Source organism: Rhodothermales bacterium, from assembly GCA_041391505.1.
Lineage (GTDB): Bacteria > Bacteroidota > Rhodothermia > Rhodothermales > JAHQVL01 > JAWKNW01.
The window spans coordinates 1-57,671 of the sequence record JAWKNW010000027.1; the positions used below are offsets into that span (position 1 = coordinate 1).

The following is a 57,671-nucleotide window of genomic DNA, read 5'->3' on the forward strand; positions in this document are numbered from 1 at the left end:
AGATCTCGAGTATGCCGACGAAGCCACGCTCTCGCGCGCCCTCGAGGGGCGTGTCGTTTTTTGATCGCCCTTCCGGGGCGAAGCCGCCCTCCACGATTGCCCTTCGCCCGCTGTGTTTACCCGTCGTAGCGCCCTGGCGCTGTTTATCCCGGTCCTGCTCATCCTGCTCGGCTACGTCCTGTATCCGAGCCTGCGCACGTTTTCGACCACGTTCCAGCACGGCAATCTGGCCGAGGTCTTTTCCTCGTGGCGGAACGCCAACGTGCGGGCGCTCATCAACTCCATCTCGATTTCGCTGTACAGCGTTCTGGGCGCCGGCGTGCTCGGCACGGCGCTGGCGTATCTGTTTTTCCGGTACGACTTCCCCATGCGGCGCACGCTGATGGCGATCGCGGCCCTGCCCCTGGCCCTACCGCCGCTCGTGGGCGTGCTCGCGTTCCTTTTTCTCTACGGCGAAAGCGGCATCCTGCCGCGCGGCGTGCAGATGCTGTTCGGGCTGGATGAGGTGCCCTTTGCGTTCGAGGGACTCTGGGCCGTCTGGTTCGTCCACGTCTACACGATGTACGTGTACTTTTACCTCTTCGTCACCGCCGCCCTGCGCGGCCTCGACGGCAGCCTGCTGGAGGCTTCGGCGGACCTCGGCGCGCCGGCGTCCACCACGTTCCGGCGCGTCATCCTGCCGCAGCTCCGGCCTTCGCTCGTCAGCGCGTCGCTGCTCGTGTTCATGATTTCGATGGCCTCGTTCACCGCGCCGCTCCTCTTCGCCGGCACCGAGAGCTTCCTCACCACCCAGATCTACAACTACAAGACCAACGGCGACCTGAACCTGTCCGCCACGGTATCTACCGTCCTCACGTTCATCTGCCTGCTGTTCCTGGTGCTGATCGAGTGGTCCAACCGCCGCAAGCACCCCGCCGGCGCCGCCAAGGGCGTCCAGGCCGCGGCTTTGCCCGTCCGCAGCGGGTGGGCGCGCACCCTGCTGCTGGCGGGGGCCGTCGCGCTCCTGCTGTTTCTGATGCTGCCCATCGCCACCGTGGCGCTGATTTCGTTCGCGGAAGAAGGGAGCTGGACCTATCAGCTGCTGCCCCAGCGCTACACGATCGAGAACTACACCGCCCTCCTGGCCGACCCCAACGTGCTCCAGCCCATCCTCAACAGCCTGCGGATGGCGTTGCTCGCCACCGCCGGCAACGTCGTCTTCGGCGTCGCGGCCGCGCTGGTGATCGCCAAGAGCGGGCTGCCCGGGCGCGGGCTGATCCGCCTCCTCGCGGCCCTGCCGTTCGCCATTCCCGGCACCGTGATCGCGATCAACCTGATCGTGACCTTCAACCAGGCGTCGCCGCTGTCCTTCGGGCAGATTCTCGTGGGCAGCTTCTGGATCCTCCCGCTGGCGTATTTCGTGCGGCACATCCCCTTCGTGGTCCGTTCGACCGTCGCGTCGCTCGAGAACTACGACGACCGGCTGACCGAGGCGTCGGCCGACCTCGGCGCGCGTTTCGGCACCACCTTCCGCCGCATCGTGCTGCCGGCGATCGGCCCCGGCGTGCTGGCCGGCACCCTCCTCACGTTCGTCACCGCGCTCGGCGAGTTCGTCTCCTCGATCGTGCTCTACGTCTACTCGAACCGGCCCATCTCGGTGGAAATCCTCTCCCAGCTGCGGCTGTACGAATTCGGTTCGGCCGCCGCCTACAGCGTCTTCCTGATGGTGCTCATCGGCGCGTCGACGCTCGTCGTGCGCCGGCTGGGCGGTCAGGGTTCGGTGGGGCAGACGGTCTGACCGCTCAGAGCCGGTCGATCACCGTCTTGAGCCGGCGCTGCACTTCCTCAGCGACGGTTTGCAGCGCGGGATTGGCGATGGCCTGCATCGACGCGATGGGATCGACGGCCGAGACGTCCGTCTGCCCCGGCGTCGTTTCCTGCACGATCACGTTGCACGGCAGCATCAACCCGATATGCGGCTCCGCCAGCAGCGCCTGGTGCGCGAACGGCGGGTTGCAGGCGCCAAGGATACGGTAGGGCCGGAAGTCGACGTCGAGTTTTTTCTTGAGGGTGGCCTGGATATCGATATCCGTCAGCACGCCGAAACCTTCTTTCTTCAGCTCGGCGGTGACATGCTCCACGGCGTCTGCCAGGGGCATCGCGAGGGTTTTCGAGAAATAGTAGGACATGGCTTTATCGTTTCAGGCGCTCATGGGAGCGGCATGGTAAACAGGGTTGAGCGGGCGCCGGCATGCGGCGCCCTCCTTTCTGAAACCAGCCGGCACGCCTCATGTTCAACGCACACCAATCATTGAACGTCCCGGAACGATCGTTATGGAAAAGCCGACCCTATCTCCCGTCGAGCAGCCCAATCCCGCGGAGCCGCGCTGCCGGTGCGGCTACACCAAGGGCGATTTCTGGGTGTCCGCCAAAGCGCGTTATTCCGCCTGGGGATTCATCATGGGCGTCTTCATGGGCATCAGCGGCACCCTGCCCAAAAGCATCCAGTTCCAGTGCCGGAAGTGCGGACAGGTCATCGAGGAACGCACGGATCAGAAGAGCATCCTGGAATTCAGGGAGCATTGAACCCCGATTACCAGCCCACGCGTTTCTTGTTTTGCGTCACGCCGTTGAGGGCGTGTTCCACCCAGTACGCCTCCAGCCCCAGCCCCACGGTGTCCGCGGCGGCCGACTGCGGCAGGAAGCCGTATTCCGTCAGCACAAAACCCTCCCCGGTTTTCAGGTCCGTCCATGCCTGATCCCGCCAGGCGAGCATATGCGGGATGCTGCCGCCGGCCTGATCCACCAGAAACACGTAGGCCGCATCGGGCGCCTCCACATCGTTCGGATCGAGCACGGCCACCTGCTTGTTCTTCAGCAGCGAACGGAGCTGACGTTCGAAAGCGCGGGGCGTCGCCTGCTCCTTGAGCGTCCAGATCGACGAAGGCAGCACGGCAAACCGCGTGGGGGCCGCCGGCGCTTCGACCGCCGCGACGCCGGGATTGACCGGCTCCGGCTCCAGGGGATTGATCTGCACGGGCCGGCTCTGCTCGATGAGTTCGCGCCGACGCGCGGCGGAGGACGAGACATTTTTCGTGTCCGGCTTGCCGGCGACGGCCGGAGCGGGCGTCGTTGCCGGCTCGGGTTCGGCCGGCGTGTCGTCGACGAAGCCCGGACCCGCAGATAACTCCTGCGGCGGCAACGGGGTATACGCGGCCTCGGGACGCACCGGCGACACATAGACGCCCCAGGTGTCGACCTCGTCGGCGGCCTTCATCCCCGGGGCGATGACGGCGCCCCAGAGCGCGGTGAACGAGAGACAGAGGAGGAGGACGACGGCGATAGAGCGATAGCCGAAAGCGAACCGGCTGGCGACCGGCTCGTCCACGACCGTGACGTGCTCCGGAGCGGGCAGCGGTTCGGGTAGCATTTCCGTCCGCTGCTGAAACGTGTGCCACGTCCGCGTCATGCCATCGTGCAGCGACGTGCGCACCTTTCCGCCGCTGAGCTGGATGGCGCGGGCCAGATTGGCCACGGCGAGCGTGAAATGCCGCGCCGCTTCGCGATGCGGGGGCGAGACGAGCGTATCGGCCGGCTGGCTCCACACCGTCATCGCCGTCTCCTCGCGGAGGCGGGACGGTTCCGCGGAGACAAACGGGCGTAGCGCCTCGGCCATCTCCTGCCCGCTCTTGTACCGGCGCGCCGGCTTTTTTTCGAGGCAGCGGTAGACGACCGCCCTCAGCCACGACGGCGTGTCGGGACGCCGGCGCATGAGCGATGGCGGCGCTTCGTTGATCACTTTCTGGATCAGGGCCAGCGCGTTTTCATCCGCAAAGGGGAGCTCGCCCGTGAGGCATTCGTAGAGGATGATGCCGAGGCTGTAGAGGTCGCTCCGCGCGTCGATCGGCTGGCCGCGCGCCTGTTCCGGACTCATATACGCCGGCGTGCCGATCATCCCCCGGGTGATTTGCGTGGAGGATTCTTCCAATCGGGCGATGCCGAAATCCGTGATCACGGCCGCGCCGGCGCGGTTGATGATGACATTAGCGCTCTTGAGGTCGCGGTGCAGCACGCCGCGCTTGTTCACATAGGCCAGCGCATCCGCCATCTGCCATCCCCAGCGCACGATGTCCTCGATAGGCAGGACGCCCCCATCCCGAATGATCTCCGCGAGCGTCTTGCCCTCGACGCACTCCATGGCAATAAACGGCACCCCATGCTCGATGCCGGCATCGTACACGGAGACGACATGCGGATGCTTCAGCGTTCCAAGCGCCTTGGCCTCCCGCATGAAGCGTTCTACAAAAATCTGATCCCTCGTAAACTCTTCCTTCGGTACTTTCAGTGCGACGGGGCGGTCAAGAATCTCATGATGGGCCCTGTAGACCGTACCCATGCCGCCGGTACCCAGTGTCGAAGAAATGGTGTACCGCGAGAACGAGGGCTTTTCGTTGGTCTCTAGCATTACCGTCACAGGTGCAAGGAGCCGTCGTAGAGCCAGTGCGTTCCTACATGCGGGGGGTAACATGCCGGTGCGCCACGATGCGCCAGAGCATGACGCCGGCTATCGCGAAATGCCTCTTTGTTCAACATCGTTACGTTCCGGTTAGGCTGACAGAATCGTGACCACGAAATATGCATTATTCCGACATGCTTTTTGACGCACGTGACGCCGAATCGCGGCGCATGACGAACCTCCGGATCGCCCTGAACCGGCTCACGCTGGGCGCTTTCCTCGCGGTGCTGGGCGTTTTCGGCCTGCAGCCGCTGCCGGCGTGGGCCCAGGACAACCCGTTCGGCGTCGGCATCATCCTCGGCGCGCCCACCGGCATCAGCGCCAAATACTGGGTTCGCGACACCCGGGCCATCGACATGGCGGCCGCCTGGTCGCTGGAAAACGACGGCAGCATCCAGCTCATCGCCGACTACGTCTGGCACACCACGCGTTTCGAGGGGCTGGAGACCAATCGATCCTACGCCTATTACGGCATCGGGGGCCGCCTTTCCGCCGGCGAACGCGCCGTCATCGGGGTCCGCGGGCCTTTCGGCGCCACCTATCTCTTCGACGAACCGTTCGACGTGTTCATCGAAGTCGTGCCCGTTTTTGACCTGGCGCCCTATACCCGGCTCACGCTGCAACTCGGGATCGGCGGACGGTACTACTTCACGCCAAGACGCCGACGCCACTATTGACGGGCCGGATGCGGAAAGCTGGTTTCTGCCACAAGACGTGCTGGCAGGGTCCATCGGTTGTCGTCAAGGAACATACGGCGCGCCGGGTAGGCGATCAAGGCATGCCCGGTGGGCCGGCGCGTTAAAGCAAGGTGAACAATAGGGGGCGGCCTCTACGGGCGGGAACAGCGCCCGAAGATGTCGGTGGGAACGGTTCCCTCGGGCATCCCTCCCTACCGTGCCGGATGCCGGGGCGACCGCTACCACCTACGTTTGCCGACAAGCACCCATGAAGATTGCCGTCATCGGCGCCGGCGCGATCGGCTCGGCCATCGCTTCCGACCTGAGCACGCGTGACGATGTGGCTCAGATCAAGATCTGCGATTCCCACGCACGCCTTCTCCAGGAACTGCACGCCCGCATCGACAGCCCGAAGCTGCGCTCCTACCAGAGCGACGCGCGCGATCCCCGCATTCTCTCCTCGGTCCTGATGGGGTGCGACGTCGCCATCGGCTGCGTGCCGGCCCGTCTCAACCCGCAGATCTCGCGCCTCTGCCTCGACCTCGGCGTCCATTTCTGCGACCTCGGCGGCGACGACGACACCCTGCGCGCCGCCCTCGCCCTCAACGCCGAGGCCCAGAGCAAATCGGTGTGGGTGGTCCCCAACTGCGGGCTCTCGCCCGGCCTCGTCAATATCCTCAGCCGTACCGGCATCGCGTATTTCGACACGGTCAAGGCCGTGCATATCCGCGTGGGCGACGTCCCCCTCCACCCCGAGCCGCCGTTCAACTTCCGGCTCTCGTGGTCCGCCGAAAAAATCCTCGACGACTACACCATCCCGGTTCAGATCATCGAGAACGGCGAGGTCAAAACCATCGCGCCGCTGAGCAACGACGAGGAGATCCATTTCCCCGAACCGTTCCAGACGATGGAGGCCTTCAGCACCACGGGCGGGTATGCGTCGCTGGTCGACGACTTCTCGGGGCAGATCCAGACCCTGGATCACAAGACGATCCGCTGGCCCGGCCATGCCAACCAGATGCGGTTCATCATCGGGCTGGGTTTCGCGCAGCGGCAGAAGATCGATGCCCGCACGCACCTCACGTTTCGGGACGTGCTCGTCCGCCGGCTCCGCAGCCGCCTCGGCGGCGACTACCAGGATGCCGTGCTGATGCGGGTGATGATCTGCGGTCACAAGGACGGCCGCGACCAGACCCTCGTGTATGAGATGGTGGATTTTTACGACGAGGAAACCGGCCTGTCCGCCATCCAGCGCTGCACGAGCATCCCCACGGCGACCATCGCCTGCCTGCTCGCCAGCCGCCAGATGGCCGGCGGCGGCGCCGCGCCGGCCGAACTCGCCGTGCCGGCGCATGCGTTCCTGAAAGCCCTCGCGGACCGGGGTCTCAAGATCACCACCCGCTGGCTCGAAGGCCACGTCAACGTCGCGACCCTCGCCTGACGCACCGCCGACTTCCGTGGCGCGGCGCCGTCGCGGCATGGCCGCGCCCGCTCGGCCCATCGACGATTTCCGTCCTACGCGTCCCCGTACGCCCGCAGCACGCTCCCGCTCATGGCGGCGGCTTCCGGGCGCAGGAGGTCGAGGCACAACCCGGCCAGCTGTTCGGCGCGTACGCCGGCCCCGCCGGCGCCGTCGTACAGGATCATCGAGGGGGCGAGGGCAAACGCGTGGATGCCGTCGGGCCGGTGCTCCGCCGCGATGGCCTCGATCAGCCGCACCACGCCGGCCTTCGACGCCGAGTAGGCGGCCTGTTCGGCGACGCCGCGATCCGCCCCCTGCGCCGACGCGATGCCCACGATGCGGCCGCCGGCGCCGCGCATATGGCGCACCGCCTCGCGCATGCAGAGGAACGCCGTCGTGAGATTCGCCTCGATCTGCCCGTTCCACTGGGCCAGCGAGGTTTCGGTAAGCGGCCGGCCATCCCAGGAGCCGACGGTATGGATCAGCGCATCGATCCGCCCATAGGCTGCCACGATCTCGGCGAATACGTCGACCACGCCCGCCTCGCGGCTGACGTCGGCCTGATGAAAGCCGCCCGCGGCGCCCGCGGGCAAGGCGCCGGCACGACCCGGCCGTTCGACCGCCGCGAGCGTGGCGCCGGCGTCCGACAGCGCATGGAGCATGTAGCCGGCGAGGCGTCCGCCGGCGCCGGTGACGACGACGACGCGTTGGGAGAGGAAGGTATCCACGGGAGCAGGAGAAGCGGTTGGGAGGGACAAAGGGGCGGAACGAAGCCGTGTCAGCCGGCCGATGTGTGGTCGCTCACGATGCGCCAGCCCTCCGGGAATTTTCGGAACATCAGCGTAAAGAGCCCCCGTGCATCGCCGACGGAAGCGTCCCGGGTGAGATGGAAACGACCGAAGACCGTGGCCCACTCGGGGGACAACACGCGCACGTCCTCCAGGGTGAAGGCCAGCGTGCCCATGGTCTGCCGATCGGGGTAGCTGCGGCGGTAGCGATCGAGGGTCTGTTGCCACCCCTGCTGCACGGCGCCGCCGGATGCAAAGCGGAGCGAATCGCTCTTCCAGTATCCGTCCATGAACCGGGGAATATCGCCGGCATTCCAGGCGGTCACCTGTTCGTCGAGCACGCGCAGGATGGCGGCGCGATCGGCCGCCGGATCGGCGGCGGCGCCGCGGCCGGAGGCGCAGCCCGCGCCGGCGTAACAGGTCATCGCCAGAAGCGGAACGAGCGAGAGAAAGCGGATGGGCCGGCGCGTACGCACAGCCGGAAAAATCGTTTTCATAGAAGAGAGGGTATGAAAAAAGGGATGCAGAACAAAAAATGGAGAGCCTTGTAATACTTCCCCTGACGCAAAAATGGAGTACGGAAGCAACGCAGCGGCCGCTTTGACGTCGGCGTTTATGCACGGCTTCCCTGGCGTCGATCCCCTCTGTATATCCAGCGAAGATCGCCTATACGTACTTCTTGATACCACAATGTAGAAAAACTGTCGGCCATTCACAGGAGTCTCATCCTGCCGGCGGTTGTGTGTAGATATGTAAGTACAAAAGAGGTACGTGATCACCGTGCGATCCAGGAGCGCCCTTACCGTCTCGTCCCAACGTGCCGGATCCCATGGGATGGGATCCTCATGCGCAGGGCCCCGGCAGCGTGGACCCCGGCATCCGTTGAAGGTGCTCGCCGTTCTCCTCGGCTGCGCCACGGGCCTGATGGCCGTTTTCGTCAGCGCCGCCGCTACCGACAGCGACACCCTGTACGCGCTGCGCATGACCCGTCCGTTCGCCCCGGCCGACACCGACAGCGTCGCCGTGGACTCGTCCCGCCTCGCCATCGCCCGGGCCGACACCGACAGCGTCGCCGTCGACACGACCCGCCTGGCGAAACAGTACATCCCGCATTTCTCCGACCCCAACCGCTACGCCTCGCTCTTCCCGCGCCAGCACCGGCCGCTGACGCCGAAGCTGGGCACGACGTGGCGCCACGAGATCGAACTCGACTCCACGGAGATGCGCTACCGGGTGCGTGAGTATGTCGGCAAAGAGGATGTCCGTATTCCGGTCGAGCTGTCGTTCGAGGAATACCGCGAGCGCCGGCTCGAATCGAGCATCACCACCACCTTCCGCCGGCTGGCCGAGCAGAACGCCACGCGCCGGCGCCAGAACCAGGGTCGGGGCGGCTTCGGCTTCAACTTCAACGTGCCCGGCGGCCGCGAAAGCGCGTTCTCGACGATCTTCGGCACGACGGACATCGACCTGCGCGTCAACGGGCAGGCCAACATCAACGCCGGCTTCAACATCCGGAAGAGCGACCAGCAGACGGCCATCACCGGGCGGGAGACGCAGGTGGATCCCGAGTTCCGGCAGGACCTCCGCCTCGGCATCGTCGGCTCCATCGGCGACAAGATGCGGATCGACGTCAACTGGGACACCGAGCGCGACTTCGACTACCAGAACCAGCTCAAGCTCCAGTACCAGGGCTACGACGACGACATCATCAAAAACATCGAGGCCGGCAACGTCTTTCTGCAGACGCCCTCCTCGCTGATCCGCGGCGGCCAGAGCCTCTTCGGCATCAAGAGCGAATTCCAGCTCGGCGGCATCCAGTTCCAGACCGTCGTCAGCCAGCAGGAGGGCCAGTCCAACAGCCTCAGCATCGACGGCGGCTCCGAGACCGTCGAGTTCGACCTGCGCCCCACGGACTACGACGAGAAGACGCACTTCTTCCTGTCCTATTACTTCCGCAACCGCTGGGAGACCGCCCTCTCGAATCCCCCGCTGATCACGGTGGCCAACGGCTTCGAGCGCATCACCGACGTCGAACTCTGGAAGCTCCAGCCGGCCAGCCCGGAAAACCTGGAGTTGCGCAAGGTGATCGCCGTGGTCGACCTCGGCGACGACCCCGCGACGCGCGTCGAAGCCGGCTCCTACACCGGCACCGTCCTCCCGAACCGGCAGGTCGACGCCTACGACGAGACCACGCTCACGCCGGAACTGATCCAGTCGCTCGACCTCGACGCGTCGGACTACCAGACCGGCGACTTCTTCAAGAAGCTCGAGCTGGGGCGCGACTACACGTTCGACGACGCCCTCGGCTACATCTCGCTGACATCGCGCCTGCAGGAAAGCGAGGCCCTCGCGGTGGCATTCCGCTACCAGGCCGGCGGGCAGGTCTTCCAGGTCGGCGAATTCGCGGTCGACAAACCGGATAGCGACGAAAACCTCGTCCTCAAGCTGCTGCGCCCGACCAACCTCAGGCAGCCCAACCCCACCGAAGGGTTCGACCCCTCCGCGTGGTACCTGGAGATGCGCAACATCTACAAGCTCCAGGGGCGCGGCATCAATCCCAACGAGTTCGAACTCCAGGTCTTCTACGACGCCCCGGGCCAGCCCTCCGCCAAAACGCTGCCCGGCGTCGGCCGCACCAAAACCCTGCTCCAGATCCTCGGTCTCGACCGCCTGAACACCGACGAATCGCAGCAGCCGGACGACAAGTTCGACTACCTGGTCAACTACACCATCGACCCGGGCACGGGGCTCCTCATCTTCCCCTACCTCGAACCGTTCGGCAAACGCATCGCCGACGAGATCGAGGCCACCGTCACCGACCCGGAAGCCCAGCAGGAAGCCGAGAGCAAATTCGTCTTTTCGAGCCTCTACCGGCAGAAGAAAGAAAACGCCCGGCGCGATACCCAGCTGGATGTGTACGCGATCAACGGCTCGTACAAGGGCGGCGTTCAGGAGTTTTATGACCTCAGGGCGTATTCGGGCCTCGTCGAGGGCTCCGTCCGCGTCACCGCCGGCGGCACGCCGCTCGCCGAAGGCACCGACTATGTCGTCGACTACCAGGGCGGCACCGTCAGCATCACGAACCCCGCCTTCCTCACCGCCGGCCGAAACATCAACATCGAGTACGAGCAGAACTCGTTCTTCAACATCCAGAAAAAGACGCTCCTCGGCGCCCGCGCCTACTACGAGTACCAGGACAAGCTGAACATCGGCACCACGATCATGCGGCTGAGCCAGAAGTCGCCGGTCGACAAGTTCCGCCTCGGCGAGGAGCCCATCTCGAACACGATCTGGGGGCTCGACGGCAACCTGCGCCTCGAACCCCGCTGGCTCACCCGCGCCATCGACTGGCTCCCGCTGATCCAGACACGCGACGCCAGCCAGATCAACGTCACCGGCGAATTCGCCCAGCTCCGCCCCGGCAGCGCCCAGACCAGCGCGTTCCGCCGCAGCCGGAGCCAGCTGCGGCAGGAAGGCCGCGACTTCAAGTCGGACGAGCTCTCCGGCATCTCCTACGTGGACGACTTCGAGGGCTTCGAGACCACCTTCTCGCTCAAACAGGCCGGCCCCTGGCGCCTCAGCGCCCCGCCGGACTCGCTGCGCCCCGGCGCCGAACCCATCGCCGGCCTGCCCCGCAGCCAGCAGGACTCCCTGCGCACCAACTGGCGCGGCACCCTGGCCTGGTATCAGCTCAACATCAACACCCGCAACCAGCTCGGCGACATCTCGAGCAACGAGCCCACGGACCCGGCCGTCGGGATCGTCCAGATCAACGACGTCTTCCCCGAACGCGACACCCGCGGCGAAGTCGACCGCACGCAGTCGACCCTCGACCTCTACTTCGACCCCCGCGAGCGCGGCCCGTACAACTTCAACCGCGACCTCAACGGCTACTTCCAGAACCCGAAGGACGCCTGGGGCGGCATGACCCAGCGCCTGCCGGAAGGCTTCAACGACTTCAACCTCAAGAACATCGAGTTCGTCGAGTTCATCGTCCGCGTCTTCCCGGACGGGCAGAGCGACGCCGGCCCGGACGCCAAGCTGTTCGTCGACCTGGGGTCGATTTCGGAGGATGTCCTGCCGAACGGCAACCTCAACAACGAGGACGGCCTGTCCACCGCCACGCTCGGCTCCGCGCCGGATGCCTGGGGCCGGCTCCCGTCGGTGACGCCGGACAACATCATCAACGTGCAGAACAACCGCACGGAAGACCTGGGGCTCGACGGCCTCGCCTCGTACGACCCGTCCGCCTACGACCCGCTCGCCACCGAGCAGACCGTCTTCGCCAATTACCTGAGCGCGCTCGACCGCAGCAACCCCGATCCGCGCTATCAGGCCATGATCGCGAAGATCGAGGCCGACCCCTCGGGCGACGACTACCACTATTTCGACAACGACCTCTTCTACGGCAACCGCGCCTTTTACCCCGAGACGCCGACGATCCAGCAGCGGTTTACGCGCTATTTCCCCGCCGGCGAGCTCAACGCCTTCGAGGCGCAGAATAAACTCGCCAACAACACCACCTCGAAGCGAGGCAACGCCCGCGTGCCGGACTCGGAGGACCTCAACCTCAACTCGACGGTCGACGTCTCGAACGACTATTTCCAGTACGAAGTCCCCCTCAGCCGCTCGGAACTCGACCGCCTCGGCCAGCCTACCGAGCTGAACGACTTCGTCGTGGGCGCCATCACCGACGCGAACGGCAACTCGACCGGCTGGTACCAGATCCGCATCCCGGTGCAGGCGCCGACTCGCAAGGTGGGCAACATCCAGGACTTCACCCTCATCGAATCGATCCGCATGTGGACGACGGGGCACGAAGTGCCCGTCACGATCCGCCTCGCCACGTTCGACCTCGTCGGCAGCCAGTGGCGTAAATCGGCGAAAGTGGATGAAGAACCCGAATTTGAGGGGATCACGCCGCCCAACGACAACACGCGCCTCACGATTTCCAGCATCAACAACGAAGAAGACGCCGACATCTACAAGACGCCGATCGGCACCGTCATCAGCCAGACGCGGCTCGCCACCGGCAACACGCAGCTCTCGCGCGAGCAGTCGCTCGTGCTGCGGGCCGAAAACCTGCTGCCCGGCGCGCAGCGCGCGATCTTCAAGACCTACTCCACCCCGCTGGACCTGCTCAAATACTCGAACCTGCGCATGTTCGCGCACATGCACGGCGAACTGGCCAGCGGCATCGACCTCACGTCGCTGCCCAAGGATCAGGCCCGCGACAAGGTGCGGCTGTTCGTCCGCCTCGGCGCCAACGAGACCAACGACTATTACGAATACGAGCAGCCGCTGACGCCGAGCGAGCTGACATCCGGCAACCCGGACGACCTGTGGCAATCCAACCAGCTCTTCGGCGACGAATTCCTGGATCTCAACTCGGTCAACATCCTGCTCGGCGCGCTGAACCAGCTCAAGGTGGCGCGCGACGAATACCTGAGCCCAGAGGGCGTGCCATTTCCCACGGACAGCGTGTTCTGGGACGTCCAGAACGGCATCGAGCAAGTGCCCGGAATCCAGAACTTCGCGCCGCCGGGCACCCGCCTGGGCATCCGTGGCACGCCGTCGCTCGGCAAGGTCAACACCGTCGTGATCGGCATCCGCAACCCGGAGGCGCCGGCCGGCGAGATCGGGGATGAACTGGGCGACGTGACCGTCTGGGTCAACGAGCTTCGCGCGACCGGTTACGACGAAACGAACGGCTGGGCGGCGCTCGCCAACGTCGACATGAAGCTGGCGGATGTGGGGCGTTTCAAGGCGAACTTCCGCCGGCAGACCGACGGCTTCGGCTCCCTCGAAAGCACGCTCGGGGAACGCGACCAGGACGATGTGGACAACTGGAGCGTCGCGGCGGACTTCAACCTGGACAAACTGATGCCGGAACGGCTGGGGCTCTCGATCCCGGTATCCGCCCAGATCCAGTCCAACACCTCCACGCCGCGCTTCGCCCCGAGCCGCGGCGACGTGCGACTGAGCGAAATCATCGACCAGATCGACGGCCGCGAGGACCTGACGCCCGAGGAAAAAACGATCCGCATTCGCGACACGCGGGAAGCGGCGCAGCAGTTCTCGTACACCCGCTCCTTCTCCTCCCGCATCCAGAAACAGAATTCGCGCAACCCGGTCATGCGCGTGCTCGTCGACGGCATCTCGTTCAACTATTCGTACTCGGATACCGACTCACGCAGCCCGTCGCAGAAGACCCGCGATTCCTGGCGATGGACCAGCAACCTCGGCTACCGCCTCACGGTGCGCCAGCCCAAGACCGTCCGGCCCTTCTGGTTCCTCGACCCGATCCCGGTCGTCGGCCTGCTGGGCGACCTCCGGTTCAACTACCTCCCGAACTCCATCAACACGTCGGCGTCGGCCACCCGAAACTTCTCGGTGACGCAGCAGCGGTCGGATTTCGGCCTCTCGGCCCTCGAGGAGATATCCCGCTTCCCGATCCGCGAACAGCACCAGTTCTCGTACCGGCAGAACTTCAGCCTCCAGTACAACCCGTTCAGCTTCCTCAACCTGAGTTTCGACACCGACACGAACCAGAGCCTGAACGTGCTCGGCGTGGACACCCTCTACACGGTGGTCGACCTCAACCGGGACACGCTCTACCAGAACCTCCGCATCGACGACGCGATCGCCAACCCCGATTACGGGATCTCGGAAGGTGACATCGGGGTGACGGCGTTCGAAATCCCCGAACTCAGCATCGTCTCCGCGCGGAGCGCCCTGTCGGGTCTGATCCAGAAGGATGACGGCCTGCGGCCGGAGCAGCATAACCAGCGGTTCAACGCCACTTTCCAGCCGAATTTCAGCAAATCGAAGGCCTTCAGCTGGGTGAACGTGCAGCCGCTCACGTACCAGGTCACCTACGGATGGCAAAACGCCGCCGCCGGCCGGCTGACGGGCGCCAGCGTCCGCAACCAGGTCAGCATCCGGGGGGGCCTCACGCTGCGGCCCGTCGAGCTCTGGCGCAAGATCCCCGGGTACAAGACGCTCGAGGACCAGCAGCGCAAGGCCGAAACCGCGGCGCAGCAGAAACGCCGCGACCGCGATCAGGCCCGGGCAAAGCGGAAGGAGGATCGCAAGAAAAAGCGGGAGGAGATCAAGAAGCAGCGCGAGGAGGAGAAGAAGCGCAAGGAGGAAGAGGAGGCGCGCCGCAAGCTCGCCGAGGAGCAGGGCATACCCTTCGAGGAAGAGGTCGCGCCGGCGGACACCAGCATCGTCCCCGTCCCGGCCGATACCAGCCTCGTCAATCCTCCGGAAGACCTGGATGAAGACGTGCCGCTCCAGCGTCCGGGACAGCCCGCGGCGCAGCCGGCGGCCGCGCCGGCGGATACCACCGGCCTCGCCGAAGAGGCCGAGGAAAAGGTGCGCCGGATTCATGTGCGCGTGCCGAGCCCGCTCCCGCTGCTGCGGCGGACTGTCCTGGCGATAACCGGAATCCGCGACCTGAGCTTTACCTACACGTCGTCGAACAACGCCAGTTCGAGCAATGTGGGCGTTCCGGAGCGTAACTCGCAGGGCGAAATCACCGGCGTCGGGGTCAACTACAGCCTCTTCGACGCCCTGCTCCGTGGCAACGGCCCCTCGATGCGTTATCGGTTCGGCCTGGACAATCGCATCCCGCTCACGAGCCGCATCGTCGAGAGCAACCTGCAGGTGACGGACGTGCTGTCCAACACCAACCGGCTTCAGGGGCAGACGACCCTCAACCCGAGCTCGGCGATGACGATTAACCTGACCTGGAGCGTCGACTGGGGAACGAACGAAAACGCCACGTTCCGCCCGCTGAGCATCGACCAGATCGAGGAGACGCTGACCGAGCGCGGCAACAACAAGGCGTCCGTCTGGTCGTTCGGCGCCAACTACCTCGACTTTTTCGCGAGCCAACTCAACACGTTCATCGACGACGCCGACCGGGCCGCAAACCCCGCGATCGTCGGCGACGCCAACAACGACGGCCGCGTGCTGCTGACCAACGAGACGATGGTGTCGGACTTCCTGGGCGCGTACCTCCGGGGGAGCGGCACCATCGACCGGCTCAACCTGCTTCCCTTTCCCATGCCCGGCTGGCGGATCAACTACACGGGGCTGTCCAACTGGCCGATCTTCCAGTTTATCGCCCAGAGCGCCACGCTGCGCCACAGCTACAGCGCGGATTACAGCACCGACTATCGCTCCAACGTGTTCGCCGCCGGCAGCGACTCGTCATCGTTCGTCATCGCCGGCCGGCAGATTCGCTTTCCGATCCCGGAAGTCGAAGCCGGCGCCGTCCGCATCAACGAACGGTACCAGCCGCTGGTCGGGCTCGACCTGGCGTTCAAGAACCAGATGCAGGCGAACATCGCCTGGAACGCCAGCAACACCTATTCGCTGAGCACCACGAGCTATCTCGTCAACGAAAGCAAGACCAACGAGATCACGCTCACCGCCAGCTACCAGAAGCGCGGCCTCAAGCTGCCCTTCATCAAGAAGAAACTGGACAACCGGATGAGCCTCAGCCTGACGCTCGCCCGCGCCGTCATCGACGACCAGCGCCTCGCCCTGCGCGAAGCGCTCGTGAGCGCCATCGAAGCCTACGACACCGGACAGGACTTCCCGCTGCAGCAGGCGCTGGAGGGTGACTTCAAGGTGCCGATCACCGGCTCCACGCGGCTCACCGTCGCCCCGACCATTTCGTACCAGTTCAGCAACCGCGTATCCGGCGACTTCCGCCTCCGGTTCGAGAAATTCGACAGCGTCGACAGCCGCATCCCGTCGTCCACCACCACCCAGGGCACGTTTAACATCCGGGTGAGTATTCAGAACTGATCGGGGTTCAAGGATCGAGGCGCGAGGTTTAAGGCCTCGGCCGACGGCGGTACGACCTGCCGGCTCTTCGAATGCCGCATTGAACCTTGCCCCTTGAACTTCGAACCGTACCCAATGCCCGAACACGTCATCGTTTGCCGGCTCGGGCGCGTGCCTTACGCGCCGGCCTGGGATCTGCAGAAGCGGCTCCAGGCGGTTCTGGTGGCGGCGAAGCGCGCCGAGCCGGCGCGGCGCATCCCGCATGTGATGCTGGAAGTGGAGCATCCCCCCGTGTTCACGCTGGGCAAAAGCGGCAACCGCGATCATCTGCTGGCGAGCGAGACGGAGCTGGAGGAGCGCGGCGCGACGTTTTACCACATCGATCGCGGCGGCGATATCACCTTTCATGGCCCCGGCCAATTCGTCGGCTATCCCATTCTGGATCTCGACCGGTTTTCGCCCGACATCCATCTGTATCTGCGCAATCTGGAGGAAGCCATCATCCGGACGTGCGCCGACTTCGGGGTCGTTTGCGACCGGGTGCCGGGCCGGACGGGCGTTTGGCTGCCGGCGGATGCGCGGGCCGGCGAACGCAAGATCTGCGCGATGGGCATCCGGTGCAGTCGCTGGGTGACCATGCACGGCTTCGCGCTCAACATGAACACCGACCTGTCCTTCTTCTCCCACATCGTGCCGTGCGGCATCGTCAACCGGGACGTGACGTCGCTGGCGTGGGAAACCGGGGCAGCGGTCGACGAGACGGCCGTCGCTTCCGCCGTTGAGGCCCATCTCTTCAACCTGCTCGGAGCGACGATCGAAGTGCACAGCGAAGCCGCGGCGATCGACGCGTTGACCGATTTCCTGGGTACGGAGCTTCCGGAGCCCCTCGCCGAGGCGCTCCATTCACGGTAATTCTACCCCCGCCGGCGGGAACCTTCGCCTCTCGTAAGAGGTCACTCGCCTCTACGATGTGCGCTCGGATAGGCGGAGGCGATCATCGAGTCCCTTTGTCCCTTCCAATCCGCGTATCTCATCCCAGCATTTACCTTTTGCAGGTAAACACCATGGCTTTCAACCTGAAGCAATTCGTTCTGCGCTTGATCACGGAATCCCTCTTCTACGACGAAGAGTACGGTGCTTTGGGCAACCTCAGCCTGATCGATCCCAAGACCAACCGCGAGGCCTTCATCGCCTCCTACGTACCTGAGGACGGTTCTTTTTCGATCGAGGAGGCCGTGAAATGGGAAGACATCGACCCATCGAAAGACGATGAAATCGGCTACGCCCTGGCCGTAGACAGCAAGGAGTTCGCGACGTACGACTCGGGCGACGAGGTCGCCGGCGCGCTCCTGCAGCTGGCCGAAGAACGGGGCCTGTTGCCGAGCGTCACGCTGCTGTTCGAGGAGGACGAGGTCGTCTGACCCGTCCGTCGCCTCACTTCCGCCAGAGCGTAACCGCGAGCGTCACCCAGCCGGCCATGAAGGCCACGCCTCCAAAGGGCGTGATGATGCCCAGCATGGACCGGTCGAGGAGCACCAGCGCGAACAGGCTGCCGGAGAACAGGAGCATCCCCAGGAGGAAAAGCCGCGCGGCCCACAGGAGGCCGGCGGACGCCCCGTCACGCAGCATCCACCCGACCGCGATCAGGGCCAGGGCGTGATACATGAGGTACCGCGCGGCCGTCTCGAAGGTCGCGAGCCGGGCTGCCGTCACCACATCGCCCAGCGCGTGCGCGCCGAATGCGCCCGCCGCGACGGCCAGACCTGCCAGTACAGCACCTGTCGCAGCCACGCGATAACCTTGAGCATTCGGGGTGTTCATTTCGGGAGCCGGTTGATTGCAGAACCTGTCACGCCATCAACGGCCCGAACGGGCCTGCGGATCCGCGGCTCAACGCAGCACGAGGAGCGGCTTGCTGACCTTGCGGGTCGGCGTGCTCAATTCGTAGAAGTATACGCCTGAAGGCAGCCCGTCGGGCGTCAGCACATGCTGGTGAGGCCCGGCCGCCGGCGTGCCCAGCGACTCCTGATGCACGCGCCGGCCCTGCGCGTCGTAGAGCGCGAGGGTAAGCGGTTCGGGGCGTTCGACGGAGAAGGCGATCGTTGTCGACGAGACTGCGGGGTTGGGATAGGCCGAATCCAGCGCGAAGGCAGGAAGCGGGTCAACGTCCTCGATGCCGACGCGAACCGGCACCGTCGTGCTGGTCGTGTACACCCGGTCGCCGAAACGCGTGCCGCTGCCGTTGGAGGCGATGCCGGCCGCATAGATGATGATGTCTCCGGGGCTGGTATCCGGCGCCACCCATTTGAGCGTCCACGACCCCGAATCGGTGCTCTCGAGCACCTTGCTGTGGGTCACGTAGTCGCCGATGGCGTCCGAGAATTTGGTATTGGGGGCGAGGAGGAGCCGGCCCGTGTTGCCGAAGTTGCTCGCCTTCTTGACGGTGACCTGAAAGCCGAAGACACTGCGCCCCGTCTCGGCGACCGTCACGGTGAGGTTGAGCGTGTCACCCGGTTCAAAACGATCCGGCGTCGTTACCGTAACGGAGCCGGGGCCTGAATTGGGGGTGCCATCGTCGTGACAGCCGCTGGTGGCGCAGGTGTCGTTCCCGGGGGCGCCGGTCCGCCGGGCCTCGGCGCCGTCCTTCTCCGTATGGGCGATGATCGGGAAAAAAAGAATGGCGATAACGAGGGGCGCTAAAGCAAGTCGTTTCATGATGTCGGTATGGCTTGGGGGGCCTCGGGCGATGGGTAGGTCCTCGCCGGGAAGGGCGGATGCGAGGATGGAGGGATGCCCCAACCGATTACAAAAGCCATACCATCTGCCGGCCCCGCCGGCCGATCACGACGCCGCCTGTGCGATCTCTTCGAGCAAGGCGATCTTGACGCCTTCCACGGCATCGTCGGCGACCTTCTCCATCGGCGCGTCGCCCCAGAGGCGCTCGAGGTCGTAGAAGGACCGCTTCTCGGGCGAGAAGACGTGCACGACCAGGTCGACATAATCGAGCAACACCCACTGCAAGCCGGCGTAGCCCTCCACGTGCCACGGGCGTTCCTCCGTCTGCTCCTTCACGCTCTCGCGCACGGCATCGACGATGGCCTTGATCTGCAGATCCGACGTCCCGGTGCACAGCACGAACAGATCGGCGACGCCGCTGACGGACCGCATGTCCATGATGACGACGTCCTCCCCCTTTTTCGAGAGGATCGCCTCGACGGCGATGGCGGCGAGTTGATGGACCGGTGCGGGCGTCCGGCGTTTCTTTTCCGGCGTTCGTTTCGGGATCAGTTCGGTCTTTTTAGAAGGCATACGGAGTCTTACTCTTGAAAAGGCTTGAGCGTGGCGTAATCACGGCCTATGATCACGGTGGCATCGAGGTATTCCTGGGGCTTGATATCCTGAAGCACCCGCTCTTCGGAAATCCCGATGGCGTTGGCAAGTTTTTTGGCGGCGTCGAGGTCGCCGACCCGATCGTAGACGATCGAATATTCCTGATCGAATGGCGGCAAATCGCCCACTTCGACCACATCGAACCCGCGATGCCGCAAAAAGCTCGTCATGGTGGAAGCCAGGCCGGCCACGCCGCACCCGTTGCGGACTTCGATCTGGAGCACCGGCCCGACCAGATGGCCCGGATTTTCTTCGCGGATCGGATCGGCGGCGGGGAAGATGATCCGGGTGACCAGCGCGTAGACCAGGATCAGCGCGGCTCCGCCGAGGACGACGAGCGAGACGTTGAGCGCGCCCTGAGGGGCTTTGGCGGGGGGTGTAGCTTGATCGGCCATCACACGTTGCGTCCGTACCGGATCTTCCATCAACAAAACGCGGCACATCCGTCGCCGGATATGCCGCGCCTTACTCGACTATTCGTTCCAGCATCAACTACGGGCATTTAGCGCGCGGAATCGTTCCAGAAGAGATCGTTCGTTCCGCGGTAGAAGCCCATCTGGCTTCGCGATCCGTAGCCGTAGGGGTTGTAGTAGCCGTATGGGCTGGCGTACGATCCGTACGGGCTCTGGCGGAAGGAAAGGTGCAGCTGCACGTTTTCCGACGGGCGGTACGCGACTTCCGCATTACGCAGGAAGACGCGGGCGTCGCCGTTCTGGCCGCCGGCGAAGTTGCTGCTGTTCAGGTTGCCGGCGTTCGGCGAGTAGGCCACGCTCACATCGACGCGAGCGGCCAGCTTCTGGCTGAACTGCCACATCATGCTGTTCGTGAACATGCCCATCGACGTCGTCTGGCCGCCGAAGGAGCCGGCGGAGAACTCGGCCGACTGGCTCATGCGGAAATGGGACTTGTCGAACAGCTGGTTCAACGCAAAGCCCGATTTGTGCGTGTCGTACAGGCTCGCGGGCGCGCGCTTGTCGAGTGCGGTCTCACGTAACTGCGCTTGAGCCGGCGCCGCGAAGCCCAGCAAAACAATGAAGCAGGCAAGAAATAACGTGTTCCGCATAACGGCCGTGGGCTAAACGTGGATTCGTGGTGAAGCGTAGTATACGCTCGCCGTCCATCGATTTCAACTACCGCACAGGGCAGCTTTTGTTCTCCATCGACGGTTCGCGAATTTTGGGCGAGATTGCACCCATCTCTTCACAATCGGTAGTTTCGCAGAGCATATTAAACCGGGATCCCGTTCGCGGGACGCGGGTCTCTGTGCCTTACTACCCTGTACCTGGAACGTACGCGTACCCTCTTTTCGTATGCCGGCTGAGCCTTTAATTCTGGGAATCGAAAGCTCCTGCGACGATACCGCCGCCGCCGTGGCGCGGGGTCCCGCGCTGTTGAGCAGCGTCATCTCGTCCCAATGGATCCATACCCAGTATGGCGGCGTCGTGCCCGAGCTGGCGTCGCGGGCGCATCAGCGCCTCATCGTGCCGATCGTGGAGACGGCGCTGCGGGATGCCGGCGTGACGCAGACCGACCTCGACGCCGTCGCGGTCACCTACGGCCCGGGCCTCGCCGGCTCGCTCCTCGTCGGTCTCAGCTTCGCCAAGGCCCTGGCGCTGGCGCTCGATATCCCCCTCATCGGCGTGAATCACCTCGAAGGCCACATCTATTCGGCGCGCATCGAAGCTCCGCATCCCCCGTTTCCGTACCTGTGCCTCATCGTTTCCGGCGGGCACACGCAGCTGGTGGTGGTAGAGGACGGCTTCACGCACCGGCTCCTGGGCAAGACGCGCGACGACGCGGCCGGCGAAGCGTTCGACAAGGTCGCCAAGCTGCTCGGTCTCGGCTATCCCGGCGGGCCGGAAATCGATCGGCGGGCGCGCGAAGGCGATCCGCGTTTCCATGCCTTCCCCCGGCCCCGCCTCGGTCCGTACGAGTTTTCCTTCAGTGGCCTGAAAACGTCGGTCTTGTATTTCCTCAATGCGTTCGCCCCCGAGGAGCGCCGGCTTTTCCTCGAGGAGCACATGGCGGATCTGTGCGCCTCGTTTCAACAGGCGATCATCGACGTGCTGATCGCGGCGCTCCGCGACGCGGTGGCGGAAACGGGTATCCGGCATGCCGCGATCGTCGGCGGCGTCTCTGCCAACAGTGCGCTCCGGGCCGCCGCCGCCGAGGCCGCTGCAGGGGACGGATTTTCGCTGTACATTCCCCCTCTCGCTTACTGTATGGACAATGCCGCGATGATCGCGATCACGGGGTATTACAAACATCGAGCGGGGCGGCACAGCCCCCTCACGCTGACCGCCGCGCCCGATATGGCCGTATGAACGCCAGCCGGCCTCCTGCGTGCGGCGCTTCTCCGGCGCCCCCGCGCGAAAACCGACGCCTTCTTGAACCCGCAGAAACCCATGCTCATTGAAACGGTGCAAGAGCTACTGGCCCCGCTGGCCAACGGACGCCCCAGCACCCCGCCGTCGCCGACGATGGACGACATTGGCCCCTGGCGCGAATGCATCGACGCACTGGATCGCGCGATCATGCACATGCTCAACGAACGTGTCGTGTGCGCCAACGCCATCGGGCAGATCAAAAAAGTCAATGGCATGGGCGTTTACGATCCTCGCCGTGAGGAGCGTGTCATCCAGAACGTCCTCGAGCACAACCACGGCCCGCTGACCAACGAAGCGGCCCGCCGGCTGTTCGAGCGAATCATCGACGAGTCGCGTGCCGCCGAGCGGCACACGTACCAGGCAGACGCTAACGAACCCGAAGAGTGATGCGGAAAAAGCTCTTGTATGCGTCCATACCCGTCGCCCTGCTCCTGCTCGGAGCCGCCGCGTTCGGTTACTGGGTGGTTTTCGGAACCAATACGCCGGCCTTCGAGGGCGAGCGCAGCGTCAAGATCCCGCCGGGGTCTTCGTTCGAGGCGGCGCAGGATTCGCTCGTCGCCGCCGGCCTGCTGGAACGCCCGTGGAGTTTTTCGATGATGGCGTCCGCCACCGGCTGGGGTGACCAGATCAAGGCCGGCCACTACCAGTTCGCGTCGGGCAAGTCGAACCGCGATCTGCTTGATGTGCTTCGGCGCGGCCTGCAGGCTCCCGTGCGCATCACGGTACCGCCGGGCTCCCGCCCCCGGATCGTGGCCGAGGCCATCGCCGGCCGCATGAACTTTCCGCCGGAAGACTTTCTCGCCGCCCTGTCCGATTCGTCGCTCGCGGCCGAACTGGGTACGGATACGACCCGTCTGTTCAGCTACATGCTGCCGGAAACGTACTTCGTGTACTGGTTGACCGACGCCCGCGCGGTCGTCAAGAAGATCAAGGGCGAGTTCGATCAGTTTTTTACGGCGGAGATGCGCGCGGCGGCGGAGAAGCGAAACCTGTCCGTCGACGATGTCCTGACCGTCGCGTCGATCGTCGAGTGGGAAACCAACCACGACCCTGAAAAGCCCCGCATCGCGGGCGTCTACCTCAACCGGCTGCGCGATGGATGGCGTCTCGATGCGGATCCCACCATCCAGTATGCCCTGCTGCAGCTCGAAGGGCAGCGACGCCGGCTCTTTTTCAAGGATTACCAGCTCAACCACCCCTACAACACCTACAAATACCGGGGACTGCCGCCGGGGCCCATCAATAACCCGTCACGCACGTCCATCGAGGCGGTCGTCCATCCTGAGGCCCACAAATTCATGTTCTTCGTGGCCCTGGGCGACGGCACCCACACCTTCACCCGCACCATGAGCGAGCATCGACGCGCCTCGCAGGAATTCTACAACCTGATGCGCAATCGACGCCGGCAGCAGGCCGCCGAGCAACAGGCCCTGGAAAGCTCGGGTAAGGATTAGGGTTCAATGTTCAAGGCTCAAGGTTCAAGGGCCATACATCCCTCGAACCTTGAGCCTTGAACATTGAACCTCAAACCCTACAGCAGAATGTTCAGGCCCACCATGAACTGGTCGCGCTTGACGATTTCCTGCACGGTGTAGTCGACGAAGTCGGGCAGGTACTGGTCGTCCTGGCGCTCGCGCATCCAGCCGAAGTCGATCTCCAGCTTGTCGGAGAAGCGGTAGCCGAAGCCGGCGGAGATATAGGTTTTGCTGCGATCGATCGTGCCGGCGTCGGCGTTACGGATGCCGGGATCGATCGGATCCGGGTAAAACGCCACCCCGCCGCGAACCCTGAACGCATCAAACTGATACTCGAGTCCGACACGGGTATTGAGCACGGGCTGGAAGTTGTCGCGGATCGTCCGGTTCAGCTCCTGGAAATAATCCTGATCCAGCGAGGCGTCCATCTCCAGCTGCGACCAGTCCACGAATTCGACGTCGCCGAGGATATTGAAGCCCGCATTCGAATAGCTCAGGCCGGCGCCAAAGCGCCACGGCGTCCTGATTTCGTACTCGAACGTGCCGCGGCCGATGTCGCCGGGCTGGCCGCCGTACGACAGGGAGCCGCCGTTGTCGAAATCGGTGGTGATGATGGTGTCGAAGTCTTCGTCGACCCGGTAGAAGGTCGGCGTCTCCAGCGTGAGGCCGACACGCATGCCCGAGCCGGCGTCCGCCGACACGCCGAGCCGGAGGTTGGCGCCGAGCAGGTCGGACTTGAAGCGCTCATTATACGTGACCCGATCGAAACCGCTGAAGGCCCGATCGCCGTCGAGGACGACATACAGATCTTCCGTGTTCTCGCCGTTGACATCGTACTCCTCGAAGAGGCTGTCGAACTCGTACGTGCCGAAGGAGAAGTTGAGGCCGACGCCGACCATGACGCCCCTCGCCGCCTCCATCGCGCCGCCGAAGCTGAGCTCTTTCAGGGTGCCTTCCTGGAGCACGTCGCCCGTCTGTTCGATCGTAGAGCCGGGATTCACGGCCTGATAGAAGAGGTCGTTCGGCGTGCCCACGTTTTCGCCCAGGAATTCGATGGCTCCGCCGAGATACGCGATTTCGGGGAGGTCCGCAAAAAAGCGGGGCGAGAAGACGCCGTTATCGTCGACCACCTCGAACTCATCGGAGAAAGGCAGAAGGACATCGGTGATCGACCCGTCGCCGTTCAGTCCGGTGAAGCCGAGCGAACGATCGTAGGTCTGCGTCTGATGGAACGATGCGCCGATGACGAACGCGCCCTGGCGCGTCGGCATTTTGTAGAGCGCCGCGAGATTGCCCAGCCGCTGCTTGGTGAGGTCGTCCTCGAACGCATTGCCAAACCCGTTGCGATCGACCAGCGACTCATCCTTGGCCGACAGGAAGCTGAGGCCGCCCGTGAACTGTGACTGACGCAGCCAGCCCAGGCCGGCCGGGTTGTTGTAGAACGCCGACACGTCGGCCAGGCCGCTGATGCCGGCCCCGGCCAGACCCAGCGAGCGGGGACCGATGGCCGGGCTGCGCTGGGTGAACAGGAGTGCATCCTCCGCGGTTTGCGCGGCGGCGGGCCGCGCCATGCCGGCGGCGGCCACGAAGAAAAGGATCGCTACGGCGCGGAGTGACCACATACTGTACAACCGATGCACTCGCTCAATTCGGGTGGTACGTACTGCGTGTGCCATGAACGTATAACAGGTTTGTTCAGTAAACTGAGGTGGGATAAGGGTACAGAAAAGGCCCGCGCATCAGCACGGGCCTTACCCGGCTCAACATACGTTGATCGTTTTCAAAGGAGGTGGAGTACGGCGCGGTGCCTAGTTATTACCGCGCCGGCTCGACGAGCGAGAGCTTCCCGAGCTGCTGCTGGAGCTCCCGCGGCTGCCGCCCGAGCTCGACGAGGAGCGGCCGGCCGAGGACGAACCTCCCGAAGAGCGACTGGGCGAAGCGCTCGATCCCGAAGAGGAACGCGTCGGAGCGGAACGGGCGCCCGATGAGGGCGACGATGAACGGCTCGGCGAAGCGCTCGATCCCGAAGAAGAACGCGTCGGGGCGGAACGGGCGCCCGATGAGGGCGACGACGAACGGCTCGGCGAGGCGCTCGATCCCGAAGAAGAACGCGTCGGGGCCGACCGCGTCGTCGAAGAACCGGAGGAAGAACCCGAGGAAGACGGCCGTCTGTATTCGTCGCTGCCCGAGCGCGTCGTGCCGCGGGACGACGGCGACGAACTGCCCGACGATCCGCGGACGGTGCCCGAATCCTCATTGGAACGGGTCGATCCGGAGGAACGCGTGCTGCTGCCCGAGCGCGAGCTGGCGCCATTGGAGACGTCCCGGCTGCCGCTGGAGCTGCCCGAACGCGTCGTCGTGCGCGTCGACGGGCTGCCGCTGTCGCCCGAACGCGTCGAGGCGCCGGAGCTCGACCGGGTCGTCGAGCGCGTGGACGGGCTGCTATCGCCCGAGCGCGTCGTCGTGCGCGAGGACGGGCTGCTGTCGCCCGAACGCGTCGTCGTGCGCGTCGAGGCGCCCGAACTGGACCGCGTGGTCGAGCGCGTCGTCATATCGTCATCGGTGCGCGTCGTCGTGCGGGTGGTGCCCCGCGACGAGGCGCCCGTGCCGGAACCGGTGCGGGTTACGGTGCGCCGGCCCATGTCGCCGCTGTCGCGCAATCCGCTGCGGCCGTTTTCGCCGTACAACCCGGTCGTGCGCCGGCCCGCCGTCAGCAGGCTGCCCCGGCCCGTGGTGGAGCCGCGCGGCGTGTAGTCGCGACCGCTGTACGTGCCGTGGGCGTAATAGGGCGGGTAGTAGCCGCCACCCCAGTAGCCGCCGTATCCGTGACCGCCATAGCCATAACGGCCGTAATTCCAGGGCGAATACCAGTAGGAGGAATAGCCCCAGCCGCCGCCGTACCAGGGATCGTAATAGCCTGAGTACCACGGATCATAGTAGAAACCGAGCCCGAACGTATAACGCGGCCCGTAAAAGGGATCGTAATACCCGTTGGAGTACCACGGATCGTAGTAGAACCGGCTGAAGTAGCGGCTGTAGTAGACCGGCTCGTAATAGGTGTAATAGTCGTCGTCTTCGTAATAATGCCGCTCGACGACCGTGCCGTCATCGTATTCCTCGACATCGACGTGCGCCGGGCGACGTGCATACTCATCATAATCCGTCGCGGCGAACTGCGTATAGCAGCCGGTGAGACCGACGAGCAGCGCCCCGAGGGCCACCATGCCGGCGGCATGTCTTGCGGGGCGGCGGAGTGATGTGGAATCGGATTTCATGACAACACCTTTGTGTGTTTGGGCGGCCAGCGCAACCTGCGGATCGGATCCGCGCAATGAGGTTCGAACTGGATACAAGGTAAGTACCTGTGTTGAGGGTGTGAGTTTCGCCCGTCTGGCGCGCGTGCCGTTAGCCATCGTATCGAAACACCATGCAACCGTATCAAGTTCTAGGGTCGCTTCCAGCCTGCCGACGCGACCCGGTTGTGGATCGGGGTTCGTGGACGTTGAAGCTACCTATTTGCCTGACAAATACCAGTCCTTTTCGAAGAAACCGCTTTTACAGCCTCGTTTAGCCGGCATTCCCATCCGGGGCTGTACTGGATTAACATCAATGAGTGTATACAATGGCTGACGTTATCACGCCGCGCATCGAGGATTACGCCCAATGGTATATCGACGTGGTACGTCGCGCCAAGCTCGCCGACTATTCGCCGGTGCGCGGTTCGATGATCATCCGCCCCAACGGGTTTGCGCTCTGGGAGCGGCTGCGGGATGAACTCGACGGTATGTTAAAGGAGACGGGGCATGAAAACGCCTACTTTCCGCTCTTCATCCCTCAGTCTTTTCTCGCCCGGGAGGCGCAGCACGTCGAGGGCTTTGCCAAGGAGTGCGCCGTCGTCACCCATTCCCGTCTGAAAATGGCGGAAGATGGGTCGGGGCTGATCGTCGATCCGGACGCCGCGCTCGAAGAAAACCTGGTGGTTCGCCCCACGAGCGAGACCATCATCTGGGACACCTACAGCAAATGGATCCAGTCCTGGCGCGACCTCCCGATCCTGATCAACCAGTGGGCCAACGTGGTCCGTTGGGAGATGCGGACGCGCCTCTTCCTCCGCACCATGGAATTCCTCTGGCAGGAGGGCCACACCGCGCACGCCACCCGCGACGAGGCCATGGCGGAGACGCGGCTGATTCTGGATATCTATGCCCGCCTCGCCGAAGAGTATATGGCGATGCCGGTCATCAAAGGCATCAAGACGGCCAGCGAACGCTTCGCCGGCGCCGAAGAGACGTTCTGCATCGAGGCCCTCATGCAGGACGGCAAGGCGCTCCAGGCCGGCACGAGCCACTTTCTCGGCCAGAACTTCGCGCGCGCGTTCAACTGCCAGTTCCAGAACAAGGACAACCAGCTCGAATACGTCTGGGCCTCGTCCTGGGGCGTTTCGACGCGGCTCATCGGCGGCATCATCATGACGCATTCGGACGATCAGGGGCTCGTCCTGCCGCCCCGGCTCGCACCGACACAGGTCGTCATCGTGCCGATCCCGCGCAAGGGGCAGGAAACGGAGATCCTGGAAGCGGCCGAGCGCCTCACGCGCGCGCTGAAGGCTGCCGGCGTGGCCGTCAAGCTGGACGCCAGCGAGGCACAGCGCCCGGGTTGGAAATTCAGCGAATATGAAGTGCAGGGCGTGCCGATCCGGCTGGCGATCGGCGCACGCGACGTCGAAAACGGCGTCGTCGAGATGGCCCGGCGCGATACGTTCGAGAAAACGTCCGTCCCCCAGGACGGCCTCGTCGCCATCGTCCAGCAAACCCTCGACGCCATCCAGAAAAACCTGTTCGAGCGCGCGCTCGCGTATCAGCGGGACATGACGACGCGGGTGGACAGCTACGGCGACTTCAAGGAGGTGCTCGAATCGAAGGGCGGCTTCCTCTCCGCCCACTGGGACGGCACCGCTGAAACCGAGGCGCGCATCAAGGAAGAAACCAGGGCGACGATCCGGTGCATCCCGCTGGATCAGGAACGCGAAGACGGGGTCGACCTGCTGACCGGCAAGCCGTCGCAAGGCCGGGTGCTTTTTGCGAAAGCGTATTGAAGACACACATCGAAAAAAGCCCCTCCCCCGTGAACTATCGAACCTCGAACCCCGTCAGGGCCGTCCCTTGACGAGCATGCCCGCTTCGGTCGGCCCCCCGGCGTCGAGCCGGTAGAGATACAGGCCGGCCGGCAGGGCGCTCCCGTCGACGGGGAAGGCATGACGGCCCGGGGCAAGCGGGCCGTTCCAGATCGTGGCGACTTCACGCCCCAGCACGTCGTAGAGCGCCAGCCGCGCAACGGCCGTTTCCGCCAGGTCGAACGCGATCGTCGCCTCGCGGGCGAACGGATTGGGGTAGGCGGAGAGGGCCGGCGCACCCCGCGGCCGGTCTCCGGGGTCCCGGATGCCCGTCGCGCCCGGGTCGACGATGACGACGCGCGCGGTGCCGGCGACATCCCCGGCCAGGTTCTCCACGCGCACGTCGAATATGCCAAAGGCCTCGCCGGCGACAAAAAAGCCCGTCGAGTCGATCGTGCCCCCCTCGGCGCTCCAGCGCGGCGTGAACCGGAGCGCGCCATCACGCTGGTCGAATCCCGCCGCCGCAAAAACCAGGGAGTCGCCGGGCGATACCACGACCGAATCCGGCAGGACGTCGATCCGGGTCAACATCACATCGGCGGTCACGGGGGCGCTGACGAGGGTCAGCCCCGGCACGCCGGGATTGGTGACCGCGCACTGGACGACATCGGCGTTCACGTCCCCATCCAGCAGCAGCGCCGGCGCGGTGGCCCCCGCCAGCGCCGTCGCGCTCCGATACCACTGATAGGCGTTGCCATCCCCGCCGACCGCGACGGCGATGCGGGTGCCCTCCTCGATCCGATCCACGACCGGATCGACCTGCTGCTGCGGCGCGTAGAGAAAGCTGGCGCCGGCGGCCAGGGGAACGTTCGGCTGCAGGTCCTCGAACGTGAGCCGGTTCGCGCGGACATCGAGCAGATCCAGACCCGTCATGCCGGTCAGCACGGGCAGCTCCTCGATGCGATTGCCGGCCAGGGTGAAGCGCACCATCTGGGAAAGGGCGTTAAAGCCTTCGGGTACGGCACCGGAGAGCTGGTTGCCATCCAGGCTCAAGACCTCCAGGCTCGCCTGCCGCGACAGGCTTTCGGGGATGCGGCCCGTCAGTTCATTATTGTCCAGAAACACCTGCAACAGCGCCGGCGGTTCGCCGATGGCCTCCGGAATGTCGCCGCTCAACCGGTTGCTGCCGAAATCGAGATACAGCAGGCTGCGCAGCCCGCCGAGGGTCGACGGAATGGGGCCCTCGAGGCGATTCTGCCAGAGACTCACCAGTTGCAGGGACGGCGCCTCGCCGAGCCCCTCGGGAATGAATCCATCGAATTGATTCAGCCCCAGATTCAGCCAGTTCAGGAGTTGGAACCGGCCGATCCACTCGGGAAGCGGGCCGCTGAGCCGGTTGTCCGCCAGATCGAGCTGGGTGAGCAATTGCATGGCGGCGAAATCCTCCGGAATGTTGCCGCCGAGCTGGTTGCCGTCGAGGTAGAGATACCGCATGCGCTGGGGCAGCCCGAGCCCGGCGGGGATGTCGCCGGTGAACGCATTGTCGCTCAGGTCGAGCAATTCCAGCAATCCGAGCGATCCCAGCGAGGCCGGTATCGTGCCGGAAAACTGGTTATTGCGCAGGTTCATCTCCCGGATATTGATCGCAAACAGGCCCAGGTCGGGCGGGATCTCCCCGGAGAGCTTGTTGTCCTCGAGGTAAAGCCGCGTCAGGACCTGCATGCCGTAGATCGATTCGGTCAGCGGCCCCTCCACCCCCGTATTGGCGAGGTTCAGCGCGTTGAGCCGCTGCATCGCATACACGACGCCGGGAAAGGTGCCGTTCAGGGGGAGGTTGCGGAGGGATAGATTGGTCAGGTTGGTGAGTTGCTCGAACGACGCCGGCAGCGGCCCCTCCAGATCGTTATCCCCCAGAAAAAGCACCTCCAGCGTGGTTAGCTGACCCAGCGCCTCCGGCACCGGACCGCTCAGGGCGTTCGTGTCGAGAAAAAGCTCCACCAGCGCCGGAAGCTGGCCGAGCGACTCGGGAACAGTCCCCGAGAGGGCGTTTTGATCCAGATACAGGATGCGGAGCGCGCTGAGCTGCCCGAGGGCCGGCGGGATCGCGCCGGTAAACGCGTTATCGAACAGCCAGAGTTCTTCGAGCGCGGCGAGGTCAGCGAGCCCATCCGGAAGGCTGCCGCTCAGTTCGTTGCCCCAGAACCGGAGATTGACCAGCGCGCCCAGCTCGCCGATGGTGGCGGGCAGGGGGCCCGTGAGCGCATTGGCCGAAAGATCGAGCACGCGCAGCGAATCGAGCCCCGTCAGCGCCGCCGGCAGCGGGCCGGCGAGGTTGTTGCCGGACAGCACCAGTTCCGTCACCCGACCCGACGTGTCCAGCGACACGCCCTTCCAGCCGGCGACCGGCCCCGCAAGCCAGCCTGTCCGGTCTGCCCAGTTCGCACCGCTGGTGGCCTCGTAGAGGGCGACGAGCGCGAGGGAGTCGGCCGGATCGGCCAGCGCGAAGGCCCTGGCGCGCCAGACCCCGAGGGGAGCGGGCTCGACCCGGCGGTCGTCCGCCGGCCGGCCGGCGTAGCCGGACGCCGCGCTGACGCGTCGGACTCCGGGCACGGGACGATCGAACCGGAGAGTCGGCGCATCGTGGAGACGGGGCGCCAGCGACTGAGCCGCGAGCGAGCCGGCCAGGGCATGCATCGACAGGATGGCCGCCAGGACGGCAAGACGCAACGGATGGGTCATGGAGAAACCAGGGATAGACCGTGAGCGATTCGAATCCAGCATGCCCCAAGATCCGATCCCCGATCGTTGCGGACAAGGCAAATCGACGACCGGCCGGCCGGAGGTCACTCCGTACACTGAAAATGGATCGCCTCGCCGCCTTCCTCTTCCATATCCTGACCGAGCATGATCACGCCTTCGTTGCGAAGATGGATCTGCTCGCGGTGCAGAAAAACCTTCTCTTCGTTGCGAATCTGCAGAAACGTGCCGTTGGTGCTCCGGTCGATCAGGATAAACTTCCCGCCCTGGTACTCGATGCTGGCGTGCGTGCGCGAGACGCTTTGATGGGGAACGACCAGGTCGTTTTTTTCGCCGCGCCCCATCAAGAAGGGGAAACGCCCTTTTTCGAGTTTGTAATCCTGCTCGGCGTAGCGGAGATAGAGCCGCGCCTTCGGCGTCCGGCCTCCGAGCGGCAACTGCCCGTGCATGATGGTCAGATCCGTCATGTCGGGCTGCCAGAGCACCTCGTAGATCTCCATCTCGGATTTTTTGCCCCGGACGTGCGCCACGCCGAGGCCGCGGAGATTGGAATGCTGGTAGTTCGGGAGGAGGTCGACCGTCGTCCGGGTGGTGATGATCTGATCCGGGCGGGCCAGTTGGACCATCCGGGCGGCCACGTTGACGGCGTCGCCATAGACGTCGTATTCGTCGCTCAACACATCGCCAAAATGCAGACCGATGCGGAGCGCCATGCCGATCTCCGCCAGTTCGGGATCCTCGGTGATGGCCTGGGGCATGCGCGTCGTCGCGCCCACGGCCTGTTCGATGTGCTCGAAGGTGCACATCACCTCGTCGCCGATCGTCTTGATGACGCGGCCTTCATGCGAGGTCGTCACCGTAGACAGGATAGCCAGCGCCCGCGCGACGATCTCCCGCGCGCGTTCGTTGCCGTACGCTTCGAACAACTGCGTGCTCTTGCTGATGTCGGCGAATACGATCGCGAGCGTGGTTCTCTTGTACGGCATCGGTTACGTGAAAGCCGAAAGAAGGCGCGAGGGTCGGACGGAAGGTCCATCCAGCTTTTCCTCAACGTCGAGTTGTAGGTCTGGTTTCTGCGCTTTTTCGGTCCGGAGGGGATCCAGCGACGAGCGAAGCGATGCATGCCCAGCTTAAGGGCCGCGTGCCGGCGATACGCGCGGGTCCGCCCGGCCGGCTTCCCGCGAATCGCGTAAAAAATAGGCAACGTCCGATTATGTTGCTATACCTGAACGGCCTCTGACTGTGCGGTCGTTACATCGCGCAGCGTTTTCCGAATGACGAGGCGATCAGACGGAGGCGGCCTCGAGGGCGCGCAGCACGGCCATCGATTCTTCGGCGATCACCACGCCGCCGGGAGTAAAATCGAAAATCTCGAGCGAAATCCACCCGGAATAGCCCAGTTCGCGCAGCGCGCGGAAGCTGTCCACATACGTGGTGCGCGCGTCGCCGGTGCCGAGATGCCGGCCGTCCATCTCCTGGATCTGGATATGATCGATTTGATCGAAATAGCGGCGTATGAGCGTTTCGAAGGAGTCGGTTTCGTCGAGCGTGTTGTGGTAATCGAACATGGTGCCGATCGCGGGATGATTCACCGTACGGACGATTTCGACCGACTCCGCCATGGTATTCACGACGTCCGTCTGCGAGCTGTCCAGGGTTTCGACGAGGATTTTGACGCCGCGTTCGCCGGCGTGATCGGCGACGAGCGCCAGGCCTTCGGCGAAATATTTTTTCGCCTCGTCCACCGGAATCCCCACGGCATTGCGCTGTTTGGGCGACCCGAAAATCATCACCTTGCCGCCGAGATCCGCACAAAAATCGACGAGATCGGCGAGGTACTGCACCGTCGACGCGCGGACCACGGGATCCGGCGTCGTGAAGTGGAGCCCCTGTGGAGGCGGCGCGAGCAGCCAGTGCAGCCCCACACACTCGAGACCGAAGTCGCCCATCGTCCGCACCAGCTCTTGCCGCTGGATCGGCCCCAGCTCGTTGACGCTCTCCTTGACGAGCGTGAACGCGGCGACCTCGACGCCCGTGTAGCCGGCGTCGCTCATGATCCGGCACTGCTCCACCCAGGGCAGCTCCTGCATGCATTCGTTGCACATCGAAAAGTTGAACCGGGCCGGCGCCATCCCGGCCGCCGCCTGATCCGGTGGGTTGCCACCGCAGCGGAGCGACATGCCGGCGAGCGCCGCGAGCGACAGGGTGCTGCCGGTCGTCTGGAGAAACTGGCGACGTGAAAAGCTAGACATGGGAGTGCGACAGAATGCGGGACGGGCCCGGGTGGATGCGACGCGAATGCGAAAGTGGACAGGCAAGATATCAATTGGGATGCTTTTTGGCGAGCCCGCCCCGCCTTGATTCCCTCCCGCCCCCGGGCTACCATACGCCCAGCGCGGCCCGCCGGCCGCGCACGTGTCGATTCATCCTTCCAAACCCTCCCCACGCCATGCCTCCATCACGCCAGGAAGTGCTCCACCGACTCTACGCGCTCATCGAAGACGGCCGGCCCATCGTCGGCGGCGGCGCCGGCACCGGGATAAGCGCCAAATTCGAGGAAGAGGGCGGCATCGACCTGATCGTCATCTACAACTCCGGCCGGTTCCGGATGGCCGGCCGCGGGTCGCTCGCCGGCCTCATGCCCTACGGCGACGCCAACGCGATCGTGATGGACATGGCGCGCGAAGTGCTCACGGTCGTCAAAAAGACGCCCGTGCTCGCCGGCGTCTGCGGGACGGACCCGTTCCGCGACATGCAGCGCTTCCTGGAGGACGTGAAGCGCATCGGATTCGCGGGCGTGCAGAATTTCCCGACCGTCGGGCTGATCGACGGACTCTTCCGGGCCAACCTGGAAGAAACCGGGATGGGCTACGACAGGGAAGTCGCCATGATCGGGCTGGCGCACGCCTTGGATTTGGTCACGACGCCCTACGCGTTCACGCCGGCCGAAGCGGAAGCGATGACGGACGCCGGCGCAGACATCATCGTGGCCCACATGGGGCTGACGACCAGCGGCTCGATCGGCGCCGCCACCGCGAAAACCCTCGACGAAAGCGTCGCCGAGGTCCAGGCCATCGCCGACGCCGCGCGCGGCGTCAGGCCCGACGTCATCATCATCTGCCACGGTGGCCCCATCGCCATGCCCGAAGACGCCGCCTACGTCCTCCAGCGCACCCGCAACGTCCACGGCTTCTACGGCGCCTCCAGCATGGAACGGCTGCCCGTGGAGGTCGCGATGACCGAACAGGTGAAGGCCTTCAAGGCGATCAGCATGAGGTAGGTCACGAGCGGCCTGCGGCCGCGGTCATTGGGCACTGGACACGTGCGGCCTGCGGCCGCGGTCATTGGACACTGGTCACTTGCGGCCTGCGGCCGCGGTCATTGGACACTGGTCACTTGCGGCCTGCGGCCGCGGTCAGTTGGTGCATTGCACCGTCATGACCATGTGCAGCATCCATGACCATGTGCAGCATTCATGACAGCGACCGAAGGTCGCTCCCCCCCACGGCCCGCTTGACCGTGCAAGAAGCCGGCTCCCTTCGTTAGATCACGCCGTGCTTCTTCCCCACCTTCGCAAAGGCCGCGACGGCCCGGTCCAGATGGGCGCGGGAGTGGGCGGCGGAGACCTGGACGCGGATGCGGGCCTGGCCCTGGGGCACGACGGGGTAGCTGAACCCGATGACGTAGATCCCCTCTGTGAGGAGGTCGGCCGCCATGTTCTGGGCCAGACGCGCGTCGTAGAGCATGATCGGCACGATCGGGTGGTACCCCGGCTTGATGTCGAACCCTTGCGCCGTCATCTGCTCCCGGAAGTAGGCCGTGTTGTCGGCCAGGCGGTCGCGCAGGGCGGTGGTTTCGCTCAGCATGTCGAGGACCTTGAGGCTCGCCGATACGACCGCCGGCGCGAGGGTATTCGAAAACAGGTAGGGGCGCGACCGCTGGCGCAGCAGTTCGACGATCTCCTTGCGGCCGCTCGTGAACCCGCCCGTGCTGCCGCCGAGAGCCTTGCCCAGGGTGCTCGTGATCACATCCACGCGCCCCATCACGCCGCATTGTTCGATCGAGCCGCGGCCGGTCTTGCCCATGAACCCGGTAGCATGGCTGTCGTCCACCATCACCATCGCGTCGTAGCGCTCGGCGAGATCGCAAATCGCGTCCAGTTTGGCCACGGCGCCGTCCATGCTGAAGACGCCGTCCGTCGCGACCATGCGGCGTTTGGCGCCCTGGGTCTCTTGCAGCAGCCGTTCCAGCTCCTGCATGTCGCCATTCGGATAGCGATGGCGCTGGGCCTTGCAGAGGCGGATGCCGTCGATGATGCTCGCGTGGTTGAGCTGATCGCTGATGATGGCGCAATCCGCGTCGAGCAGGGTCTCGAAGAGGCCGGCGTTGGCGTCGAAGCAGGACGTATAGAGAATCGTGTCCTCGGTCTGCAGAAACGTGGAGAGACGCTCCTCGAGCTGTTTGTGGATCGTCTGCGTGCCGCAGATGAAGCGGACCGAGGCGAGCCCGAACCCGTACCGGTCGAGCCCCGCCTTCGCCGCCTCGATCAGATCGGGGTGGTTGGCGAGCCCGAGGTAGTTGTTCGCGCAAAAGTTGATGACCTCTTCGCCGGTCTGGACGGCAATCTCGGCGGATTGCTGGGTCGTGATGACGCGCTCGGCCTTGTACAGGCCGGCCTCGCGAATCGCGTCGAGTTCGGCGCGAAAATGTTCGATGGCTGTTTCGATCATGGGGTGATGGTGAGATGGTCCAGCATGTCGTCTACCATGGCGTCGAGCCCGTAGCGATGATCCCAGCCCCAGTCCTTCCGGGCGGAGCTGTCGTCGATGCTTTGCGGCCAGGAGTCCGCGATGCGCTGGCGATGGTCGGGGGCGTAGCGGCAGATAAAGGCGGGGATGCGCCGGCGGATGGAGTGCTCGAGTTCCTCCGGCGAAAAACTGATCGCCGCGAGGTTGTAGCTCGAGCGGACCGTGATCGCCTCGCTGGAAGCCTGCATGATGTCGAGCGTCGCGTCGATGGCGTCGGGCATGTACATCATAGGCAGCCGGCTGTCGGGACGCAAGAAACACGTGTAGTCGGCGCCTTCCGCTGCCGCGCGGAGCATGTCGATGGCGTAGTCGGTCGTTCCGCCGCCGGGCTCGACGGCGTAGCTGATGATGCCGGGATACCGGATGCTGCGGACATCCACCCCGAACCGCTCCGCGTAGTACTTGCAGAGCATCTCGCCGGAGCGTTTGGTGACGCCGTACATCGTCGTCGGCTCGATGATGGTCGATTGCGGGGTATCGATCCGGGGGGTCGCCGGCCCGAACACGGCGATGGAGCTGGGCCAGAACAGCTGGAGCGTCCGGTTGCGCGCGATATCGAGGATGTGTTTGAGCCCCTGCACGTTCACTTCCCAGGCCAGATCGGGCTGGGCTTCGCCGGTCACGGAAAGCAGGCTCGCCAGATGGTACACGGTGTCGATCTCCCGTTCGGCGATCAGCCGCTCCATGCCGTCGCGATCCCGCACATCCAGCACCACATGGGGCCCTGCCCCGGGATCCGACGCCGGCCTGAGATCCGCCCCGGTTACCGCCTCGGTCCCCACGTCACCGCGCAATTTACGCACGAGCTCCCCACCAATCTGGCCGTTGGCGCCCGTCACCAGAATTCGTTGCATCTATTTGCTAAAGACCCTTTTCGTACAAAACGACAGGCCCTTTCAACACACGGCTTGGGGAAGGTTCCTAGCCCCGGAAGCGGTTCCAGCGCCGGTGCGGACGCATCATCTCAGCGCGCAATCCGCCTCGGGGCGTCCTCGATCGGGGCTCAGTATCCGTTGGCCGCCACGGCCGGGTCGTGCAGCTTGGTACCCTCGGCCGGCGCAGGGGGCGCCGCGGGAGGCGCCGCCGGCTGCTCCTTGCCTTTTTTGTGCATCGCCACCCGGATCGCCGTGTCCTTGAGCGCGAGACCCACCCGGTTCATCCCGTCGAGCGCTGCGATCTTGTAGCTCTCCGCCAGGGTCGGGTAATTGAAGACGGTGTTGATGAAATAATCGATCGTTCCGCCAAAACCGAGGACCGCCTGACCGATGTGGATCAGTTCGCTCGCGCCTTCGCCGATGATATGCACGCCGAGCAGCTTCCGCGTTTCGATGTGGAAGATGAGTTTGAGCAGACCGATCGTGTCGCCGATGATCTGGCCGCGCGCCACTTCGCTGTAGTTGGCCTTGCCGATTTCGTAGGGGATGCCGGCGCGCGTCAGCTCCTCTTCGTTCTGACCGACCGTCGAGATCTCCGGCACGCTGTAGATGCCGTAGGGAAACAGCTCCGGCATGACGCCCGTCCCGACGCCGAACGCGTGGTTCGCCGCCAGACGCCCCTGCTCCATCGACGACGAGGCGAGGCTCGGGAAGCCGATCACGTCGCCCACGGCGTAAATGTGGGGCACGTTCGTCTGGAAAAATTCGTTGACCGTGAGCCGGCCGCGGTCGTCGGACTCCAGGCCGGCGCCTTTCAGGTTGATCGAACCCGTCGCCCCGGTGCGACCGATGCTGTAGAGCGCCTTCTCGGCCAGCACCTTCTTGCCGCTGTCCAGATGGATGCGAACCGTCTGGTGGGCGTCGTCGAGCACTTCCACACCGCTCACTTCCTCGCCGAGCCGGAAGACCACGCGATGCTGACGCAGATGGTAGACCAGCGAGTCGATGATTTCGGCGTCGATGAACGAGAGGAGATCCTTCCGCTTGTCGATCACCGTCACATGCACGCCCAGCGAGGCGAAAATGCTGGCGTATTCGATCCCGATCACCCCGCCGCCGATGACAGCCAGCGAACGCGGGATCTCGTCGAGACCCAGGATTTCATCGCTCGTGATGACGTTCCGGTCGTCGAACGGGATATGCGGATCGCGCGTGGCGGACGTGCCGACCGCGATGACGATGTTGGCGCCCGTGATGTCGCGCTCGCCGTTCGATGCGCCGAAGCTCATCCGCACCGTGTGGTCGTCGACAAACGAACCGCTCGCCGTGAACAGGTCGATGTGATTGCGCAGCAGCTGGTGCCGGATGATGTCGATCTCGAGCCGGATCACATGATCGGTGCGAAACAGCAGATCGTCGATCGTGATCTTTTCCTTCACCGAATACGACCGGCCGTAGATGTTGTGCTGCCGGTAGCCGGACAGGTACATCGCGGCTTCGCGAAGCGTTTTGCTGGGAATCGTGCCCGTATTGATGCAAACGCCGCCGACCACGCCTTTCTTTTCGACCAGCGCGACGCGTTTCTCCAACTTGGCGGCCTGAATGGCAGCCTTCTGACCCGAGGGACCGGATCCGATGACAATCAGATCGTAATCGTAGACGTGTGCCTTCTCTTTCATATCCTGGCGATAGTTTTCCGCTTGCGAAAACGCAATCGGTGAATGTATCGGCAGGATGCGGGCAGCGATAATCGCCGGCCGACGGGGAATCGGCCGGCGATCATCCGTCAATTCGAGGAAACCGGTAATTCGAAGATAGAATCGCTGATATCGGCGTTTACGACGATCTCCTTCATCGTAACCTTCTGCGACATCGCCCCGCCCAGTTCCATCTCCATCTGGTACGGCATCATGATCCCGCCCACGGTCCGGTAGTCGCTCAGCATCGTCGTCACCTGAATCGCGTTGCCCGACTGCGGATCGATGCCCTCCCCTTCCTGCTTGACCGGCAGGTGGCTCACGGCGTCGAGATACAGGATGACCGGCGTACTGTCCGGACGATCCACCTTCAGCTTGTGCGCCGGCTTTCCGCCGACGGCCTCCTCGCCCAGGAAGGTCACGGTGTATCCTTTTTCCGCATAATCGACCAGAATCCCATCGATCTGCGCCTGTTCGACGACACCCCGCGCCTGGCTGCCGGCGAGCACCTGGGCGCCCGGCCCGATCATCGGGTTGATCGTCCACGCCGTCGTGCCGTCGTAGCCCGTCACGATCTTCATGTTCATCGCGGTCACGTCCACTTCGTTGCGCATCATCCCGGGCCGCTTCATGTACATCTTCAGCGGCATGTTCATCCCCATCATCGACACCTCGGCCTGCATGGTGATGCTCTGGACGTTTTTGAGGTTTTCCATGCCGCCCAGCGCCTGGATATGGGCCTGAACGAGACGTTCTTCCATGGGCATCGATGCCAGGGCGACGACGCCGGCATCGGGTGTCTGGACGGGTTCGGTGGATTTACAGGCCGAAAACGCGGTGACGACCAGAAGAAGGGAAAGCAGGGTTCGGAATGGCTGCATTGTGGAGTCCGTTTATTGAAACACGTAACATGGAGACCCGCCGGCGGTCCGTAAACCACCCGTCGGGTTTCTTTTTTTTGCGCCTACGGAATGCCCGCCGCAGAGTTGCCCGAACGGGCGCGGCGGCCGAGATGCGGGGGATGGGTTACCGGATCAGCGGAATCGCCACGCCGACGGAAAAGCGAAGATCGTTCTGCATTTCCTTGTCGGTTTTTGATCCGTCCCGCAGCTCCCAGCGGGTTGTAGAGATGTAATCCTCGGCCTCGAGCTGCAGGGCGACGCCGCCGAGCGGCAGCCGCAGACCGATCCCCAGCACGCCGAGACCGCCCGTCGTCATGTCCAACTGATCGTACGACGTGGCGAAAAATCCGAGGCCGCCGCTGAGCAGCAGCGCCGCGGACTGGTTATCGCGGGCGAAGGCCTGCACGATGCGCGCGTCGAACACAAAAAACTGGGCGTCCACCGTGCCCGGAATGCCGAACGCTTCGCTTTCGAGGGCATTCGGCGCGTGGGCAAGGTCGGCCTCGATCCCGATCGCTTCACCGAACCAGTACGTGAGCTTGCCGCCGAAGACGACATTGACTTCATGCTTCGCCACGGGCGAGCCCGAGCCCACCCCGCCGGCTGCCACGACATCGTTCGTTGGCACCAGCGCCCCGAAATACGGCGTCACGTCCAGCCGACCCCGGTAGTCCTGGGCCTGAGAGGCGCCGGCAAAGCCGGCCAGTAAGGCGATGAGTGCGATGGTGCGTTTCATAAAATCGGGTATGGGGAGGGGCTACCGGCCTGGAGGTCGAGGGGCGAACCGCTGCCCGCCCCTCGGTTCAGGGCGTTATCGGGTTTTTACCATTTGCAGGGTCGCGCGGTGTGCGTCGGACTCGAAGACGTAGAAGTACACGCCACTCGCCACCGATTCGCCGGCATCGCCACGGCCGTCCCAGCGCACGCGATGCAGGCCGGCATCCTGGGCCTGGCTCACCAGCGCGCGAACGCGCTGGCCGAGGACGTTGTACACCGCGATCCGCACAAAACCGGATTCGGGCAGGGCGTATTCGATGGTCGTCTGATCCGCAAACGGATTCGGGTAATTCTGCAGCAGGCGGAATTCCGTGGGGACGAGTTCGCTGCGCGCCTCCTCGAGAAACGCCGCGCCGCCGACCAGCAACTGGTACCGGGAGAATTCCGTCGTCGGCTCAAGGCGGATTTCCGGGCTCGCGGCAAGATCGTACGAGCGCCCGAGCACCGGATCGATGAGCAGCGCGCCGGCGCCGGCCCACGCGGCCAGCCCGTCCAGCTGCACGCGGACCGGTTTGCCCGGCGTCGCCTTCAGCTCGACATCAAACGTCTGCCCGTCGCCCAGATCGCCGCGGGCTTCCTGGGCGAGGAAGGGGTACCGCATGTCCATCCCTTCGTTCACGAGCGTCAGGCGCTCCTGCTCGAAGTAGGCCGGCGGAACGAACCGGTCGAACGCATCCACCGTGTTGCCGGCTTCCGCGTGGATGCCGACGCGAACCGACGAAACCGCCACATCCTGGCCATCCACCTGCGCCGCGATCTTCAGATCGAGATGCTGCTCGAGGTCGGGCCGGGCCACCGTCGCCGCGCCGGGCGTCAGCCGAAGGTCGCAGGGCATGACCAGCTGCGGCAGGTTCGGGCGGTTGAAGAAGTAGTAGCCCTTGTAGGGGACCATGAGGTCGACCGACTCATACTGCTGGCCGGTCCAGTCCCACAGATCGTCGCCGGCCGTCAGGCCGTTCGCCTCGCGAATCGCCTGCCAGCTCACCGGGAAATCGTACGGGTTGCCGATCATCGTCCACCGCGCGTCGTTTTCGCTCGGCCCCTGGTTCAGCGGGATGCCGAAGAACGACGACGTGGCCTGATCCAGCGGCACGGAAGCGACCGACTGTCCGGGAACGGTCCACGCGCTCGTGCTGATGGCCCAGTAGCCCACGCCGGGCTGAAACTGGAATTCGGACGCGTTTTGCCCCGGTTCGTACTGCACAAGGTAGATCGGATACGAGGTGTTGACGCTGTTGTCGCGGAACACGCGCCAGTCCACACCCTCCGCCTGCCCCGGGAACGTAGCGGCAAGCTGGAGGCCCTGCGCCTGACCGGGCACGCTCACCATCCGGAAGTCGCCCGACTCGGTGGCCTTCGGGTACGTCAGGGTGTGCGCCAGCGCGATGTTCGCCGGCCAGCGCGAGAACGTCCGGAAATCCGACGGCACGCCGGCCACGCCGGCCACGCTGTTCAACCCGGTCACGCGCCAGTAATACACCTGATCTTCGCTCAAACCGGACAGGCCGGCCGAAAACGGCGGCCCCGATACGGTCTCGCGCACCGGATTGGTGAAGCCGGGGGTGATGTCGATCTCGACGATGTACTGGTCGGCCGTGGGCAGCTCGGCCCAGGTCAGCGGAAACTCCGCCAGCGCGCTGCACGCGCCGTCGGGCGTACCGAGCGTCGGGGCGCCGCCATCGACGGTGATGGTGAACGTCGTGGAGTCGGTAAGCAGCACCGGATCGCCGGCGGGCCGGTCGTCGACGTACAGCGTGACCGACGGCGTGGCGCCGACCAGGGCGCCGCCGGGGGTCCAGCTGAAGGCGCCCGTCGCCGCATCCACGGTCATCCCCAGCGCTTCCGAGGCGGGGTCGAGCCGATAGACAAGGGTGTTCTCCGGCAGATCGGGGTCGGTGGCCGCTGCCTGGATCGCGATCGTCTGCAGGGCGGTCACGGCCTGGTCTTCGATGTCGGCCAGTTCAGGGGCGGCGTTCACTTCCGCCACGGAAACGGTGAAGGTGGCCTCGGAAAACAGCGCGCCGGCGCTGTCGTCCGTGGCGCGAAGGGTGACCGCGTACGTGCCCGGCCCCTGCGCTTCCGAAGGCGTCCACGAAATCGTGGCGTGCGTCGAATCGATGCCGGCGATGGTCATGCCGAGCGCGAGCGAGGCCTCGTCGAGGGTGAAGGTCAGGCTGTCCGGCGGCGTGTCGCCATCCGAACCCGAGACGGAGAGCACAAGCGTCGAACCTTCGTCGATCTGCTGATCCGCGATCGGATCGATCGCCGGCGCGAGGCCGACTTCACCGACGCGCACCTGGATCGTCTCCGAATCGGACAGGGGCGGCGCGCCGTCGTCGGTCACGGTGACGGTGACGGGATAGGCGCCCGGGTCGTAGGTCTCGTCGGGCGTCCACGTGAACGCGCCGGAAACCGGATCGATCGTCATCCCCAGCGCGATCGCGGCGTCGTCGATGGCATACGTCAGGGTATTGGCCGGCACGTCGCTGTCCGTCGCCGTGGCGGTGAAGGCGATTTCCGTATTGGCCGCGCCGGCCTGATCGCCGATCGCGTCCAGCACCGGGGCGACGTTCACTTCGTTGACGGTGATGTCGAACGTGAGCGACGTGGAGAGCTGCGCGCCGCTGTCGTCCGTCGCGGTCAGCGTGACCGTATAGACACCCGGTCCCTGTTCCTCGGTGGGCGTCCACGCGATGAGGGCGGAGGTCGAGTCGATGCCGGCGATCGTCATGCCCAGCGCGAGCGAGGCCGGGTCGAGGGTAAAAGTCAGGCTATCCGGCGGCGTATCGCCATCCGAACCACTGACGGTCAGGTTGAGCGTCTGCCCCTCGTCCAGCGTCTGCGCGGCGACGGGATCGAGGACCGGCGGGATGCCCTGCTCGCCGACCTGGACGTTGATCGTCTCGGAAGCCGACAGGACAGGCTGACCGTCGTCGGTGACCGTGATCGTCACGGGGTAGACGCCGGGGTCGTAGGTTTCGTCGGGCGTCCAGCTGAATACGCCGGTAGCCGGATCGATCGTCATGCCGAGCGCCAGGGCGTCGGGGTCGAGGCTGTACGTCAGCGTGTTCGCCGGCACGTCCTCGTCGGTCGCCACCGCCGTAAACGTCAGCTCCGCGTTGGCGTTGACCTGCCGGTCGCCGATCGGTGCCAGAACGGGCGCGGCGTTGACCTCGCCGGCCGTGATTTCGAACGCGGTGGAGACCACCGTGCCGTCTTCCGCCGTGACGAAGACCGTGACCGGGTAGGTGCCCGGCCCCTGCGCCTCGGTCGGCGTCCACGAAAACGCCCCCGTGTCCGGGTTGATGGTCATGCCGAGCGCGAGCGAGGCGGGATCCAGGCTGAAGGCGAGCGCCCCGCCCAGCGGATCGGAGGCCGGCGCGACGAAGGCCAGCTCCTGCAATTCGTCCACGAACTGCGCCGCGATCGGGCCGACGGACGGACGCAGATCGAGGGTAAACGCCCACACCTCGCTCCACGGCCCTTCGCCTTCGTTGTTACGCGCCCGGACGCGCCAGTAATAGGTGAAGGTCCGCGCCGTATCCGCGATGGCAAGCAGGTCCGCGCTCGGGAGTTCGAAAAACGGATCCTGGAGCGTGCGCGACCGGAACGGCAGCGGCTCGACGCCGTCCACCGCCGGCACCGTGAAGACCTGCGCCTCGTAGGTGCCGACGCCGGCGACTTCCGCCCACTCCAGCCGGACCGGCGGCGTGAGGGTATACAGCGTGTCCTGGTCCGCCGGCAACGCCAGGGCGGGCGGATCGGCGGGCGGCTGCCCTACCTGAGCGGCGGCCACCGTGGCTGGCACGAGGCATACCAGCGCCAGGATGTTCAACAGGCGAGAAACGTGCGTACGCGTAGGCATCGGCACTACTGACTAGGTTAAAAACAGGTTACTGGGGACGCGGCGGCGGCAGGAACGGAAGGCCGCCGCTGCCCGTCCTCGGGAAAATGAAGGCGGCGGCCACGCCGGCGGCAGCCGGCAGGAGGAAGTAGGGCAGGCGCGAGCGCTTCTTGCGCAGCGTCAGCACGGGCGTGGCGTCCGGGTACGCGCTCATGTCCCACACGAAGCCGTATGCGCCGGAATCCAGCCCCGAGCCCAGGCAGGCCGCCTCGGTCTCGATGCACTGCAGCGATGCCGGCGTGCCGAGCGCGGCGCCCGTCGCATCGCGAAGCCCGAAATCGACCGTGTAGCGCCGGCTCTTGCCGTCGCGGTCGGCCATGTCGTACCGCACGATCAGCGACGATCCCTCCCGCGTCAGGGCGGCGTCGATGTCGGCCGTCGTGGTCTCGTTACGTACAATAAGCGGCTTCAGATCGATCGACAGGCGCGTGGGCGTCTGGGCGTCGATGGTCACGGGAACGGGCGCCGAAGGAATCATGAGGGCGCACTCTTCCGCCACTTCGGTGGGCAGGCACGCCGTATTCCGGGCGGACACCATGTAGGGCGCGCGGTCGGTACCGGTCACCTCGAGCGACGTCGACAGCGGGCCCACGCCGGCCGGTTCGCCATCGACGAGCACCTCCGAACCGGCGGGCGCGGTCGTCACGTCGAGCGTCCCGCGGAGCCGCTGGAGATGGACCACGAGCGGCTCGACGCCGTCCGGCCCTTCGAACTCGAGTTCCTTGACCGAGGCCTCGTAGTAGGGATGCGAAAACGCGAAGGCCACGCGGCGCGCGTTCGGCCGGCCGGCGACCGGCTCCAGGCTCGCCGCCGGCACCGTGAACAGACCGCCGTTCGTGAAGCTCCGCGACACGCCATTGACCGTCATCGCGGCATCGGCAGGCGTCGTCGTGATCCGGATCTGCAAGTCGCGCGGCTCCAGCTCCACGATCAGGGTGTCGCGCTGGACCACCTGGTCGGGGGTGACGCGCAGGTCCTGGGCGGCGTACCAGATGCCGCCAACGCGCAGATAATGGTATTGCTGCGACACGTTGACGAAATCGTGCGGGGTGGAGAGGTCCACCGGCAGATCGTCCACGTTGGTGATCTCGGCGAGCGAGGGGATGCTCACCACGGTGAACGACCCACGGCCGGCGCGGCGCAGCTCGATCGAGCCGTCATCAACCAGCTGGATGTCCAGCGAGATGTAATCCGAATCCAGATACCCGCGGGGCGGAAACATGAAATGCTGGAGGAACGTCGCGTGATACCGATTCGGAATCACGGCGTTGCGCTCATCTTTCTGGGGATAGATGCGGATCTGTTCAAAGGTGACTTCCGGGTTGCGCTGCGACTGCACCGCCCGGGTGAACGCGTCCGCGTACTGGCTGGCGGGATAGCGTTTTTCCGACGCGCGGCCGGCGTTGGACAGCTTGGAAACGACGACGAAGGCGTCGGTCAGCTGCTCGCGCAGGCTCCTGTTGATCGCCTGCGCACCTTCCTGGGCGTAGGCGGACTCGAGGTCCTGCACCATCTCCAGCACCTTCAGGCGGGCATCCGCGTCGGACATCCCCCGAAATGCACCCCGCAACCGCTCGCGCTCCCGCTGGCGCGCCGCGTTGTCGACGATCTCGACCCCGGTGATCTTGCCCTCGGCGTCGAGCGTGAAGGCGAGCTGCGGCTGGCGCTCCGTCCCGTCTTCAAGCGACTGCACGTGGATGCCGCGCACCTCGTACACCCGATCGTCCGTCAGATGCGGCACCAGGAGCGCCCGGTAGAGGGACTGCCGCGTGCGGTATTGGCCCATCACCTCGTCCACCACCTTCTGCGCGGCGTCGACCGTGATGTAGGTCGTCCGCTGGTATTTCTGCTCGTCGATCGCAGAGAGCACCTGTGCCAGGTTGCACTCCACCGTCCGCTGCATGTCGCTGTACGCCGGCCCCAGTGGAAACAGCCGGACGGTGACGGTGGTCGGCCCCTGGCAATCGCTCTGCGCCAGACCGGCACGCGGTACGGCCAGAGACCCGAGCGCCAGCATGCCCATCGCAAGGGACCGCAAGCACGATATCTTCGAAAACATCCTGTTTTTCATAAGTGGGGGCGGGTGGGATACGGGTCGATCGCGGTCGATCGGCCATCAACTATTTCATCAGGACCATCGGCCGCACCTGCACGCCGGCCCGGGTTTCGAGGCGATACAGATAGAGCCCGCTGGCGAGCGTGCCGGCGTTGAATTCGACTTCGTGGGCGCCGGCGTCGACCGTACCATCGATCAGCACGCGCACCTCACGGCCCACGGCGTCGAACACGCGCAGCTTCACGGGCTGGGCCTCCGCGAGCGCAAAGCGGATCGTGGTGGTCGGGTTGAACGGATTCGGGTAGTTGGTCAGCACACCCTGCGGAGGGGCCGCGCCGGCCGGCGAATTGATAATCGAAAAGTTGACCGTGAGCGGTCCGTACGCGCGGCCCAGGCTCGGCGTGTCGTTGTCGTACGGGATGCCGAGCAGGCTGTACGACCCGTTCAGCGGCGAGGGCCACACGCCATAGTTGGGGATGTTGGGCGGATCGACGTCGATCGACGTGTCCGTCCCCTGCACGGCCTGGTTGAAGTCGCCATACAGCGAATACGGCCGAGCGCGCTCGGTCGATGTGCGGGCGACGGCACCGTTGAGCGACAGCGTGAACTTGACGCTCTCGAGGATATCCTGCGGGTCGCGGGTGTTGGCCCGGATGTTCAGGCTCGCCGGCAGCGCCGCCAGGTTGAGCACGGCGCCATCGGGGATGGGGTCGTATTCCGGAATCGGCGCATCCGCGCCGGCATCGATGAGCGTATAGCTCTCGATCCGCGGTCCGATCACGCTGAAGTTCAGCGTCGCGCCATCGAACGGCGTCCCCTGCCCGCCGGCGCCGGCGAAGGGCGTCCCGGTCAACGTGTACGCGCCGATATCGAGGCCGCCCGGGAGAAAATCGCCGGCCGTGTCGCCGTAGACGCTGTACGGGGCCGTGTCGTCCGTCGCGTTCGCTTCGCCGCCCACGCCGCCGTCCGAGCGGACGAGCGCCATCACCACGCTGCCGATGACCCCTTGCGGGTCGATCGCGTTCGCGCGGATGTTGAGGTTCGGGGGCAGCACGGTGAGATCCAGCACGGCGCCTTCGGCGATGGGGTCGTAGCCGTCGACCGGCGCGTCGGTATCGGCGTCGATCAGCGTGAAGCCGCCGATGCCCGGCGCGGCCGTCTCGGCGACGGTAAAGCCGACGCTCAGCGGCGTCCCGGCGGCGCCGGTGCCGCCCGGCCCTCCGTAGGGGATGGCTTCGAGGATGTACGAGCCGCCGGCCAGATCGAACGGCGTGAAGTCGCCGGCGTCGTCGCCCAGCGCCGCAAACGGCGCGAGGTCGTCGGTCGACACGACGAGCGTATCGCCCGTGGCCTGATTGATGAGGTGGAACGTGACGCTCCGGGCGCAGCCGTCCGTGTTAAACGCTGCGTTAAAATTCGGCCGCGGCGAGGGCACGGCGTCGAGATCGAGCGCCGCCCCGTCGAGCAGCAACCCGATCACGGCATCGGCGACGGCGTCGATGTGGGTGAAGAAATCGTCGCCTACATATTCATCCACGACGAAGGTGCCGTCGTCGCCCGTGAAAGAAAGCGTTAGCTGGGCATCGCCGGTACCCCGGAATCGGTCGACGACGGCGTAAACCGGTTCATCTCCGCCGGAAGCCGTCACGAAGGCGACCTCGGTCGGCGGTGCGCCGGCCAGTTGGGAGGCATCGCCGTACGCGCCGTCGGGAAGGAGCCCGGTCGGGTCGCCCACGATCTGGCCGTTGCGATCGAACAGAAACAGGTCGAAGTCCGTCACCGTGCCGTCGTTGGCGGTCCAGTCCAGTTGCACGGTCAGCGTGTTGCCGGAGGTCAGCGTGGAGGCCAGCGTATAGTCCTGATCGGCCGTGGGATCGAATTCGGCGCGGCAGAAATCGTGCGCCTCGTCGGGAAACGAGAAGGCGACGGCCGGGGCGGTATCGACATACCGGGCGGTATAGACCACGTCGAGCCGGCTCGCGCTGTTGACGGCCGGCGGCGTCCGCCGTCCGCCCTTCGAGGCCGTCTGAACGCCGACCGCGCGCGCTTCCCGATGGGCCTGTATGACCGATTGGATACGCGTCAGCGCCGCCGCGTCGAGTTCAGGCGCCGCGGGGGTGTCCTGAAAGCGCTTGGACTGGGCGTGGAGTGCGTCGGGCGCAAGGAGGCAGAGGACGAGTGCGAATAGAGCCAGCGGAACGGCAGCCGGCTTGAAGGATGCGCGTTTGGCGAACATCTAGGCGATAGATCTTGTAAGGGCGATCAAGGAGCAGGTGGCCGGCGCACGATGGAATAGGGTGCACGTAATAACGCACGTGGGTACGCACGCGACGATACGGGCACGAGCCAGCAAACGATCGGAATCCGGTAGGATAATGGGCAGACGTGGGTGCTGTGCCGATGCTGTGCCGGTTCCGTGCGTTTGCAACAGACGCCGAAAACCTCCCCAATTATCCCAACAAAAAAGCGGATTTCCAAATCCGCCTGGAGGTTTTTTAAGGCCGGCTCACACGCGCTCCGCGCCGGCCGGCGTGCGCCGTGAAGTGGCTGCGGCGCCGGGTCTCACGCCGCGGGCGCCAGGATCGCCTCGACCTGCCGCGCCGCGCCGTCGCGATCTTCCTCGCGCAGGCGCTCCAGGATGTCGCTATCCACCAGCCGGTACCACCGCTCCCGACGCGTCTCGAAATCCGGAAAACGGCGCATCATCTCGGTCCGCAACGCCCCCATCATCTCCAGAAATTCGCCGTATTCGGGGCCGAACTCCTGCTCGAACCGCTGCCGCAGCCGGACCGACAGCGCCGGCGCGCATCCGCTGGTGGAGATGGTGACCACGAGGGGGCCGCGCCGGATCACTGAGCCGGCCACGAACGAGCAATGCGGCACGTCGTCCATCGCGTTGATCAGCACCTTTTCGCGCTGTGCCTCTTCCCAGATCGGCTTCTTTTCCCCTTCGTACCGGCACGACACGATCGTGAGAAACGCATCGGCGAGATCGCCGGCTTCATAGCGCCGCGCCCTCCACGACACGTCGCCGGCGTCGACCGCCGCCTGCAAGGCCGGCGTCAGCGCGGGATAGACGACCGTCACGTCGGCCCCGTGCTCGCGAAGCTCCAGCGCCTTGCGTTCGGCCTCGTGGTCGCCGCCAAAAACGACGCAACGCCGGCCCGAGAGGTCGTTCAGCAGGATCGGATAGACGTTCATGCCGCCTGGGTATTGAGATGGATGCCGCACTCGACCTTGTCCAGCCCGGCCCAGCGGCCCGAGCGCTCGTGCTCGCCGGCGCCCACCGCCCGCGTGCAGGGCATGCATCCGATGCTGGGATATCCGCGGTCGTGCAGCGTGTTGTACGGCAACTCGTTGAGCCGGATATACGACCACACGTCTTCCGACGTCCAGTAGGCCAGCGGATTGATCTTGATGAGCTGGTTCGCCGGATCCCAGTCGACCACCGACGCCCGCGCCCTCGTCCTGGCCTGGTCCCGGCGGATGCCGGTGATCCAGGCCTCCCGGCCCTGCAGAAACGAGCGGAGCGGCAGCACCTTCCGCAGGAAGCAGCACTGGTTGGCGTTGCGCTCCCATAGCGCCGGCCCGTGCTCCGCGTCCTGATCCGCCACCGACAACCCGCCGTGCACGCGCACGAAGTGGATGTCCAGCTGCGAAGCAAGCTGATCCCGCAGCGCGTAGGTCTCAGGGAAGAGGAGATCGGTGTCCAGATAAAACACGTCCGACCCGGGCCGCAGCTCGCTGAGGATATGCGTCAATACGATGCCCGATGTGCCGAAACCCGTCGCCATCACGACGTCATCGCCGAACGTCTCGTAGCTCCACTGCAAAATCGCGCGGGGAGAAGCCGACTCGAGATCGGCCTGAAGCGCCTTCAGCTGTTTGGGTGTCCAGTGAGGGTGTTCCATACGTCGAATCCTCAGGCAGAGAGCGCCACTAGATGATCTGAAAAGGGGGCGCGCATCCGCTCGATGCCCGCCGTGTCTGAAGTATCGTACCAGGCCAGCCGTTCATGAATCGCCGCCACCTCGCCGATGACAATCGTCGCCGGCGAGGCCAGGTGCGCCGCCCGCTCGGCGATGGTGGCCAGCGTGCCGCCGACGGTCTCCTGCTGCGCCGTGGCGGCGCGGGAGATGACGGCGACCGGCGTCTCGGCGGAAAGCCCGTTGGCCAGCAACCCGCCGGCGATCTCCCGGAGACGGCCGAGCCCCATGAGGACGATCAGCGTCGTGGCGCGCGCCAGCGCGGCCCAGTCGGGCATCTCGTCGGGCCGGCAGGTGTGCCCGGTCACCACGGTGAACCCGCGCGCGCGTTCGCGATGCGTGACCGGGATGCCGGCATACGCCGGCGCCGCGATCGAACTGGAGATGCCGGGCACGATTTCGAACGCAATGCCTGCCTCGCGCAGGGTCAGCGCTTCTTCGCCGCCGCGGCCGAACACGAACGGGTCGCCGCCCTTCAACCGCACGACGCGTTCGTGCCGGTGCGCCAGGTGCACCAGCAGGCGTTCGATGTCCGCCTGCTCCATCGCCACGCTGCCCGGCGCCTTGCCGGCATAGATGCGCTCGGCGCGCGCCGGCGCTTCGTCCAGCAACGCGGGATGCACCAGCCGGTCGTAGACGAGCGCGTCGGCCGTCCGGATGGCGTTCAGGCCGCGGACGGTGATGAGTTCGGGGTCGCCGGGGCCGGCGCCCACGAGGTAGACCGTGCCGGTTCGTTTATGCGGCCTCATGCAACGCCTCCGTCTGCAAGAGGGCGGCCAGCGCATCCTCGTAGACGCGCACGCCGGTCACGCCGGCGACCGATACCTGGAGCGCGAGCGGCCCGCGCGGGTCGGACGCGCTTCGCGCCGTCCGCGGCGCCCCGAGGCCCGCGCCGGCAAACAGCTGTCCGAGCGTCTCCGACACCTGCTGCAGGCTCGCCTCGTCGTTCGGGTAATGCAGCGTATCGACCAGCGTCAGTTCGAAGGCGTCGGCCCGCACGATCGACGGCGACGCCTTGAGATCCTCCAGCAACGTCCGGACGCCGGCGGCGGCGGCGACCAGGGCCTGGGCGACGGCGCCCGACAGCGTGCCGGCTACGTCCCGCTTCCGGGTGTAGCGAAACCCGAGCGTGCCGCCGGCGGAATCGACGGCGAAATCGGCCTCGTGCCCCACCAGGACGATGCCCGGGCCCCGATGCACGTGCCGGTAGTCGGCCACGTCGAGCAGCACGATGTCGGTCCGCCCCTCGCGAATCCAACGGTGAAACACGGGCACGACATGCCCGGGCGAAAACGTCTCGGGGACGTCCAGAACAAAGCGAACCTGTATGCGATGCGGTTTCATGGGCGTCTCGGGTTAGATCCGTGGGGGAAGAACCGGCGCGCGGCGCGGCACTGCCGGCGCGACGGGCACAGGCGTGGCGGGCGTCTGCATGCGCATGTCGCATGCATGGGCGGCTTCGATAAAGAGTTGCGCTTCCTCGATGCGCTGCCGGGCGACATCGATGGGCACCGGTCCGGCGCCCGGGGCGACCCAGCCGGTCAGGTAGCGCGCGAACTTGGCGCCGGCGAAAGGATCGAAGAAGCGTTCGGTTTCGACGAAGTGGGTTTCGAATGCCGGCACAATCGTCTCTTCGGTATCGCCGATGTCCACATTCTGCGAGCGGAGCAGCCCGCGCGCCGCAGACAGCATCGCCCTGTGCGCGCGCGCCACGGCATCCGCGCCGTCGCCGCGCTCGAGCGCGAGCTGCGCCTCGAAGCTCTCCGATTCGGCGCGTGCGACTTCCAGTTCGAACAGGGAGACGACTTCGCCGGCGCACTCGCCGATGCCGAGGTCGTTCAGCGTATAGACCCGCGGATCGCCCCAGTCCGAGAAGAAGTCCGGCTGCGTCGCGAAATCGGGCGTGATCATGAACGGCTCGATGAGTCCGCGCGCACCCTGCTTGCCGAGGCGCGCCACCCAGTGCTGGAACGACTCCTCGCCCTCCCGGTCCGCCACGAAGCGCTGGGAGACGGCGTCGACGACGTCGGGCACCAGCCGTGCCGGCACGGCGCCGACCGCCATGCCGTAGCTGCCGGCGTTGTCCGACCACTGCCCGCCGAGCACGACCTGGAAGTGCGGCACCTTGTAGCTGCCCACCTTGCGGCTGTTGCCAAAAAAGCCGATGTCGGCCACATGGTGCTGGCCGCACGAATTGAAGCAGCCGCTGATCTTGATGTTGAGGTCCTGCACGATCGCCGGCAGGTCGGTCCAGCGCGCTTCGAGCCGGCGCATCAGTTCGCCGGCGAGCCCGCGCGACGAGGCGATGCCGAGCTTGCAGGTGTCGGTGCCCGGGCAGGCCGTGATGTCGACGATGCCGTTCGCGCCGGCGGTGCCGAGGCCGGCCGCCGTGAGCGCCGCATAGACATCGGGCAGATCCCCGTCCGGTATGTAGCGCAGCACGATGTTCTGGTCGACCGTCGTCCGCGCGTTTTCGCCGGCGAAGCGGCGGGTGATGTCGGCGAGATCGAACAGCTGCGCGGCGGTCAGGTCGCCGAGCGGAAGACGGACGGTGACGACGGAATAGCCGGGCTGCCGCTGGGCGTAGACGTTGGTGCGGCGCCAGTCCTCAAACCCCGCGGGCCGCGGGCCGTCGGCCAGCGCCGAGGCCGGCCGCAGCGGAGTGTCCCGGGTGTCGCGGTATTTCGCCACGAGCCCCGTCCACCGTTCGTCAAACGGCAGTGTCTCCAGCTCCTCGAACACGAGATCGCGGAACGCGTCGATGCCGAGCTTCGCCACGAGGAATTTGATGCGCGCCTGGTTCCGGTTCCGCTTTTCGCCGTGCCGGGCAAAAACCCGGGCGATCGCCTGCGAGAGGGGCAGCAGCCGCTCCTCCTCGATGAACGGAGTAAGGATCTTCGCCTGGTGGGGGATCGCGCCGAGCCCCCCTCCGATATAGACCGTAAAACCGCGCGTGGCCACGCCGTCGACGGTTTCGATGCGCGCCAGCAGCCCCAGGTCGTGCATCTTCACCAGCCCGCAGGCCTCCGCCTCGCATCCCGAAAAAGCGATCTTGAATTTGCGTCCGAAATCCTGGGTATCGTCGTGCCCCATGAGGAATTCGGTCAGCGCCTGGGCGTATCCCGAGATCTCGAACGGCTCGGTGTGGCACACGCCGGCCAGCGGGCAGCCCGTCACGTTGCGCACGGCGTTGCCGCAGGCCTCCTTCGTCGTGATCCCCACCGCCGCCAGACGCCGCATGAGATCCGGCGTGTCCTCGATGTGGACAAAATGCAGCTGGATGTCCTGGCGGGTCGTCACGTGGAGGATCCCGTCGGAGTAGGCGTCGGCCACCTGGGCGAGCACATCCATCTGGGCCGGCGTCATCCGGCCGTAAGGCAGCTTGATCCGCTGCATGCCGGGAGCGTCCCACAGGGTGTTCGGCCCCTTGGTGAGGTCCGTGGGAAACGCGAGGGTGCGCGACTCCTGGCCGTCGTGCCGCTGGCCATTGTCGTAGCGCTGGCCGTAGATGCCCCAGCGGAGACGCGTCTCGGCGAACACCTTTTCGTCCACCTTGCCGATCCGCCGCAATGCCATCTGCCCCTCGAACAGATCGATTTCGCGCGCGGCGTCGGCGGCGAGCCGGCTTTCGAGCAGAGATTTCCAGGTAGTGACTTCCATCGCGGTAGACTTCGGGTTGGCAAAAGGGGGAAAAAAGAAACGCCCAGGGCCTGCGCGGCCGTGGGCGTCGAATCAGCTATCGAACAGGTGTCGATATCATCCGGAAAAACGCCAGGACGGGTGCGCGGGAGCGGCATGCTGCATCGCAAGACAACAACAACACATTCGTGCTCCCAGGTACCGTGGCGCAATGTTCATGACGGGTGATCGGCTTTGAAGACGTATAACATCGACTGGGCCGAATATAGACGGCCCCTCTTTCCAATGGCAATGCCCACGCAACCCGGTAGCGCTTCCGAAAGGGGTTCCAGCACCACTTTCTACAAGACGGTAACAGATAAAAACATGTAGCTACAGGGGATGATACCTGATAGTAAAAGGGGGTTACTTGCACCCCGAAACGCCGGCTTTTTCCCACAAAAAAACGCCCGTGTTCGATGTTGAACACGGGCGTTCAGGGTCGTTTCTTCTGGAAGAAATCCTTTCGGGGGACTTCTCTACGCCGGTCGCCTTCTCAAGTGAACCACTTCCCTGATGGGGCGACGACGTCGTGCCTGGGCCAGCAACGGTATGCCAGAAAAACGTGTGCGTCGATTAAGATAACCGCATGCCCACGACGCAAGCAACCTGACACCAAAATGGTAGCGCTTCCGGGGCCGGACACGCGGTTCTTTCTACAAGTTCGTCACACTATCCTCGAAATTGAGCCGTTTTGACGCCGGCGGTGTGGTCTGCCGTATATTCGCCCCGTTCCTGTCCCAACCGCTCCGATCCGTATGAAGCACCGCGCCCTGCTCTCGCTGGTTTTCCTGGCCACTGCCCCCGCCGCGCTGGCGCAATCGCTCCAGTTGACCGTCCCGATGATCATGCAGGATCAGAACACGTGGGTCGGCGCGTCGCCGGAGCAACCGTACTGGACGCTCGATGGCCGGACCCTCTACTTCGCGTGGAATCCGCTCGGAGCCTTTGCCTCGGACTCCCTCTTCGCGATCGGCGTCGATCAGGAAGAGCCGGTCCGTGTCCCGCTGGATGCGCAGCGCGACCTGCCGCCCCGCTTCGCCGGCTGGCGCCACGGCGAGCGCGTCTTCGACGCGTCCTGGAATCGCATGATCTTCACCCGCGACGGCGACCTGTTGCTCTACGACCGCACCGCCGGCCGGTCGCGCCGGCTGACCGACACGCGCGGCGTGGAAACCAGTCCCCGCTTCGGTCCCGGCGACCGGACCGTCCAGTTCGTCCTGAACGACAATATCTACCGGCTTGACCTCGCGGCCGGCTCCATCGCCCAGCTGACCGATCTGCGGCCGGGCTCGGCGCCATCCGAGGATGAATCGCCAAATGACGACTTCCTCACCGAGCAGCAAAAAAGCCTCTTCGACTACGTCCAGAAACAACAGGAGGAAACGGCGCAACGGCGCGACGCCCGCAAACGCCAGGACGCCTTGCGGGATGTCCCGCCCGTCTTCTATACCGGCAAAAAGCGGATCCAGGACCTCGGCGTCGACCCCACGGAACGATTCGTGACCTTCACCCTGTGGGATCCGAGCACACCGGAACGCACCTCCGTGATGCGTTACGTGACGGAGAATGGCTTCGCCGAGGCACAGTCCGCCCGTTCAAAGGTCGGCGAGGCCGACGACGCCGGCGAACTCTACGTGCAGGACCTCGAACGAGACACGACGTTCATGGTCGACCTCCACAAGCTCCCCGGCGCGTACGACGTGCCGGCCTTCCGGCGCGACGGCGCCGCCGCGGTCGATTCGGCGAAGACACGACGGGACCTCTATCCCACCTGGATCGCCTGGAGCGGCGATGGCGCCTACGCCGTGGTGGAAGTGCGGGCTGCGGACAACAAGGACCGCTGGCTGGCCCGGCTTCATCCAGAGACCGGCGCGCTGACGGTGCTCGACCGGCAAACCGACGATGCCTGGGTCGCCGGCCCCGGCATCTCCTGGTCGCGCTTCGGCAGCAACGCCTACGGATGGATGAGCGACAACCGCCACTTCTATTTCCAGAGCGAAGCCACCGGCTACAGCCACCTCTATGCCGTCGACGTCGAGACCGGCGCCATCCAGGCGCTGACCTCGGGCCCCTTCGAGGTGTTTGACCCGATGCTGTCGCGCGACGGCAAAACGTGGTTCTTCACCAGCAGCGAAGGATCTCCCTTCGAGCGGCACTTCTACGCCATGCCCGCCGCCGGCGGGAAACGCACCCGCCTCACGACGATGCCGGGCAACAACGAGGTCACCATCGCGCCGGACGAGCGCACGCTCGCCATCCGCCATTCCTATAGCAACAAGCCGCCCGAGATCCATCTCGCCGCCGGCCGCACGACGCGCCAGATCACCCACTCCACCACCGAAGCCTGGAATGCCTATGCCTGGCGCGACCCGGACATCATGCAGATCGAGGCCTCGGACGGGGCCCGGGTGCCGGCGCGCATCTACCGCCCGGAAACTCCCAACGGCGGTGCGGTCCTGTTCGTCCACGGCGCCGGCTACCTGCAAAACGTGCATCGCTGGTGGAGCAGCTACCAGCGCGAGTACATGTTCCATAACCTTCTGGCCGACCGGGGCTATCTGGTGCTGGACGTCGACTACCGCGGCTCCTCGGGGTACGGGCGCGACTGGCGCACCGCCATCTACCGGCACATGGGCGGCCGCGACCTGCAGGATTTCGTCGACGCCTCGCGCTACGCGGAATCGGCCTACGGCATCGACCCGGAACGAGTGTTTATCTATGGCGGCTCCTATGGCGGATTCATCACGCTGATGGCGCTCTTCACGGAGCCGGAGCATTTCGGCGGCGGCGCGGCGCTTCGCAGCGTCACCGACTGGGCGCATTACAACCATCCCTACACGGCGAACATCCTCAATACGCCGGAGACGGATTCGCTCGCGTATGCTCGCTCCTCTCCCATCTATTTCGCCGGCGGCCTCCAGGACCCGCTCCTGATCGCGCACGGCATGGTCGACACCAACGTCCATTTCCAGGATGTCGTCCGGCTCGCGCAGCGGCTGATCGAACTCGGCAAAACCGGCTGGGAGATGGCGGTGTACCCGGTCGAGAACCACGGTTTTACCGAGCCGTCCAGCTGGACCGACGAGTACCGGCGCATCCTCGCGCTGATCGAAACGACCGTCGGGCCGGCCGCCGCCGTGCCGGCGCCCGTCGATGCCGGCGGGAACGATTAGCCGGCGGAAACGTCTGCGTTTTGACGCTGCCTCAAAATGCGATCTTTATGCGGCGCAACAGAAAAACCGAACGATTCTCAAGTAAAGTCGTACAAGATGCAACGAGTTGAGCAAGGCGTCTTATGAACCGAATCCCGAAAACCTGCCTCTGGATCTTAGGCTGTGTCATGCTGGCGGGTTGCAGCGCGGAAGGCTGCACGACCTATCCGCTCCGTACGTTGCTGGACCGCGCCTCCGCCGACGGCACCCTCACGCCCTATCAGATCGAAGCGACCAAGCGCGACTTCTGCGAGAAGTTTCGGGGGCAGGCCACCTTCGCCGCCGGCCAGACCGGGACTACCTCGGCGCAGGGCGAAACCGTCGAAAACCTGCCGTCGCTCCTGCAGCCCTATCTGCGCGTCACCATCAACGGCCAGTCCGCCGAGATGAACGACGTGATGCTGCGGACCATGCAGCGTTATCTGCAAAA

Annotated in this window: 41 protein-coding genes (1 of these 41 running past the window's edge); 14 read left to right on the forward strand and 27 right to left on the reverse strand. The window is 65.2% G+C overall.

What is annotated here, in order from left to right:
• The first annotated feature begins 112 nt into the window (after positions 1 to 112).
• The gene (locus R2834_20060; protein ID MEZ4702639.1) at positions 113 to 1,777 is read left to right on the forward strand and encodes an iron ABC transporter permease; all 1,665 of its coding nucleotides are present in this window, start codon (positions 113 to 115) and stop codon (positions 1,775 to 1,777) included.
• A gap of 4 nt (positions 1,778 to 1,781) precedes the next feature.
• Here R2834_20060 and R2834_20065 read toward each other — a convergent pair whose 3' ends face one another.
• Entirely contained in the window at positions 1,782 to 2,168 is a 387-nt protein-coding gene (locus R2834_20065) for a DUF302 domain-containing protein (GenBank protein ID MEZ4702640.1), read from the reverse strand.
• Positions 2,169 to 2,313: 145 nt separating this feature from the next.
• Here R2834_20065 and R2834_20070 point away from each other — a divergent pair, with 145 nt between their 5' ends.
• Positions 2,314 to 2,565: a hypothetical protein gene (locus tag R2834_20070; GenBank protein ID MEZ4702641.1), complete on the forward strand. Its 252-nt coding sequence runs from the start codon at positions 2,314 to 2,316 to the stop codon at positions 2,563 to 2,565.
• Positions 2,566 to 2,572: 7 nt separating this feature from the next.
• On the opposite strand, the gene R2834_20075 is transcribed toward R2834_20070, so the two are convergent.
• Positions 2,573 to 4,507 (reverse strand): serine/threonine-protein kinase, encoded by a 1,935-nt coding sequence (locus R2834_20075; protein ID MEZ4702642.1) that lies wholly within the window; start codon positions 4,505 to 4,507, stop codon positions 2,573 to 2,575.
• Between the two features lie 158 nt (positions 4,508 to 4,665).
• On the opposite strand from R2834_20075, the gene R2834_20080 reads away from it, so the two are divergent.
• The gene (locus R2834_20080; GenBank protein ID MEZ4702643.1) at positions 4,666 to 5,172 is read left to right on the forward strand and encodes a hypothetical protein; all 507 of its coding nucleotides are present in this window, start codon (positions 4,666 to 4,668) and stop codon (positions 5,170 to 5,172) included.
• A gap of 268 nt (positions 5,173 to 5,440) precedes the next feature.
• Positions 5,441 to 6,613, forward strand: a complete 1,173-nt coding sequence (locus tag R2834_20085; GenBank protein MEZ4702644.1) for a saccharopine dehydrogenase C-terminal domain-containing protein — start codon at positions 5,441 to 5,443, stop codon at positions 6,611 to 6,613.
• A 74-nt stretch (positions 6,614 to 6,687) separates the two neighbouring features.
• Here R2834_20085 and R2834_20090 read toward each other — a convergent pair whose 3' ends face one another.
• Together R2834_20090 and R2834_20095 are read right to left on the reverse strand one after the other, a co-directional pair.
• Positions 6,688 to 7,362: an SDR family oxidoreductase gene (locus tag R2834_20090; protein ID MEZ4702645.1), complete on the reverse strand. Its 675-nt coding sequence runs from the start codon at positions 7,360 to 7,362 to the stop codon at positions 6,688 to 6,690.
• A 50-nt stretch (positions 7,363 to 7,412) separates the two neighbouring features.
• A complete protein-coding gene (locus R2834_20095; GenBank protein ID MEZ4702646.1) occupies positions 7,413 to 7,919 on the reverse strand; it encodes a DUF4440 domain-containing protein in 507 nt (168 codons plus the stop codon).
• A 391-nt stretch (positions 7,920 to 8,310) separates the two neighbouring features.
• Between R2834_20095 and sprA the strand changes: the two genes are divergently transcribed.
• From sprA to R2834_20110, 3 genes are all read left to right on the forward strand, one after another.
• Complete coding sequence (gene sprA, locus R2834_20100; protein ID MEZ4702647.1) at positions 8,311 to 16,242, forward strand: cell surface protein SprA; 7,932 nt, start codon at positions 8,311 to 8,313, stop codon at positions 16,240 to 16,242.
• Positions 16,243 to 16,356: 114 nt separating this feature from the next.
• Entirely contained in the window at positions 16,357 to 17,133 is a 777-nt protein-coding gene (lipB, locus tag R2834_20105) for a lipoyl(octanoyl) transferase LipB (GenBank protein ID MEZ4702648.1), read from the forward strand.
• Between the two features lie 152 nt (positions 17,134 to 17,285).
• On the forward strand, positions 17,286 to 17,642 hold the full coding sequence (locus tag R2834_20110) for a hypothetical protein (GenBank protein MEZ4702649.1): 357 nt from the start codon (positions 17,286 to 17,288) through the stop codon (positions 17,640 to 17,642).
• A gap of 13 nt (positions 17,643 to 17,655) precedes the next feature.
• Here the strand turns inward: R2834_20110 and R2834_20115 are convergent, their stop codons facing one another.
• From R2834_20115 to R2834_20135, 5 genes are all read right to left on the reverse strand, one after another.
• Positions 17,656 to 18,012 (reverse strand): DUF423 domain-containing protein, encoded by a 357-nt coding sequence (locus R2834_20115; GenBank protein ID MEZ4702650.1) that lies wholly within the window; start codon positions 18,010 to 18,012, stop codon positions 17,656 to 17,658.
• Positions 18,013 to 18,111: 99 nt separating this feature from the next.
• Complete coding sequence (locus R2834_20120; GenBank protein MEZ4702651.1) at positions 18,112 to 18,936, reverse strand: choice-of-anchor V domain-containing protein; 825 nt, start codon at positions 18,934 to 18,936, stop codon at positions 18,112 to 18,114.
• A gap of 126 nt (positions 18,937 to 19,062) precedes the next feature.
• On the reverse strand, positions 19,063 to 19,530 hold the full coding sequence (gene rsfS / locus R2834_20125) for a ribosome silencing factor (GenBank protein ID MEZ4702652.1): 468 nt from the start codon (positions 19,528 to 19,530) through the stop codon (positions 19,063 to 19,065).
• An 8-nt stretch (positions 19,531 to 19,538) separates the two neighbouring features.
• Positions 19,539 to 20,006 carry a LytR C-terminal domain-containing protein gene (locus R2834_20130; GenBank protein ID MEZ4702653.1) on the reverse strand — a complete coding sequence of 156 codons (468 nt, stop codon included), beginning with the start codon at positions 20,004 to 20,006 and terminating at the stop codon, positions 19,539 to 19,541.
• 107 nt (positions 20,007 to 20,113) lie between these two features.
• Positions 20,114 to 20,674, reverse strand: a complete 561-nt coding sequence (locus R2834_20135; GenBank protein ID MEZ4702654.1) for a hypothetical protein — start codon at positions 20,672 to 20,674, stop codon at positions 20,114 to 20,116.
• A 247-nt stretch (positions 20,675 to 20,921) separates the two neighbouring features.
• On the opposite strand from R2834_20135, the gene tsaD reads away from it, so the two are divergent.
• The 3 genes from tsaD to mltG all read left to right on the forward strand — a co-directional run bounded on the left by tsaD (position 20,922) and on the right by mltG (position 23,452).
• A complete protein-coding gene (tsaD, locus tag R2834_20140) occupies positions 20,922 to 21,935 on the forward strand; it encodes a tRNA (adenosine(37)-N6)-threonylcarbamoyltransferase complex transferase subunit TsaD (GenBank protein MEZ4702655.1) in 1,014 nt (337 codons plus the stop codon).
• An 81-nt stretch (positions 21,936 to 22,016) separates the two neighbouring features.
• Positions 22,017 to 22,385, forward strand: a complete 369-nt coding sequence (locus R2834_20145; protein ID MEZ4702656.1) for a chorismate mutase — start codon at positions 22,017 to 22,019, stop codon at positions 22,383 to 22,385.
• A complete protein-coding gene (mltG, locus tag R2834_20150) occupies positions 22,385 to 23,452 on the forward strand; it encodes an endolytic transglycosylase MltG (protein ID MEZ4702657.1) in 1,068 nt (355 codons plus the stop codon). Before R2834_20145 ends, mltG begins: the two co-directional genes overlap by 1 nt.
• 77 nt (positions 23,453 to 23,529) lie before the next feature.
• On the opposite strand, the gene R2834_20155 is transcribed toward mltG, so the two are convergent.
• Positions 23,530 to 25,095, reverse strand: coding sequence for an outer membrane protein transport protein (locus R2834_20155; GenBank protein ID MEZ4702658.1), 1,566 nt, complete (start codon positions 25,093 to 25,095; stop codon positions 23,530 to 23,532).
• 186 nt (positions 25,096 to 25,281) lie between these two features.
• Entirely contained in the window at positions 25,282 to 26,748 is a 1,467-nt protein-coding gene (locus R2834_20160; GenBank protein MEZ4702659.1) for a hypothetical protein, read from the reverse strand.
• A gap of 347 nt (positions 26,749 to 27,095) precedes the next feature.
• On the opposite strand from R2834_20160, the gene proS reads away from it, so the two are divergent.
• A complete protein-coding gene (proS, locus tag R2834_20165) occupies positions 27,096 to 28,568 on the forward strand; it encodes a proline--tRNA ligase (GenBank protein ID MEZ4702660.1) in 1,473 nt (490 codons plus the stop codon).
• 54 nt (positions 28,569 to 28,622) lie between these two features.
• Here proS and R2834_20170 read toward each other — a convergent pair whose 3' ends face one another.
• From R2834_20170 to R2834_20180, 3 genes are all read right to left on the reverse strand, one after another.
• A complete protein-coding gene (locus tag R2834_20170; protein MEZ4702661.1) occupies positions 28,623 to 31,325 on the reverse strand; it encodes a hypothetical protein in 2,703 nt (900 codons plus the stop codon).
• Positions 31,326 to 31,429: 104 nt separating this feature from the next.
• On the reverse strand, positions 31,430 to 32,329 hold the full coding sequence (locus tag R2834_20175; GenBank protein ID MEZ4702662.1) for an adenylate/guanylate cyclase domain-containing protein: 900 nt from the start codon (positions 32,327 to 32,329) through the stop codon (positions 31,430 to 31,432).
• Between the two features lie 300 nt (positions 32,330 to 32,629).
• On the reverse strand, positions 32,630 to 33,595 hold the full coding sequence (locus tag R2834_20180) for a sugar phosphate isomerase/epimerase family protein (protein MEZ4702663.1): 966 nt from the start codon (positions 33,593 to 33,595) through the stop codon (positions 32,630 to 32,632).
• A gap of 197 nt (positions 33,596 to 33,792) precedes the next feature.
• Between R2834_20180 and R2834_20185 the strand changes: the two genes are divergently transcribed.
• A complete protein-coding gene (locus R2834_20185) occupies positions 33,793 to 34,623 on the forward strand; it encodes a phosphoenolpyruvate hydrolase family protein (GenBank protein MEZ4702664.1) in 831 nt (276 codons plus the stop codon).
• 262 nt (positions 34,624 to 34,885) lie between these two features.
• On the opposite strand, the gene kbl is transcribed toward R2834_20185, so the two are convergent.
• The 13 genes from kbl to R2834_20250 all read right to left on the reverse strand — a co-directional run bounded on the left by kbl (position 34,886) and on the right by R2834_20250 (position 54,008).
• Complete coding sequence (gene kbl, locus R2834_20190; GenBank protein MEZ4702665.1) at positions 34,886 to 36,073, reverse strand: glycine C-acetyltransferase; 1,188 nt, start codon at positions 36,071 to 36,073, stop codon at positions 34,886 to 34,888.
• Positions 36,070 to 37,005, reverse strand: a complete 936-nt coding sequence (locus R2834_20195) for an NAD-dependent epimerase/dehydratase family protein (GenBank protein MEZ4702666.1) — start codon at positions 37,003 to 37,005, stop codon at positions 36,070 to 36,072. The genes kbl and R2834_20195 overlap by 4 nt, the downstream gene beginning before the upstream one ends.
• 149 nt (positions 37,006 to 37,154) lie before the next feature.
• The gene (gene sthA / locus R2834_20200; GenBank protein ID MEZ4702667.1) at positions 37,155 to 38,705 is read right to left on the reverse strand and encodes a Si-specific NAD(P)(+) transhydrogenase; all 1,551 of its coding nucleotides are present in this window, start codon (positions 38,703 to 38,705) and stop codon (positions 37,155 to 37,157) included.
• A gap of 107 nt (positions 38,706 to 38,812) precedes the next feature.
• Complete coding sequence (locus tag R2834_20205; GenBank protein MEZ4702668.1) at positions 38,813 to 39,604, reverse strand: hypothetical protein; 792 nt, start codon at positions 39,602 to 39,604, stop codon at positions 38,813 to 38,815.
• Between the two features lie 145 nt (positions 39,605 to 39,749).
• Entirely contained in the window at positions 39,750 to 40,361 is a 612-nt protein-coding gene (locus R2834_20210) for a hypothetical protein (protein ID MEZ4702669.1), read from the reverse strand.
• A 75-nt stretch (positions 40,362 to 40,436) separates the two neighbouring features.
• Positions 40,437 to 44,267: a putative Ig domain-containing protein gene (locus R2834_20215; GenBank protein MEZ4702670.1), complete on the reverse strand. Its 3,831-nt coding sequence runs from the start codon at positions 44,265 to 44,267 to the stop codon at positions 40,437 to 40,439.
• 28 nt (positions 44,268 to 44,295) lie between these two features.
• Complete coding sequence (locus R2834_20220; protein ID MEZ4702671.1) at positions 44,296 to 46,365, reverse strand: hypothetical protein; 2,070 nt, start codon at positions 46,363 to 46,365, stop codon at positions 44,296 to 44,298.
• A 61-nt stretch (positions 46,366 to 46,426) separates the two neighbouring features.
• Positions 46,427 to 48,598, reverse strand: coding sequence for a T9SS type A sorting domain-containing protein (locus R2834_20225; GenBank protein MEZ4702672.1), 2,172 nt, complete (start codon positions 48,596 to 48,598; stop codon positions 46,427 to 46,429).
• A 326-nt stretch (positions 48,599 to 48,924) separates the two neighbouring features.
• Complete coding sequence (locus R2834_20230; GenBank protein ID MEZ4702673.1) at positions 48,925 to 49,563, reverse strand: bifunctional precorrin-2 dehydrogenase/sirohydrochlorin ferrochelatase; 639 nt, start codon at positions 49,561 to 49,563, stop codon at positions 48,925 to 48,927.
• The gene (locus R2834_20235; protein ID MEZ4702674.1) at positions 49,560 to 50,273 is read right to left on the reverse strand and encodes a phosphoadenylyl-sulfate reductase; all 714 of its coding nucleotides are present in this window, start codon (positions 50,271 to 50,273) and stop codon (positions 49,560 to 49,562) included. Before R2834_20235 ends, R2834_20230 begins: the two co-directional genes overlap by 4 nt.
• 11 nt (positions 50,274 to 50,284) lie before the next feature.
• On the reverse strand, positions 50,285 to 51,097 hold the full coding sequence (gene cobA, locus R2834_20240; GenBank protein ID MEZ4702675.1) for a uroporphyrinogen-III C-methyltransferase: 813 nt from the start codon (positions 51,095 to 51,097) through the stop codon (positions 50,285 to 50,287).
• Positions 51,084 to 51,692: a hypothetical protein gene (locus tag R2834_20245; protein MEZ4702676.1), complete on the reverse strand. Its 609-nt coding sequence runs from the start codon at positions 51,690 to 51,692 to the stop codon at positions 51,084 to 51,086. The genes cobA and R2834_20245 overlap by 14 nt, the downstream gene beginning before the upstream one ends.
• 12 nt (positions 51,693 to 51,704) lie before the next feature.
• A complete protein-coding gene (locus R2834_20250) occupies positions 51,705 to 54,008 on the reverse strand; it encodes a nitrite/sulfite reductase (GenBank protein ID MEZ4702677.1) in 2,304 nt (767 codons plus the stop codon).
• Between the two features lie 776 nt (positions 54,009 to 54,784).
• Between R2834_20250 and R2834_20255 the strand changes: the two genes are divergently transcribed.
• Both R2834_20255 and R2834_20260 read left to right on the forward strand, forming a co-directional pair.
• The gene (locus R2834_20255; protein ID MEZ4702678.1) at positions 54,785 to 57,202 is read left to right on the forward strand and encodes a prolyl oligopeptidase family serine peptidase; all 2,418 of its coding nucleotides are present in this window, start codon (positions 54,785 to 54,787) and stop codon (positions 57,200 to 57,202) included.
• 167 nt (positions 57,203 to 57,369) lie between these two features.
• A protein-coding gene (locus R2834_20260; GenBank protein ID MEZ4702679.1) for a hypothetical protein crosses the window boundary here: on the forward strand, positions 57,370 to 57,671 show its 5' end (the start). The gene runs 304 nt beyond the window's last position; only the first 302 of its 606 coding nucleotides appear in the window; it begins with the start codon at positions 57,370 to 57,372; its stop codon lies off the right edge, out of view.

Excerpts from the sequence above, each read along its gene's own strand:
- R2834_20095 (MEZ4702646.1), bottom strand. The coding sequence starts at position 7,919 with ATGAAAACGATTTTTCCGGCTGTGCGTACGCGCCGGCCCATCCGCTTT.
- R2834_20065 (MEZ4702640.1), bottom strand. The coding sequence starts at position 2,168 with ATGTCCTACTATTTCTCGAAAACCCTCGCGATGCCCCTGGCAGACGCC.
- R2834_20145 (MEZ4702656.1), top strand. The coding sequence starts at position 22,017 with ATGCTCATTGAAACGGTGCAAGAGCTACTGGCCCCGCTGGCCAACGGA.
- R2834_20250 (MEZ4702677.1), bottom strand. The coding sequence starts at position 54,008 with ATGGAAGTCACTACCTGGAAATCTCTGCTCGAAAGCCGGCTCGCCGCC.
- R2834_20070 (MEZ4702641.1), top strand. The coding sequence starts at position 2,314 with ATGGAAAAGCCGACCCTATCTCCCGTCGAGCAGCCCAATCCCGCGGAG.
- R2834_20205 (MEZ4702668.1), bottom strand. The coding sequence starts at position 39,604 with ATGCAGCCATTCCGAACCCTGCTTTCCCTTCTTCTGGTCGTCACCGCG.
- R2834_20085 (MEZ4702644.1), top strand. The coding sequence starts at position 5,441 with ATGAAGATTGCCGTCATCGGCGCCGGCGCGATCGGCTCGGCCATCGCT.
- R2834_20080 (MEZ4702643.1), top strand. The coding sequence starts at position 4,666 with ATGACGAACCTCCGGATCGCCCTGAACCGGCTCACGCTGGGCGCTTTC.
- tsaD (MEZ4702655.1), top strand. The coding sequence starts at position 20,922 with ATGCCGGCTGAGCCTTTAATTCTGGGAATCGAAAGCTCCTGCGACGAT.
- R2834_20180 (MEZ4702663.1), bottom strand. The coding sequence starts at position 33,595 with ATGTCTAGCTTTTCACGTCGCCAGTTTCTCCAGACGACCGGCAGCACC.
- R2834_20225 (MEZ4702672.1), bottom strand. The coding sequence starts at position 48,598 with ATGTTCGCCAAACGCGCATCCTTCAAGCCGGCTGCCGTTCCGCTGGCT.
- R2834_20155 (MEZ4702658.1), bottom strand. The coding sequence starts at position 25,095 with ATGTGGTCACTCCGCGCCGTAGCGATCCTTTTCTTCGTGGCCGCCGCC.
- cobA (MEZ4702675.1), bottom strand. The coding sequence starts at position 51,097 with ATGAGGCCGCATAAACGAACCGGCACGGTCTACCTCGTGGGCGCCGGC.
- R2834_20110 (MEZ4702649.1), top strand. The coding sequence starts at position 17,286 with ATGGCTTTCAACCTGAAGCAATTCGTTCTGCGCTTGATCACGGAATCC.
- mltG (MEZ4702657.1), top strand. The coding sequence starts at position 22,385 with ATGCGGAAAAAGCTCTTGTATGCGTCCATACCCGTCGCCCTGCTCCTG.
- R2834_20220 (MEZ4702671.1), bottom strand. The coding sequence starts at position 46,365 with ATGTTTTCGAAGATATCGTGCTTGCGGTCCCTTGCGATGGGCATGCTG.
- R2834_20230 (MEZ4702673.1), bottom strand. The coding sequence starts at position 49,563 with ATGAACGTCTATCCGATCCTGCTGAACGACCTCTCGGGCCGGCGTTGC.
- R2834_20160 (MEZ4702659.1), bottom strand. The coding sequence starts at position 26,748 with ATGAAATCCGATTCCACATCACTCCGCCGCCCCGCAAGACATGCCGCC.
- rsfS (MEZ4702652.1), bottom strand. The coding sequence starts at position 19,530 with ATGCCTTCTAAAAAGACCGAACTGATCCCGAAACGAACGCCGGAAAAG.
- R2834_20245 (MEZ4702676.1), bottom strand. The coding sequence starts at position 51,692 with ATGAAACCGCATCGCATACAGGTTCGCTTTGTTCTGGACGTCCCCGAG.
- lipB (MEZ4702648.1), top strand. The coding sequence starts at position 16,357 with ATGCCCGAACACGTCATCGTTTGCCGGCTCGGGCGCGTGCCTTACGCG.
- R2834_20215 (MEZ4702670.1), bottom strand. The coding sequence starts at position 44,267 with ATGCCTACGCGTACGCACGTTTCTCGCCTGTTGAACATCCTGGCGCTG.
- R2834_20185 (MEZ4702664.1), top strand. The coding sequence starts at position 33,793 with ATGCCTCCATCACGCCAGGAAGTGCTCCACCGACTCTACGCGCTCATC.
- kbl (MEZ4702665.1), bottom strand. The coding sequence starts at position 36,073 with ATGATCGAAACAGCCATCGAACATTTTCGCGCCGAACTCGACGCGATT.
- R2834_20195 (MEZ4702666.1), bottom strand. The coding sequence starts at position 37,005 with ATGCAACGAATTCTGGTGACGGGCGCCAACGGCCAGATTGGTGGGGAG.
- R2834_20075 (MEZ4702642.1), bottom strand. The coding sequence starts at position 4,507 with ATGTTACCCCCCGCATGTAGGAACGCACTGGCTCTACGACGGCTCCTT.
- proS (MEZ4702660.1), top strand. The coding sequence starts at position 27,096 with ATGGCTGACGTTATCACGCCGCGCATCGAGGATTACGCCCAATGGTAT.
- R2834_20120 (MEZ4702651.1), bottom strand. The coding sequence starts at position 18,936 with ATGAAACGACTTGCTTTAGCGCCCCTCGTTATCGCCATTCTTTTTTTC.
- R2834_20130 (MEZ4702653.1), bottom strand. The coding sequence starts at position 20,006 with ATGGCCGATCAAGCTACACCCCCCGCCAAAGCCCCTCAGGGCGCGCTC.
- R2834_20170 (MEZ4702661.1), bottom strand. The coding sequence starts at position 31,325 with ATGACCCATCCGTTGCGTCTTGCCGTCCTGGCGGCCATCCTGTCGATG.
- sthA (MEZ4702667.1), bottom strand. The coding sequence starts at position 38,705 with ATGAAAGAGAAGGCACACGTCTACGATTACGATCTGATTGTCATCGGA.
- R2834_20255 (MEZ4702678.1), top strand. The coding sequence starts at position 54,785 with ATGAAGCACCGCGCCCTGCTCTCGCTGGTTTTCCTGGCCACTGCCCCC.
- R2834_20235 (MEZ4702674.1), bottom strand. The coding sequence starts at position 50,273 with ATGGAACACCCTCACTGGACACCCAAACAGCTGAAGGCGCTTCAGGCC.
- R2834_20135 (MEZ4702654.1), bottom strand. The coding sequence starts at position 20,674 with ATGCGGAACACGTTATTTCTTGCCTGCTTCATTGTTTTGCTGGGCTTC.
- R2834_20175 (MEZ4702662.1), bottom strand. The coding sequence starts at position 32,329 with ATGCCGTACAAGAGAACCACGCTCGCGATCGTATTCGCCGACATCAGC.
- R2834_20210 (MEZ4702669.1), bottom strand. The coding sequence starts at position 40,361 with ATGAAACGCACCATCGCACTCATCGCCTTACTGGCCGGCTTTGCCGGC.